Annotated in this window: 54 protein-coding genes (2 of these 54 cut by a window edge); 20 read left to right on the top strand and 34 right to left on the bottom strand. The window is 62.8% G+C overall.

Annotation, left to right across the window (positions count from 1 at the left end):
* Positions 1-682, bottom strand: the 5' portion of a protein-coding gene (tssM, locus tag HFRIS_RS02445) for a type VI secretion system membrane subunit TssM (protein ID WP_006461633.1). Its footprint begins 3,197 nt before the window's first position; the window shows 682 of its 3,879 coding nt (coding positions 1-682); the start codon lies at positions 680-682; its stop codon lies off the left edge, out of view.
* A 762-nt stretch (positions 683-1,444) separates the two neighbouring features.
* Positions 1,445-2,284, bottom strand: coding sequence for a M15 family metallopeptidase (locus HFRIS_RS02450; protein ID WP_006461634.1), 840 nt, complete (start codon positions 2,282-2,284; stop codon positions 1,445-1,447).
* A gap of 234 nt (positions 2,285-2,518) precedes the next feature.
* Between HFRIS_RS02450 and HFRIS_RS02455 the strand changes: the two genes are divergently transcribed.
* Positions 2,519-2,917 carry a hypothetical protein gene (locus HFRIS_RS02455; RefSeq protein WP_006461635.1) on the top strand — a complete coding sequence of 133 codons (399 nt, stop codon included), beginning with the start codon at positions 2,519-2,521 and terminating at the stop codon, positions 2,915-2,917.
* A gap of 166 nt (positions 2,918-3,083) precedes the next feature.
* Here HFRIS_RS02455 and HFRIS_RS02460 read toward each other — a convergent pair whose 3' ends face one another.
* The 13 genes from HFRIS_RS02460 to HFRIS_RS02520 form a co-directional block, all read right to left on the bottom strand.
* Positions 3,084-3,569 (bottom strand): MarR family winged helix-turn-helix transcriptional regulator, encoded by a 486-nt coding sequence (locus HFRIS_RS02460; RefSeq protein ID WP_006461636.1) that lies wholly within the window; start codon positions 3,567-3,569, stop codon positions 3,084-3,086.
* Positions 3,547-5,322 carry an acyl-CoA dehydrogenase gene (locus HFRIS_RS02465; protein WP_006461637.1) on the bottom strand — a complete coding sequence of 592 codons (1,776 nt, stop codon included), beginning with the start codon at positions 5,320-5,322 and terminating at the stop codon, positions 3,547-3,549. The genes HFRIS_RS02460 and HFRIS_RS02465 overlap by 23 nt, the downstream gene beginning before the upstream one ends.
* Positions 5,323-5,336: 14 nt before the next feature.
* Positions 5,337-5,888 (bottom strand): DUF3237 domain-containing protein, encoded by a 552-nt coding sequence (locus HFRIS_RS02470; RefSeq protein WP_006461638.1) that lies wholly within the window; start codon positions 5,886-5,888, stop codon positions 5,337-5,339.
* Positions 5,889-5,945: 57 nt separating this feature from the next.
* On the bottom strand, positions 5,946-6,701 hold the full coding sequence (locus HFRIS_RS02475) for an ABC transporter ATP-binding protein (protein ID WP_006461639.1): 756 nt from the start codon (positions 6,699-6,701) through the stop codon (positions 5,946-5,948).
* The gene (locus tag HFRIS_RS02480) at positions 6,698-8,494 is read right to left on the bottom strand and encodes a branched-chain amino acid ABC transporter ATP-binding protein/permease (RefSeq protein ID WP_006461640.1); all 1,797 of its coding nucleotides are present in this window, start codon (positions 8,492-8,494) and stop codon (positions 6,698-6,700) included. Before HFRIS_RS02480 ends, HFRIS_RS02475 begins: the two co-directional genes overlap by 4 nt.
* Positions 8,491-9,531 carry a branched-chain amino acid ABC transporter permease gene (locus HFRIS_RS02485; protein ID WP_006461641.1) on the bottom strand — a complete coding sequence of 347 codons (1,041 nt, stop codon included), beginning with the start codon at positions 9,529-9,531 and terminating at the stop codon, positions 8,491-8,493. The genes HFRIS_RS02480 and HFRIS_RS02485 overlap by 4 nt, the downstream gene beginning before the upstream one ends.
* An 87-nt stretch (positions 9,532-9,618) precedes the next feature.
* Positions 9,619-10,764, bottom strand: coding sequence for an ABC transporter substrate-binding protein (locus tag HFRIS_RS02490; protein ID WP_006461642.1), 1,146 nt, complete (start codon positions 10,762-10,764; stop codon positions 9,619-9,621).
* A 95-nt stretch (positions 10,765-10,859) separates the two neighbouring features.
* Positions 10,860-11,279 (bottom strand): acyl-CoA thioesterase, encoded by a 420-nt coding sequence (locus HFRIS_RS02495; protein WP_006461643.1) that lies wholly within the window; start codon positions 11,277-11,279, stop codon positions 10,860-10,862.
* Between the two features lie 10 nt (positions 11,280-11,289).
* Entirely contained in the window at positions 11,290-12,054 is a 765-nt protein-coding gene (locus HFRIS_RS02500; RefSeq protein WP_006461644.1) for an SDR family NAD(P)-dependent oxidoreductase, read from the bottom strand.
* A 19-nt stretch (positions 12,055-12,073) separates the two neighbouring features.
* Positions 12,074-13,327: a thiolase family protein gene (locus HFRIS_RS02505; RefSeq protein ID WP_006461645.1), complete on the bottom strand. Its 1,254-nt coding sequence runs from the start codon at positions 13,325-13,327 to the stop codon at positions 12,074-12,076.
* 13 nt (positions 13,328-13,340) lie between these two features.
* Entirely contained in the window at positions 13,341-15,203 is a 1,863-nt protein-coding gene (locus HFRIS_RS02510; RefSeq protein WP_006461646.1) for a feruloyl-CoA synthase, read from the bottom strand.
* Positions 15,204-15,313: 110 nt separating this feature from the next.
* Positions 15,314-16,093, bottom strand: coding sequence for a crotonase/enoyl-CoA hydratase family protein (locus HFRIS_RS02515; protein ID WP_006461647.1), 780 nt, complete (start codon positions 16,091-16,093; stop codon positions 15,314-15,316).
* Positions 16,094-16,398: 305 nt separating this feature from the next.
* The gene (locus HFRIS_RS02520; protein WP_006461648.1) at positions 16,399-17,574 is read right to left on the bottom strand and encodes an ABC transporter substrate-binding protein; all 1,176 of its coding nucleotides are present in this window, start codon (positions 17,572-17,574) and stop codon (positions 16,399-16,401) included.
* A gap of 563 nt (positions 17,575-18,137) precedes the next feature.
* Between HFRIS_RS02520 and HFRIS_RS02525 the strand changes: the two genes are divergently transcribed.
* Positions 18,138-19,250, top strand: coding sequence for a porin (locus HFRIS_RS02525; RefSeq protein WP_039874048.1), 1,113 nt, complete (start codon positions 18,138-18,140; stop codon positions 19,248-19,250).
* A 140-nt stretch (positions 19,251-19,390) separates the two neighbouring features.
* Here HFRIS_RS02525 and HFRIS_RS02530 read toward each other — a convergent pair whose 3' ends face one another.
* A complete protein-coding gene (locus tag HFRIS_RS02530; protein WP_006461650.1) occupies positions 19,391-20,329 on the bottom strand; it encodes an IclR family transcriptional regulator domain-containing protein in 939 nt (312 codons plus the stop codon).
* 351 nt (positions 20,330-20,680) lie between these two features.
* On the opposite strand from HFRIS_RS02530, the gene HFRIS_RS02535 reads away from it, so the two are divergent.
* The 7 genes from HFRIS_RS02535 to HFRIS_RS02565 all read left to right on the top strand — a co-directional run bounded on the left by HFRIS_RS02535 (position 20,681) and on the right by HFRIS_RS02565 (position 26,892).
* Positions 20,681-21,355, top strand: coding sequence for a 3-oxoacid CoA-transferase subunit A (locus HFRIS_RS02535; RefSeq protein WP_006461651.1), 675 nt, complete (start codon positions 20,681-20,683; stop codon positions 21,353-21,355).
* Complete coding sequence (locus HFRIS_RS02540; protein WP_006461652.1) at positions 21,352-21,993, top strand: CoA transferase subunit B; 642 nt, start codon at positions 21,352-21,354, stop codon at positions 21,991-21,993. Before HFRIS_RS02535 ends, HFRIS_RS02540 begins: the two co-directional genes overlap by 4 nt.
* 38 nt (positions 21,994-22,031) lie before the next feature.
* Positions 22,032-23,234, top strand: coding sequence for a 3-oxoadipyl-CoA thiolase (gene pcaF / locus HFRIS_RS02545; RefSeq protein ID WP_006461653.1), 1,203 nt, complete (start codon positions 22,032-22,034; stop codon positions 23,232-23,234).
* Positions 23,235-23,500: 266 nt separating this feature from the next.
* A complete protein-coding gene (locus HFRIS_RS02550; RefSeq protein ID WP_006461654.1) occupies positions 23,501-24,367 on the top strand; it encodes a branched-chain amino acid ABC transporter permease in 867 nt (288 codons plus the stop codon).
* The gene (locus HFRIS_RS02555) at positions 24,364-25,428 is read left to right on the top strand and encodes a branched-chain amino acid ABC transporter permease (RefSeq protein ID WP_006461655.1); all 1,065 of its coding nucleotides are present in this window, start codon (positions 24,364-24,366) and stop codon (positions 25,426-25,428) included. Before HFRIS_RS02550 ends, HFRIS_RS02555 begins: the two co-directional genes overlap by 4 nt.
* The gene (locus HFRIS_RS02560) at positions 25,425-26,198 is read left to right on the top strand and encodes an ABC transporter ATP-binding protein (protein ID WP_006461656.1); all 774 of its coding nucleotides are present in this window, start codon (positions 25,425-25,427) and stop codon (positions 26,196-26,198) included. The genes HFRIS_RS02555 and HFRIS_RS02560 overlap by 4 nt, the downstream gene beginning before the upstream one ends.
* Positions 26,191-26,892 (top strand): ABC transporter ATP-binding protein, encoded by a 702-nt coding sequence (locus tag HFRIS_RS02565; RefSeq protein WP_006461657.1) that lies wholly within the window; start codon positions 26,191-26,193, stop codon positions 26,890-26,892. Before HFRIS_RS02560 ends, HFRIS_RS02565 begins: the two co-directional genes overlap by 8 nt.
* Before the next feature lie 16 nt (positions 26,893-26,908).
* Here HFRIS_RS02565 and HFRIS_RS02570 read toward each other — a convergent pair whose 3' ends face one another.
* Positions 26,909-28,102, bottom strand: coding sequence for an HD-GYP domain-containing protein (locus tag HFRIS_RS02570; protein ID WP_006461658.1), 1,194 nt, complete (start codon positions 28,100-28,102; stop codon positions 26,909-26,911).
* Positions 28,103-28,271: 169 nt separating this feature from the next.
* On the opposite strand from HFRIS_RS02570, the gene HFRIS_RS02575 reads away from it, so the two are divergent.
* Entirely contained in the window at positions 28,272-29,177 is a 906-nt protein-coding gene (locus HFRIS_RS02575; protein WP_039874051.1) for a LysR family transcriptional regulator, read from the top strand.
* Between the two features lie 15 nt (positions 29,178-29,192).
* Here the strand turns inward: HFRIS_RS02575 and HFRIS_RS02580 are convergent, their stop codons facing one another.
* Entirely contained in the window at positions 29,193-29,702 is a 510-nt protein-coding gene (locus HFRIS_RS02580; RefSeq protein WP_006461660.1) for a MarR family winged helix-turn-helix transcriptional regulator, read from the bottom strand.
* Between the two features lie 342 nt (positions 29,703-30,044).
* On the opposite strand from HFRIS_RS02580, the gene HFRIS_RS02585 reads away from it, so the two are divergent.
* Genes HFRIS_RS02585 through HFRIS_RS02595 form a run of 3 tightly spaced genes read left to right on the top strand, consistent with a single transcriptional unit; the run spans position 30,045 to position 33,267 of the window.
* Positions 30,045-31,094: an aromatic ring-hydroxylating dioxygenase subunit alpha gene (locus tag HFRIS_RS02585; protein WP_006461661.1), complete on the top strand. Its 1,050-nt coding sequence runs from the start codon at positions 30,045-30,047 to the stop codon at positions 31,092-31,094.
* A 9-nt stretch (positions 31,095-31,103) separates the two neighbouring features.
* Positions 31,104-32,060: a PDR/VanB family oxidoreductase gene (locus tag HFRIS_RS02590; RefSeq protein ID WP_006461663.1), complete on the top strand. Its 957-nt coding sequence runs from the start codon at positions 31,104-31,106 to the stop codon at positions 32,058-32,060.
* Between the two features lie 22 nt (positions 32,061-32,082).
* Positions 32,083-33,267, top strand: a complete 1,185-nt coding sequence (locus HFRIS_RS02595) for an ABC transporter substrate-binding protein (RefSeq protein ID WP_006461665.1) — start codon at positions 32,083-32,085, stop codon at positions 33,265-33,267.
* Between the two features lie 805 nt (positions 33,268-34,072).
* On the opposite strand, the gene pcaCD is transcribed toward HFRIS_RS02595, so the two are convergent.
* The 4 genes from pcaCD to pcaH form a co-directional block, all read right to left on the bottom strand.
* Complete coding sequence (gene pcaCD, locus HFRIS_RS02600; protein WP_006461666.1) at positions 34,073-35,335, bottom strand: bifunctional 4-carboxymuconolactone decarboxylase/3-oxoadipate enol-lactonase PcaCD; 1,263 nt, start codon at positions 35,333-35,335, stop codon at positions 34,073-34,075.
* A gap of 44 nt (positions 35,336-35,379) precedes the next feature.
* Entirely contained in the window at positions 35,380-36,756 is a 1,377-nt protein-coding gene (gene pcaB / locus HFRIS_RS02605; protein ID WP_006461667.1) for a 3-carboxy-cis,cis-muconate cycloisomerase, read from the bottom strand.
* A 110-nt stretch (positions 36,757-36,866) separates the two neighbouring features.
* Positions 36,867-37,379: a peptidase associated/transthyretin-like domain-containing protein gene (locus HFRIS_RS02610; protein WP_006461668.1), complete on the bottom strand. Its 513-nt coding sequence runs from the start codon at positions 37,377-37,379 to the stop codon at positions 36,867-36,869.
* Positions 37,380-37,403: 24 nt separating this feature from the next.
* The gene (pcaH, locus tag HFRIS_RS02615) at positions 37,404-38,096 is read right to left on the bottom strand and encodes a protocatechuate 3,4-dioxygenase subunit beta (protein ID WP_006461669.1); all 693 of its coding nucleotides are present in this window, start codon (positions 38,094-38,096) and stop codon (positions 37,404-37,406) included.
* A gap of 247 nt (positions 38,097-38,343) precedes the next feature.
* Between pcaH and HFRIS_RS02620 the strand changes: the two genes are divergently transcribed.
* Entirely contained in the window at positions 38,344-39,144 is an 801-nt protein-coding gene (locus tag HFRIS_RS02620) for an IclR family transcriptional regulator domain-containing protein (protein ID WP_006461670.1), read from the top strand.
* Positions 39,145-39,171: 27 nt separating this feature from the next.
* Here the strand turns inward: HFRIS_RS02620 and HFRIS_RS02625 are convergent, their stop codons facing one another.
* Positions 39,172-40,083 carry a helix-turn-helix domain-containing protein gene (locus tag HFRIS_RS02625; RefSeq protein WP_006461671.1) on the bottom strand — a complete coding sequence of 304 codons (912 nt, stop codon included), beginning with the start codon at positions 40,081-40,083 and terminating at the stop codon, positions 39,172-39,174.
* A gap of 157 nt (positions 40,084-40,240) precedes the next feature.
* On the opposite strand from HFRIS_RS02625, the gene HFRIS_RS02630 reads away from it, so the two are divergent.
* Positions 40,241-41,407 (top strand): 4-hydroxybenzoate 3-monooxygenase, encoded by a 1,167-nt coding sequence (locus tag HFRIS_RS02630; RefSeq protein WP_006461672.1) that lies wholly within the window; start codon positions 40,241-40,243, stop codon positions 41,405-41,407.
* Positions 41,408-41,456: 49 nt separating this feature from the next.
* On the opposite strand, the gene HFRIS_RS02635 is transcribed toward HFRIS_RS02630, so the two are convergent.
* Positions 41,457-41,780 carry a hypothetical protein gene (locus HFRIS_RS02635; protein ID WP_006461673.1) on the bottom strand — a complete coding sequence of 108 codons (324 nt, stop codon included), beginning with the start codon at positions 41,778-41,780 and terminating at the stop codon, positions 41,457-41,459.
* Positions 41,781-41,993: 213 nt separating this feature from the next.
* Between HFRIS_RS02635 and HFRIS_RS02640 the strand changes: the two genes are divergently transcribed.
* Positions 41,994-42,560 (top strand): pyridoxamine 5'-phosphate oxidase family protein, encoded by a 567-nt coding sequence (locus tag HFRIS_RS02640; protein WP_006461674.1) that lies wholly within the window; start codon positions 41,994-41,996, stop codon positions 42,558-42,560.
* A 15-nt stretch (positions 42,561-42,575) separates the two neighbouring features.
* On the opposite strand, the gene HFRIS_RS02645 is transcribed toward HFRIS_RS02640, so the two are convergent.
* Entirely contained in the window at positions 42,576-43,496 is a 921-nt protein-coding gene (locus HFRIS_RS02645; protein WP_006461675.1) for a CPBP family intramembrane glutamic endopeptidase, read from the bottom strand.
* Positions 43,497-43,657: 161 nt separating this feature from the next.
* Here HFRIS_RS02645 and HFRIS_RS02650 point away from each other — a divergent pair, with 161 nt between their 5' ends.
* Positions 43,658-44,524: an AraC family transcriptional regulator gene (locus tag HFRIS_RS02650; protein ID WP_006461676.1), complete on the top strand. Its 867-nt coding sequence runs from the start codon at positions 43,658-43,660 to the stop codon at positions 44,522-44,524.
* Between the two features lie 67 nt (positions 44,525-44,591).
* Here HFRIS_RS02650 and HFRIS_RS02655 read toward each other — a convergent pair whose 3' ends face one another.
* Positions 44,592-45,023, bottom strand: a complete 432-nt coding sequence (locus HFRIS_RS02655) for a hypothetical protein (RefSeq protein ID WP_006461677.1) — start codon at positions 45,021-45,023, stop codon at positions 44,592-44,594.
* 206 nt (positions 45,024-45,229) lie between these two features.
* Between HFRIS_RS02655 and HFRIS_RS02660 the strand changes: the two genes are divergently transcribed.
* Complete coding sequence (locus HFRIS_RS02660; protein WP_006461678.1) at positions 45,230-45,754, top strand: response regulator; 525 nt, start codon at positions 45,230-45,232, stop codon at positions 45,752-45,754.
* Between the two features lie 85 nt (positions 45,755-45,839).
* Here the strand turns inward: HFRIS_RS02660 and HFRIS_RS02665 are convergent, their stop codons facing one another.
* Positions 45,840-46,319 carry an Lrp/AsnC family transcriptional regulator gene (locus tag HFRIS_RS02665; protein WP_006461679.1) on the bottom strand — a complete coding sequence of 160 codons (480 nt, stop codon included), beginning with the start codon at positions 46,317-46,319 and terminating at the stop codon, positions 45,840-45,842.
* A 313-nt stretch (positions 46,320-46,632) separates the two neighbouring features.
* Between HFRIS_RS02665 and mdeB the strand changes: the two genes are divergently transcribed.
* Both mdeB and HFRIS_RS02675 read left to right on the top strand, forming a co-directional pair.
* The gene (gene mdeB, locus HFRIS_RS02670; RefSeq protein WP_006461680.1) at positions 46,633-49,314 is read left to right on the top strand and encodes an alpha-ketoglutarate dehydrogenase; all 2,682 of its coding nucleotides are present in this window, start codon (positions 46,633-46,635) and stop codon (positions 49,312-49,314) included.
* 165 nt (positions 49,315-49,479) lie between these two features.
* A complete protein-coding gene (locus HFRIS_RS02675) occupies positions 49,480-50,238 on the top strand; it encodes an SDR family oxidoreductase (protein ID WP_006461681.1) in 759 nt (252 codons plus the stop codon).
* 78 nt (positions 50,239-50,316) lie between these two features.
* Here HFRIS_RS02675 and HFRIS_RS02680 read toward each other — a convergent pair whose 3' ends face one another.
* The 7 genes from HFRIS_RS02680 to lptC all read right to left on the bottom strand — a co-directional run.
* Positions 50,317-50,919 carry a UbiX family flavin prenyltransferase gene (locus HFRIS_RS02680; protein ID WP_006461682.1) on the bottom strand — a complete coding sequence of 201 codons (603 nt, stop codon included), beginning with the start codon at positions 50,917-50,919 and terminating at the stop codon, positions 50,317-50,319.
* Between the two features lie 35 nt (positions 50,920-50,954).
* On the bottom strand, positions 50,955-51,266 hold the full coding sequence (grxD, locus tag HFRIS_RS02685; RefSeq protein ID WP_006461683.1) for a Grx4 family monothiol glutaredoxin: 312 nt from the start codon (positions 51,264-51,266) through the stop codon (positions 50,955-50,957).
* Positions 51,267-51,640: 374 nt separating this feature from the next.
* Complete coding sequence (hpf, locus tag HFRIS_RS02690; protein ID WP_006461684.1) at positions 51,641-52,003, bottom strand: ribosome hibernation-promoting factor, HPF/YfiA family; 363 nt, start codon at positions 52,001-52,003, stop codon at positions 51,641-51,643.
* Positions 52,004-52,161: 158 nt separating this feature from the next.
* Entirely contained in the window at positions 52,162-53,652 is a 1,491-nt protein-coding gene (locus tag HFRIS_RS02695) for an RNA polymerase factor sigma-54 (protein ID WP_006461685.1), read from the bottom strand.
* 67 nt (positions 53,653-53,719) lie between these two features.
* Positions 53,720-54,460: an LPS export ABC transporter ATP-binding protein gene (gene lptB, locus HFRIS_RS02700; protein ID WP_006461686.1), complete on the bottom strand. Its 741-nt coding sequence runs from the start codon at positions 54,458-54,460 to the stop codon at positions 53,720-53,722.
* 2 nt (positions 54,461-54,462) lie between these two features.
* Positions 54,463-55,086, bottom strand: coding sequence for a lipopolysaccharide transport periplasmic protein LptA (gene lptA, locus HFRIS_RS02705; protein WP_039874062.1), 624 nt, complete (start codon positions 55,084-55,086; stop codon positions 54,463-54,465).
* A 51-nt stretch (positions 55,087-55,137) separates the two neighbouring features.
* On the bottom strand, positions 55,138-55,542 hold the 3' portion of the coding sequence (gene lptC, locus HFRIS_RS02710; protein WP_006461688.1) for an LPS export ABC transporter periplasmic protein LptC. The gene runs 204 nt beyond the window's last position; the window shows 405 of its 609 coding nt (coding positions 205-609); its start codon lies off the right edge, out of view; it ends in the stop codon at positions 55,138-55,140.

Here is a 55,542-nt window from a genome sequence, read left to right on the forward strand (position 1 = left end):
GCGGGTCATTGCCGGTCAGATCGGCGATGCTGACGGCGATGATGATCCCATTGATCGGGGCCTGTTTGCGATACTGCTTGAGCAAACCAAGGAAACTGAACCACTCCTTGCGGTCATCGTCGTAGACCGCGTAGCGGCCGGCCGTGTCCAACAGGATGCCATCGGTAGTAAAGAACCAGTCGCAATTACGCGTCCCGCCTACGCCCTGAACAATTTTCCCGGCCGTGTCGGCAAACGGGAACTGGAGACCGGAGTTGGCGATGGCCGTACTCTTGCCGGCCGCCGGATTGCCGATCACCATGTACCAGGGCAGTTCATATAGCGCCGCCGTACCCGATTTTTGGCCCAGCTTGGAAGTCTTGATGGTATTGATGGCCTCCAGCATGCGCTGGCGCAGGGCCGCGACATCGTCGCGCTGAACCTCGTCGCTGCTGGCCGGAGGTGACTGTGTCGCCTGCTTCTCCAGGGCGTCCTCCAGCTTGTTTGCCGCACGACGCGCCTTTGCCCGTTTGAGCAGCCAGAAGGCCAGCCCTACCAGCAGGCACACGCCGAGGATGAGAAGAACCCAGGCCAGATCAATCTCCAACTGATCGGCGGCTAGGAGGAGAAAGACGGCGAAGGCGACGAACCCGAGTATGAAGAGGGTGCGTTTATCGGTGAGGAAATGCCAGATTCGTTTCATGATGTTGGGGATTTCTGCTAGAGGTTTTTTGTCATGTGATCGCAGCGTTGAGCATCATCGGCTCGGCCCTCGTGGGAAGGCGTAAGACGGCGCGTACGTAGACGGCGGAGGCTGGCCCAGTTGCCTTTCGGTCCAATGGTCTGAGGAGATCTGGCAATCAGAACGTATCTCACACCCATTGATGAAGCGAGTTACGGATACGTTGTTCAGTTCTCTGGCGGATGGCCTGCATCTATCCCGCGGGTGCAGATTCCGCGGAAATTCATCCGTGTCGGCGCGGCCAGGCGAGCGGCGGGTGCAGGGCGTAGCCGATCGGTCCCGGAATTGCGCCGGAAGCAGGCTGATATCAATGAATGATGGAGTCGGCTGGAGCCGGTACAGGACGAGGTCTGCATCGGGCCCGGTGGCAAGGTAGCGGGTGGCGGACATCATCCCGGTGTCGGGAAAGCTTGCGCGGTTCAGGAGGGCGCATCTTGACCATGTAGGCATCAGTGTTCACGTTCTTGTTCTCTTATTGTTGTTATTGATCCCAGCCCCTGATGTGGGCGGTCTGTCCGCCCGATATGTGGTGTCTGCGCTAGCTGGCGCCGCGCAGTTCGTCGCAGCAGGAGGGCGGACGACCGCACTTGCCGGCGCGCGCGCTGATGCCGCGGCTGTGTGCAGCCTGGTATCGTGTATGAATGATTGGCGTGTTCATGGTGTATCCCCCGTATTTCTTGCGATCTTTCATCGGGCTGCCTGGCACGTGACGATGGCAGCGGTCTACCTTTTCATCACGCCCGGCATCCGGTATTCGGTATGGCCGAAATCCATCATTTTCCAGTTTCCTCCCCAGGTCAGCCCCACCGACCCGGCCACCTCGCCGTAGAGACGATAGCCTTCCATCGCCCACGGATCCTTCTCGCTGATCACCAGCTTGCCGTTCCGAACGAAGGCACAGTCACCGGCGAGTCCGTACTGGTGATAACTCTGGAAGGCCGCCGCATTGGTGACGCTGCTTCCGAACCCCGCCAGCATGTTCTGTCGCTCGGGACTGCGATATCCCTCGATGAGCACCATCTCATAGCCATGCCTTTCCTTCATGATCTTGAAGACCAGTAGCAGGCGCTGCGCGTATTCGGCGTTAAGCAATTGCCAGTTGCGGCTGGCGTAGACCAGCATGGGTCGAACCTTGACGACTTCCGCGGTGGTAAACATGTCCGGCGGAAGCGGTGGAGGTGGTACGAGTTGCTCGCCTTTTAAAAGTTCCGCAATCTTGGAATCCGATGTCCGGTTGCTATCTTCGAAGCTGTCTAGCATAGGCTTGCCACTTAAGAGATATCCAATGACTGCTGGAGCGGTCAATAAGGCAACCATAGCGGATAGTAATTTATAGTTTCTACTCGCATAGTTTATGCCCGCGTTGAGGGAGCTGCGCACGCCGATTTTGGTTCCTGAAACCACTTCTTCTCTCTTTGATTTCCAACGCCTCGATATCGTGGAGAAGCTGGCGAGGCAGCCCTGGATAATTCGTAAAGTCCGCATGCGGCCGGATGGAAAAAGTAGCAGCCACATCACGAATCCGGTGATGAGCAGATAGACAGTAATGAGGAAAAGCAGCACGACGACGTCCCCTTTTTGTTGTGGTCAACGCATTGTCCTAGCGGTCGTGCGAAGCCAGCACACTTCTGGAATTGATCTGTTCTGGTACAGAGCAGAAAATCAATAAACCCAGAAATCTTATTGAATTGAATTATCAGGAGAACGGCCTTGCAGTCCCCGAATCAAGAAAAATCATCCCCCCGAAGGCCGAGCCTGATGCCAGCATCGGATACTCCCATCACTGATGAAGTTCGCATGCTCGATTCGATTTCCAAAGGGCAAATGGAGACCGGCGATCTGGTCGGTGGCAGCAAGCCAAAGCGCCGTCGCACGATAGTTGTGCTGGCCTTGTTGACGTCAGTGGCTATCTTCGCTGTAGCAGCCATTGCGGCCATGGCAGCAGGCATGACGCTGCCATTCAACTGGTTTGATAGCAGCCCGTTGAAAGCCATGGCAACAGCCGAGTCGGAACGGGCCCGGACGGTATCTGAAGCCACCCATGCAGCGAGCGTGAAAAAACCGGCGGATGACGTAGATCATCCTCTGCCCGAAGGGGAGGGGACGCGTGATTCAGGGCCTTTGGCCAAGGCTCTGGAGGAGGGACTCGCTCCACCGCCAACTGTATCGAAGAAGGCGCCTGACGCGAAGCGTTGACGCCGGGGCAAGGTGAGCCGGACATACGCAGGTAATAACACGGCCGCAGCTCATGGAAAAAACGCAGCGGCGGCGGGGAGAGAGTCAGGAGCATTGACCGTGCTCCTGACAGAAAATGCAGACTGGCGCATTAGCTTCTGAAGCCGAACACCTTCATCCGTCGTCGTTACTGCGGCAAGAACATCTTCTGCAGCAAGCCAATCAATTGTGCCCGCTCGTCATCGGACAGCATCTCGGTCGCCTTCATTTCGAGCTCGACGGCGGTCTGTTCGGCCTTGGTACACATGCGCATGCCGGCAGTGGTCAGGGCCAGGACCTGTGAGCGGCGATCCTGCGGGTTGCGCTGGCGCAGCACCAGGCCGCGCTGCTCCAGTTTGTCCAGCAAGGTGGCGAGATTGGGTGGGGAGACGTTGATCGCCTTGGACAGGCGCTTCTGGTTGATGTCGGGATTGGCCTTCAACAGGCTCAGTACCGTGAAATCCACCGGCCGCAATGCGAACTTGGCCATGCGCTTTTCAAACAGCGGCATGATCGTGATATAGGCGCGGCGGCAGTTGTAGCCGACCAGGCTCAATAGCAGTTGCTGGTCCAGCGCCGCATTCTCGGCAGCACCGTCGTCGGAATCGAAATCAGCCGGCTTCTTGGGCAGCATGGTGGTCCAGGTCGGTTGGAAGGGGCGGCAGGCCGGTTGTCAGGCAGCCTTCGATCACGCTGGACAACTGCTGGACTTCCGCAAATACAAAGGCGAAATGATAGCACGCGGCATCCCGCTTGCTGCCGTACCAGACCGGGTCCGAGTCCAGCGCCGACAACGCCCGGCACCCCGCCCGCAGCCACATCCAGCCCAGCGCCACATGTCCGGTCAGGCGCAGCATCTCGTCAGCCACGTAATAGGGAAACGCGGGCATCTCCCGGGCCGCGTTCGCAATCCCGGTGGCGAACCTCCTTGAATTATCCACAGCGGTTTTCAGCAACCGGCCTTGCTCGACAAGTCCTGCCGCACCATCGATATCAGCCTCCACCAGCGTCAGAAAATCGTGCAGCCGTTGGCCGTCGTCGGCCAGCACCTTGCGCATCAGGAAGTCGATGGCCTGGATTTCATTGGTCCCCTCATAGATCATCGTGATGCGGGCGTCGCGCATGAACTGCTCTATCCCGGTCTCGACCACGTAGCCATGTCCGCCGAACACCTGCAAGGCCCGGCTGGCGCACTGGAAGCCCTGGTCGGTCAGGAAGGCCTTGATCACCGGCGTGATGAATTCCAGCCGCTCGTGATGGCGACGGCGCAGCGTGGCATCGGCATCGTGCTCCGCCAGGTCCAGCAGCAGACCCGCCCAGCAGGTCAACAGGCGCGCGCCCTCGATGCGGCAACGCTGTTCCATCAACAGTTTCTGCACTGCCGGATGGCGGAGGATGACATCGGTGCCGGCAGCGCCCGGCGCGCGTGATTGCCGGCGCTCCTTCGCATAGGCGGTAGCGCGCTGCCAGGCTGCTTCGGCCAGTCCCACGCCTTGCGCACCCACATGCAGGCGCGCCGCATTCATCATCACGAACATCACCGCCAGTCCACGTCCGGGCTCGCCCACCATCCACGCTTGCGCGTTCTCGAAATGCAGGCTGCAGGTGGCACTGCCGTGAATGCCCATCTTGTGCTCGATGCCGGTGCACTGCACGCCGTTGCGACTGCCATCGGGCAGTACGCGGGGCGCCAGCAACAGCGAAAGTCCCTTGCTGCCCGGCACTGCATCGGGCAGGCGTGCCAGGACCAGATGGACGATGTTGTCGGTCAGGTCGTGCTCGCCACCGGAAATGAAGATCTTGTCCCCGGTCAGCCGATAACTGCCATCGGCCTGTGGCAGCGCACGCGTACGCAACTGTCCCAGGTCGCTACCGGCCTGGGCTTCGGTCAGGCACATGGTCGCCAGCCACTGGCCACTGGCAATCTTCTCCAGATAGCGCGCCTGCAGTTCGGGCGAGCCATGCGCAGCCAGGCAGGCATAGGCGCCATGCAACAGGCCGGGATACATGGTCCAGCCATGATTGGCGGCGCTGAGCATTTCATAGAGCGCGCAGTCCAGCACGTGCGGCAGACCCTGGCCGCCGTGTTCGGGCGCGCAGGCCAGCGCCGGCCAGCCGGCTTCGCAGAATTGCGCATAGGCCTGCGCAAATCCGGGCGGTGTGCTCACCATTCCGCGCTCGAAGCGGCAGCCCTTGCGGTCGCCGATAGCGTTGAGCGGCGCGACGACATGGGCGGCGAAGCGGCCCGCTTCTTCCAGTACCTGCCGCATCAGCTCGCCATCGATTTCCGCATGCGCCGGCAAGGCGCGCAAGACCTGCGGCGCCTGCAATACCTCATCGAGCACGAAGGCGAAGTCGCGCAGGGGCGGCGTATAGTGCATCGTCATTCTTTCCGCTTCGTTCAGTTCAGCAGGTAGGCGTCATATACCACCGCATTACCCAGCCGCATGGCGTATCCCACGCCCATGGCGCGATTGAGCCAATCGTATTTCCTGGAAGCGGTTTCAAAGTTCATGAACAGGCGGAAGGTATAGCGCGAGGGATCCACCGGCTTGCCCTTGGCCACCTCGGCCATCACTTCCGGCGGGCCGTAACGCACACCCCGCGTCTGCAGATAGACCAGTTCGCCATCGTCCAGCTTCAACAGATAGCGGGTGTCGATGATGGCCAGCCCATCGGCGGTGACGGTCTGCCAGTCGGCACCGTTGTTGAGGATTTCACCGTTGATCAGCGGTCCCTTGAAGCTGCCGCCGGTGATCGGAATGATGCGACGCTTGCCCAGATCCGAGGTCTTGCCCAGTTCCCAGATCGGCGCCACCAGGTCCACAGAAAAGCGCGCCAGGAAGGCCAACTTGGGTTGCGGTGGGGTGAGCGCGGTATTGTCGGCATCGCTCGCCGCATGGGCCTGGAAGGATAGCGTCAGTGCGGCCAGCAGCAGGAACAGCTTCTTCATCGTGGTCTCCTTTTTCTATGTTGTTTTGTCATGCGGTGGTGCAGAAAGCGTCAACGCTCAGGAAGCGGCCACCACCTCGGCCTCTGCCTTCTTGCCAAAGCCCAGGTAGGCCTGGATCACCTGCGGATCGCCGGCCAGCCGTGCCGATTCTCCCTGCATGCTGACCTTGCCCAGTTCCAGCACGTAACCGTAATCGGCGGTCTGCAGCGCGGCGCGCGCGTTCTGCTCCACCAGCAGCACCGAGATGCCTGCGGTGCGCAGTTCGGAGACGATCTGCAGGATTTCCTTGACGATGCGCGGCGCCAGTCCCAAGCTGGGTTCGTCCAGCATCAGCAGTTCCGGCTTGGCCATCATGGCGCGTCCGATGGCCAGCATCTGGCGCTCGCCACCCGAGAGCGTGCCGGCCAGCTGGCTGCGCCGTTCCTTCAGGCGCGGGAATAATTCGAAGACCGTGGCGAGCTGATCCATCGGCTGTGCCTGTCGCAAGCGCAGGCGGCGAAAGCCGCCCAGCAGAAGATTGTCTTCCACGCTCATGCTGGAAAAGAGTTCACGTCGCTCCGGCACCAGCGCGATACCGGCCATGACACGCTGCTCCAGCGTCCAGCGCTCCACCGCCCGACCGTGATAGCGCACCGTTCCCTGCGCCGGCAGCACCCCCATGATGGCGTTGAGCAAGGTCGACTTGCCCGCACCATTGGGGCCGATCACGGTGGCGATGCTGCCGCGTTCGAGTCTGAGATCAATGTCGTGCAGCGCCTGCACCTTGCCATAGCTTGCGCGCAGTTGCGCGACTTCGAGGACCAGTTCGCTCATTCGATTCCACCCAGGTAGGCTTCGATCACGGCCGGATGCCGCTGGATTTCCTGCGGCGTGCCTTCGGCGATCTTGGCGCCGAATTCCATCACCACGATGTGGTCGGTCAGTTCCATGACGAATTCCATGTCGTGTTCCACCAGCAGGATGCTCATGCCGTCGCTGCGCAGCTCCTGCAATACCCGGGACAGCGCCTGCTTTTCCAGGTGACGCAGGCCTGCCGCCGGTTCGTCCAGCAACAGCAGCAGCGGGTCGCAGCAGAGGGCGCGGGCAATTTCCAGGATGCGTTGCTGGCCAAGTGCCAGATTGCCAGCCTGCTCGTGCATCAGGTGTTGCAGGCCCACGCGATGCAGGGCGCGCGCGGCCTCATCCAGCAAGGCCTTCTCTTCAACCCGCTCCAGATGCAGCATGGCATTGACCGTATTGCGCAGGAAGCCCTGCTGGCTACGCATGTGTGCGCCCAGCGCCACATTCTCCAGCACCGACATGCCCGGCAGCAGGCGCACGTGCTGGAAGGTGCGTGCAATCCCCAGGCGGGCGATGGCACGGGCCGGCAGACCGGCGATGTCGCGTCCGTTGAAGCTTACGCGTCCACCGCTGGCATGCAGCAGTCCGGTGACCAGGTTGAAGGTGGTCGATTTGCCCGCGCCATTGGGACCGATCAGCCCGACGATCTCACCGGCCTTGACGTTGAAGGACACATCGTTGACCGCCACCAGCCCGCCGAAGCGCTTGTTGATCTGGTCCACCTGCAACAGCGGCGCGCCACGTGTCGGTCCCGACCGCCTGTCCATGGGGGCGGCGCTGACCACGCGCAGCGGCTGCGGCGCCGGCGGGAAGGCGCGCAGCCACAGGGCGCGCACCCAGGGCCACAAGCCGCCACGGGCGTACTTCAGCAGCACGATCAGGATGAGCCCGAAGACAATGGTTTCATAACTGCCGGCGTCGCCCAGCAACGCGGGCAGCAACACCTGCAACTGGTCCGACAGCAGCTTGAGCACACCCGCACCCAGCAGCGCACCCCAGATATGGGCGATGCCACCGACTACCACGATGAACAGGTATTCGATGCCCATCGCCAGGCTGAACGGCGAGGGATTGACCGTGCGCTGCATGTGCGCGAACAGCCAGCCCGAGACCGACGCCAGCAGCGCCGCGAAGACGAAGACCAGGATCTTGTAGCGTCCGGTATCCACGCCCATGGCCTCGGCCATCGAGCGGCCACCCTTGAGGGCACGGATGGCGCGGCCAGCGCGTGAATCCAGCAGGTTCAGCGAGACCCAGGCCGCCGCCAGCACGATGATCCAGATCAGATAGTAGAGGTGGCGTTCGCCAGCCAGATCCACGCCCGCCAGTTGCAGAGGTGGAATGCCGGAAATGCCGTCGTACTTGCCTAGCCAATCCACCTTGCCGAACAGGAAGTACAGGCTGATACCCCAGGCAATGGTCGCCAGTGGCAGATAGTGGCCGGACATGCGCAAGGTGATGCGCCCAAGCACATAGGCCGATACGCCGGTGATCAGCAGGCCCAGCGGCAGCGTCAGCCAGGGCGCAACACCATGGGCCGTGGTGAGATAGGAGGTGGTGTAGGCCCCCATGCCGACGAAAGCCGCCTGGCCGAAGGACGTCATGCCGCCGATACCGGTCAGCAGCACCAGACCGATGGCCACCAGGGCGTACAGCCCGATGTAGTTGGCCTGGATCACCCAGAACTGCGGCGTGGGCAGCAGCGGGAACAGTGCCAGTACGATCAGCAGCACGTAGAGCGGGAGTCGTTTGTTGATCATGCTCATTCCTCGTCCTCGTCATGCGCCGGTGTCACCAGCGAGCGCCACAGCAGGATGGGCAGCAGCGCCATGAAGACGATCACTTCCTTGAAATCGCTGGCCCAGAAGGAACTGAAGGATTCCAGCAATCCCACCAGCAGCGCGCCTCCAGCGGCCGCCGGGAAACTGGCCAGCGCACCGATGGTGGCGGCGACGAATCCCTTCAGCCCGATCAGGAAGCCCGAGTCATAAAAGATGGTGCTCATCGGGCCGATCAACACACCCGACAGAGCACCGATAAACGCTGCCACGGCAAAGGACAGTTTGCCGGCCAGCGTCGTGGAGATCCCCATGAGCCGCGCCCCCAGGCGATTCACGGCCGTGGCGCGCAGCGCCTTGCCATACAGCGTGCGCCCCGAGAACAGCCACAATGCCAGCAGCAGTGCCACGGCGGCAATCACCACCACCACCGTCTGTGCGCTCAGCGTAAGCTGCGCCAGGTTCCAGCGCGCATCCCAGAAGGCCGGTGTGCGGAAGCCCTCGGCCCCGAAGAACACCAGCCCCAGCCCGGTCATCGCCAGGTGGATGCCGACCGAGACGATCAGCAGTTGCAGCACACTGGCATCGGCCAGCGACTCGAACACCACCTGGTACATCAGTGGCCCCAGCGCGGTAATGAGCAGCAGCGTCAGCAGCACCTGCACCGGCAGCGGAAACTGCTGCGGCGCAGCCCACCAGACCAGCGCGGCCACCGCCAGCGGCAAGCCCAGCGTGCCCAGCAACGCACGCGGCAGCAGTGCCGCCTGCCCCGAGCGCAGCAGCGCAAGGGCCTGCATGACCGCCGCGCAGACCGCCAGCACCAGCAGCAGCCACAGCGGCCCGGGGCGCTGGCCTTGCTGCAGCATGGCCAGGGTCAAGGCGCCATAGGCGACGAATTCACCCTGGGGAATGAAGAGAATGCGGGTGACCGTAAACACCAGCACCAGCGCAATGGCGATGAGGCCATAGACGATGCCGTTGGTCAGGCCATCCAGGGTGAGGATGGCGGCAATCGAAGAATCCATGAGTAGTCAGCGAAACAGGCAAATTCCACGGAACAACGGCGACACGGTCTGCAATCAAGCCGTGCCGCCGCAACGGTTGGCGCAGCGTCAGGGGTTGACTACCTTCCAGTTGCCATTCTGGATGGTCAGCATGATGCGGGCATCGTCACCCAGACCGAAGTGATCCTTCGGCGAGTAGTTCAGCGTGCCTTGCGAAATCTGGATCGGACCGGCGTTTTCCAGCGCCTCCTTCAACGCGGTGCGGAAGGCCGGGGTGCCGGGTTTGGCCTTCTTCAGGGCCTCCGGGACCACCTTCTGCAACACCAGCTGGGCATCGTAGGTATGGGCTGCGAACAGGTTGCGGGTGCCGGCGCCGAATTGCTTCTCGTAGCGCGTGACGAAGTCCATGGCCAGCTTCTTGGAAGGATTGCTGTCCGGCAGCGCCTCCGGCACCACGGCCGGGCCGGAGATGACGTAGGAACCTTCCACATCCTTGCCACCCAGGCGGATCAGGTCGCGCGAGGCGGCGCTATGGGTCTGGAAGATCCTGCCCTTGTAGCCGCGCTCGATGAGCGCCTTGTGCGGCATGGCCGCGCCGCTGCCGGAGGCCACCACCAGCACCGCATCCGGGTTGGAGCTGACCACGCGCAAGGCCTGCGCCGTCACGCTGGTGTCAGCCCGGGAGAAGCGCTCCACCGTGCCCATCTTGATGCCGGCGGCGCTTGTGAGGCGCTGCACTTCCTTCAACCAGTTCTCGCCATAGGAGTCCGAGTAGCCGAGGAAGCCCACGGTCTTCACGCCCAGCTTCTTCATCTGCTCCACCACGCCACCGGCCATCACGGCGGTCGATTGCGGCAGGCGGAAGGTCCAGGCATCCTTGCCCTCGGCTGTTTCGATGGGAGAGATGGCCAGTTGCACGGTCTGGGTTTCCAGCGCGACGTCGGCGATGGCCAGGGTGGGCGGCACAGCGGCCGAGCCGATGATCAGGTCGACCTTGTCTTCGGCCACGAGGCGGCGCGCATTCTTGCTGGCCTGGGTGGGATCGGTGGCGTCATCGAGGATGATGAGCTTGACCTTTTCCCCGCCGATGGTCTCCGGCCACAGGGCGAAACCGTTCTTGGCCGGAATGCCCAGTCCCGATCCTGGGCCGGTCAGCGACATCACCACGCCGATGGTCAGTTCGGCATGTGCCATTGCGGAACAGGCCAGCATGGAAGCCAGTACCCCTGCCTTGATTGCCAGTTTCATCTTCATCTCCGTCTCCTTGTATTTGTCATCGAGTGATCGATTTATGACGGGCAGGGCATGGACGCTCCGCCTCGTTTGTTGCCTGGTCTGCTGATTCCTGTCTAGCTGCACATTTCCCTGATGTCCTGCGGAATGGCGATGGCCTTGATGCGGTTCGGATCGTCCGGATGGCGGATCGCAAACACCCGGGTGTCACGTCCTTCGCATAGCAGTTCGCCATCACGTTTCAATTCGTGACGCATCACGAAGGTCTTGTCGTTCCATTCGATGATGGTGGAATGCACCTCCACCTGGTCGCCGTAGGTGGCCGGGCGCACGAAGCGCGAACTGATGTCCACCACCGGCGTGCCGATGATGCCGCGGGTCTTTTCGGTCTCGCGCCAGGGCGGCACCCCGCACTGGTGGAAGAAATTGCGCGAGGCTGCGTCATACCAGCGGAAGAAATTGGGAAAGAACACGATGCCGGCCGGATCGCAATCGCCGAATTCCACGCGCACCGGATAGATGATGGTCTTGCTCATGTCGCTCTCCTCAACGCGGCGCCAGCCGCAGTGCGCCATCCAGGCGGATCACCTCGCCGTTGAGCGACAGGTTGGTGGCGATATGCAGCGCCAGTTGCGCATACTCTTCGGCCTTGCCCAGGCGTTTTGGGAAGGGGATGCTCGAGGCCAACGACTGCTGTACTTCGTCCGGCAGCTTGTAGAGCAGGGGCGTCAGGAACAGACCCGGTGCGATGGTGACCACGCGGATGCCGTATTGCGCCAGGTCGCGTGCCAGTGGCAGCGTCATGGCGGTGATGCCACCCTTGGAGGCCGCATAGCCGGCCTGCCCGACCTGGCCGTCGAAAGCCGCCACCGAGGCGGTGGCCACGATCACGCCGCGTTCGCCGTCTTCCAGCGCGTCGGTTGCGGCCATGCGGGCGGCCGCCAGGCGGATCACGTTGAAGGTGCCGATCAGGTTGACGTTGACGATGCGGCTGAAGTCCTCCAGCGGCATGGCGCTGCCGTCCTTGCCGATCATGCGTTTGGCACCGCCGATGCCGGCACAGTTGATGAGAATGCGTGGTACGCCATTGGCTTGCTGCGCGGCGTCCAGCGCAGCCTCGACCGAGGCGCTGTCGGTGATGTCGCAGCGTGCGGCGTGGCAATTCAATTCGGCCGCCAGCGCCTGTGCCGCTTCGACGTTCACGTCGAGGATGGAAACGCGGGCGCCGGCGTGCACCAGCTGGCGCACGGTCTCGGCCCCGAGGCCGGAGGCGCCGCCGGTGACCAGTGCGGCTTGTCCTTGCAGTTGCATGGTAAGAGTCCTTCTCGATTCAGTGGGAAGCCGCCGGGTTTTCCAGTAGCAGGGCGATGCCCTGGCCACCGCCGATGCAAGCCGAGGCGATGCTGTAGCGGGCTTCCCGACGATTCATTTCGCGTGCCGCCGTGATCGACAGGCGCACGCCGGTGGCTGCCAGCGGGTGACCCAGGGCGATGGCGCCGCCATTGACGTTGAGGCGTTCACGATCGATGCCCAGTTCGCGCTCCACCGCCACGATCTGCGCGCCCTGCGCTTCGTTGATCTCGAAGCAGCCGATGTCGGCCACCGTCAGGCCATTGCGTTCCAGCAGCGTGCGGATGGCCGGCACCGGGCCGATGCCCATGATCTCCGGCGGCACACCGGCCACGGCGGCGGCGACCACGCGGGCCAGCGGTGCCTTGTCATGGCGCCGCAGATAGTCGCCGGAGGCGACGATGGTGGCTGCCGCCGCATCGACCAGCGCCGAGCTGTTGCCGCCGGTCTGCACGCCATCCGGGTAGAGGGTGCGCAGCTTGCCCAGCACGTCCACCGGCGACGGGCGCGGATGGGTGTCGGCGGCCGCTTCGGTGAGCTTGCCTTGCAGCTTGATGTGACGGTCGTTGTAGCCCTCCAGGTGGAAGGTCTCGTTGACCACCGGCACGATCTCGCCCGCATGGAAATCGGCGGCCTGCGCCTTCAATGCGCGCTCGAAGGAATAGGCGGCGTAGGTATCGACCTCGGCGCGGGTGATGCCATATTTCCTGGCCAGGTTTTCGGCGGTCTGCGGCATGGTGATACCGGGGGCCGGATCAACCAGCGCTTCCCACATGTAGTCCTGGAATTCCACCGGCGCGCCCAGCCTGAAGCCACTGCGGTGGGCGAAGGCGACGATGGGATTGCGGGTCATCGACTCGCTGCCCACGATCAGGGCGGTTTCGGTGTAGCCGCGTTCGATCTGGTCGCCGGCCTGGCGGATCAGTTCGAAGCCGGTACCGCAGATGCGCTGGACCATGATGGCCGGGGTGGTGATCGGCACGCCGGCGTACAGGCCGATATGACGCGGCAGCATGTACTGGTAGGCGTCGCCAGGGGCCATGTTGCCGGCGATGACCGAGCCGATGTCGGCGGCCGCCACGCCGGTGCGTGCGAGTACCTCGCGGGCCACCTTGATCCCCATGTCGGTGGGCGAAAGCTGGCTGAAGCTGGTGCAGTAGTCGACCATGGGCGTGCGTACGCCGCCGATGAGCCAGATATCCTTGAAGCTTGAATAGAACGCTGCCTGTGCCATGTGCAATGCTTCCTCAGTGAGCGGTTGTGAGCGCGGCCTGTGCCGTAAGCAAGTCCGGGGCGGTGCCGGCGTACAGCGCCTCGACCAGCGCGGCGCGGTGTGTCAGTACCGAACGCTGGTTGATGGAACCCTTGTCGGTGATCTCGCCACGGTCGAAGGAGGGTGGGTCAATCAGCACCAGCGCCCGCATCACGCGATTGGAACTGCCCGTGGCATGTGTCTGCAGACGGTCCAGCACGCCCTGGAAGAAGCCGCGTACGGCGGGTGCCGACAGGACCTCGGCCCGCGACGCTTCCGCCGGCAGGCGCGCCAGTTGGCGGCAGCGCTCGATGTTGGGGACGATCAGCATGCCGACCTCGTTGCGGTCCTGGCCGGTGATGACGGCATCCTGCAGGTAGGGCGCGCCCTCATGGGCGATCAATGCACGCAGCGGGCCGACGCTGACCCAGGTGCCGGTGTAGAGCTTGAAGTCCTCCGCCACCCGACCATCGAACATGAAGCCGCGATCCGGATGGGCCGCGTCGAGCCAGCGCACCGCGTCGCCGGAGCGGAAGTAGCCCTCTTCGTCGAAGGCCTCGGCGGTCTGTTCCGGTGCCCGCCAGTAGCCGGGCGTGACATTGGGACCGCGATAGCGGATCTCGATCTTGTCGCCATTGGGGACCAGCTTGATCTCCATGCCCGGCGTGGGGATACCGATCTGCCCCGCCTTGACCTGGTGATCCACCACGAACAGGGCCGAGGGCGAGGTCTCCGTCATGCCCAGTCCGCAGGACATCACGATGCGCTCGCCGCAGGTGGCTTCGGCGGTGGCATGCAGCTTGTCCCATACCGGCTGCGCCAGGGCCGCGCCGGCGTAGAACTGCATGCGCAGGCGGCTGTAGAAGGTACGGCGCAGGGCCTCGTCCTTTTCCAGTGCGTGGGCAATGCCTTCCCAGCCCACCGGCACGTTGAAGTAGACGGTGGGCGCGATCTCGCGCAGGTTGGCCAGGGTGGTGGCCAGTCCCTGCGGGGTCGGCTTGCCTTCGTCGATGTACATGGTGCCGCCGTTGTAGAGCACGATGCCCACGTTATGGTTGGCGCCGAAGGTATGGTTCCAGGGTAGCCAGTCGATCAGGATCGGCGGCTCCTCGGCCAGGAAAGGGAAGGTCTGCACGATCATCTGCAGGTTGCTGCACATCATGCGTTGGGTGTTGATGACCGCCTTGGGCATCTTGGTCGAGCCCGAGGTGAAGAGGAACTTGACGATGGTGTCCGGCCCGGTGGCGGCATAGGCGCGTTCGACCTCGTCGCCGGCACGGGTAGCATCAAGTTCTGCGAAGAGCGTGCATGCGCGCCCTGGTGGCGGTGCTTCGGTGACCACGAATTCGATCTCCGGCGCCACTGCCGCGACGGCAGCCGCGAACTTCTCGCCATGGGCGGCGAAGATCAGGCCGGGGGTGAGCAACTGCACCGCGTGGCGCAGCTTGGCGTAATCCCTGGAGAGCAGCGAATACGCCGAGGACACCGGCGCATAAGGTACGCCCGCGTAATGGCAACCCAGCACCAGCATGGCATGTTCCAGGTCATTCTCGGACAGGATCAGCAGAGGACGTTCGGCCGACAATCCCCGCTGCAGCAGCGCCTGGCCGATACGGCGCGCACTCTGCAGGGCCTGGCCGTAGCTGATGCGGCGCCATTGGCCGTCCTGGTCGCGGCGGGCCATGTAGGTGCGCTCGGGATCGACCGTGGCCCAGTGGATCAGCTTGTCGGTCAGGCGCGCCGGATAGTCCTGCAGTGGCTGGCGCGTCCTGACGATGGAGGTGCCGTCAGCGCCGGCGACGACGTCAACGCCGCCGATGCCGAACCTGACGCTGCGATAGCGAGGTGGAGTGTTCATACATGTCTCTGTTGTCTGACTGCCCGATCGTGGTCGGGCAGTGGTGTTGTTATGTATTGCGCTGTATTACTGACTTTCTGGTCCTGTCCTGGCCCCTGCGCCGGACGTACTCAGCCCGGCCTGACCTTGTTCTGCTTGTGATCGAGGAAGGCTGCCAGCCGTCCCTTGGTATCGGGATCGCTGCCGGCCACCGCCGCCATCAGGGATTCGGTCATCAATCCATCCTGGATCGACTGGTCGTGGATGCGCGGCAGCACATGCATGACGCCGTAGTTGGTCATCGGTGCGTTGCCGGCGATGCGTTCTGCCAACTCGCGCGCCTTGTCCAGTCCCGCACCAGCGGCCACGCTGTATTGCGAGATGCCGGCCTGGTGACCTTCTTCGGCGTTCAGCACGCGCCCGGTCAGCATCATGTCGGCCATGCGCGCCACGCCGATCAGGCGCGAGATGCGCACCGAACCGCCGCCGCCGACGAAGAGACCGCGTTGCCCTTCCGGCAGGCCATAAAAGGCGCTCGGCTCGGCCACCCGGATGTGGGCAGCCGCTGCCAGTTCCAGGCCACCGCCGATGACTGCGCCGTGCAGCACGGCGATCACCGGTACCCGGCCGAAGCCGATCTGTTCGAAGGCGGCATGCCACATGCGCGAGTGGTGCATGGATTCGCTGGTGTCGCGTGCGCGCAGTTCGGACAGGTCCAGTCCGGCGCAGAAGTGCTCGCCCTTGCCATGGACGATGGCGACCTTCACGCCCGCCGGCAGGTTCTCGAAGCAATCGCGGATGGCGCGTACCAGTGGGTCGTTGAGGGCATTGCGTTTGGCGGCGCGGTTGAGTGCGATCTCGGCGATGGCGCCGTGCACTTGGATGTCGAGAAGGTCGCTGTGCTGGTTCATGCTGTCTCTGGTCATGCCCGTAGGTTTTTTTGAAATTAGTTATAAGTTATAACGTTTATTTAGTATAAGTAAGATGGGCGCAAATGCAAGCGCCATCAGTGTTGCGTGTTGTGCGTTATTCGCAAAAGCGGGCGGTAGCCGAACATATTTTTGTGCGTGTCACCGATACGTCGATGCTGCGTTGCGCTGTCCTGGCCTGCTCTTTTTTCGGACGTGCAGTGCCAGCCCGCATGCCATGTACATACGCCAAGAAAAAACGCCGGTGTGCAGTGCATCACCGGCGTTTCCCGTGGGCATGGCAAGGACTACTTGCCGGTGTCCTTCATGTTCTCGAACTTGTCGAACTCGACGTTGTAGGCTTCGTTGCCGATCTTCTCCACCTTGCGCACATAGACCGTCTGCACGATGTCGCGGGTGGCCGGGTCGATGGCAATGGGTCCGCGCGGGCTCATGAACTTCATGGTCTTGAGGATGGCCATGGCCTTGTCGCCATCGATCTTGCCATTGAGTTTCTTGCTGACCTCGTAGATCGCATTCATGCCGTCATAGGCTGCCACGGCCATGAAGTTGGGACGTCCCGCGCCAGGATTGGCGGCGGCGAAGCTTTTCAGGAAAGCCTTGTTCTCCGGCGAATCATGGGCGGCCGAATAGTGGAAGGTGGTGATCACGCCCAGCGTGGCCTCGCCCATGGCGGGCATGACGTGATCGTCGGTCAGGTCACCGGTGGCAATCACCTTGATGCCAGCCTCGGCCAGGCCGCGCTCACGATACCCCTTCATGAACGCAATGCTCTGCTCACCGGCCGGCACGAAGATGAACACTGCCTCCGGCTTGGCATCCTTGATGCGCTGGATGTAGGGCGCGAACTCCGGATTGCGCAGCGGCACCCGGATCGATTCCAGCACCTGGCCACCGCCGCCCAGCAGGTTGGTCTTGAAGGCGGTCTCGGCATCGATGCCCGGGCCATAATCGGCCACCAGCGTGACTACCCGCTTGATGCCGTTCTTCAACGCCCAGGTCGCCATGGGGCCGGAGACCTGCGGCAGCGTCATCGAGAAGCGGGCGATGTAGTTGGACTTGGTGGTGATGATCGAGGTGGCGGCATTCATGATGATCATCGGTTTCTTGGCCTGCTCCGCAATCGGCGCCACGGCCAGCGCTTCCGGCGTGAGGCCGAAGCCGGCCAGGAAGTCCACCTTGTCGCGCACGACCAACTCCTGCGCCAGGCGCTTGGCGATCTCCGGCGCCGGACCGGTGGTGTCCTTGATGATGATCTGTACCTTCTTGCCCGCGACCTGATCGCCATGCTGCGCCATCCATGCCTTGATGCCGCCCTCCATCTGCTTGCCGTAGTCGGCGAAGGGCCCGGAGAAGGCCGCGACCAGACCGACCTTGATGGTTTCCTCGGCCCGTGCGGACGCAACTGTCATGATCTGGGAAGTCGCCAGCAGGGCCAGCAACGCGATTTTCTTGAACGTCATTTTTCAGTCTCCTTTGTGATTGTGGTGAGGGGCGATGGGCAGGCGGTTCTGGTGCCGTCGTGATTGTGGCATCGCCGGTCCGACTGTTGCACTCGGACGACGCATCGATTTCTCTTCCTTGGCTCGCCTTGTTGACAAAGCTTCGGTGCCGACAATAGTATCGCACCATCCGTTCGGTAAACAAACCGATGTGCGGTTACCGAACGGCCAATAAAAGTTATAAAAAATAAGCAACGAGACGAATCTTTCTGCGACGCCCGCCTGGTGGTGTCGACCAACTCGTATTTGGTGAGGCGACACAAATAGTGTCCGCCAGTAAATATGCCGATGGCCTGAACCATGGGGCAGGGGCCCTTTTACGCCCGCGCCTGGCCAGCTTGCCGTAGTGGCATCGAAGAATTCGCAAGAGCAACACCCGCAATATCGGCAACACCGGAGGGACTGACGGTATTGGAAGTGACCCGGCCCGGCGAGCGGCGAATCGTCGGAGAGCGTGAGGAGGACAACGCTCTACGGCAGCAGACCGGCCAATCATCATTCATAGAAATCAGGAGGAGATGGCAATGACAAAGAAAATGACCTTGCGCGCAGTGGCCCTGGCCGCGGCAGCATGTGCTTGTGCAGGTACGGCCGGTTCGGCGCTGGCCCAGAGTTCGGTAACCATCTACGGTATCGTCGATACCGGCGTGGTCTACACCACCAATGCCAACGCCAATGGCAATTCGGTGTTCAAGATGCCGTCGCTGACCGGCAGTTTCCCCTCACGCATCGGCTTCAAGGGTACGGAAGACCTGGGCGGCGGCCTGCAGGCGATGTTCGTGCTGGAAAGCGGCTTCGCGCCTGACACGGGTTCGATGGGGCAGGGCAACCGCATCTTCGGGCGCCAATCCTACGTTGGCCTGAAAGGCGACTGGGGTCAGATCATGCTGGGACGCCAGGTCAACATGACCTATCTGTCGCAGTTGAAGACCGACGTCATGGGGCCCAACATCTTCGCCATCGGTAGCATCGATGCCTACCTGCCCAATGCCCGTAGCGACAACGCCATCGGCTACCTCGGCAACTTCAGCGGCTTCACCGTCGGCGCGACCTACAGCTTCGGTCGCGACACGTCGGCCACCGGCGGACCGGCAGCGACCAACTGCCCCGGTGAAGTGGCCGGCAACAGCAAGGCCTGCCGCCAGGTAACCGGTCTGCTGGGTTATGACGGCAAGGGCTGGGGCGTGACCAGTTCCTACGACATCCTGTATGGCAATACCGGTGCCAGCGGCGGTCTCACCAGCAGCAGCAACAGCGATCAGCGCATCACGCTCAATGGCTACTTCATGATCGGTGACGTCAAGCTGGGTGGCGGTGTGGTGGATCGCCGCACCCGCGCGGCTGCCAACGTCAATACCGATTCTGATCTCTACTACCTGGGCGTGAGCTATCCGCTGTCCGTGGCCCTGGTGCTGGATGCACAGGTGTCGCGCCTGTCGGTGAAGAACAGCCCCAACGATGTCACCCTGTCGGTGGCACGTCTGACCTACAACCTGTCCAAGCGCACTGCGCTGTATACCTCGCTGGGTTACATCAAGAATGGCGGCACTGCAGCGGTGGCCATCGATGCGGGTGGCACCGTGGGGGCGGGCAAGAACCAGCTGGGCGTGATGTCGGGCATCCGTCACACCTTCTGAGTGAGGTCGCTGGAACGCTCTTGAGGAGGATGGCGCGTCCGCAGGCAGAGAGGGCGCGCCGACATCCGCGGCACGACAAAGACAGGGTCTGTTTTTGTCTTCGGTCCGGCTCCCCGCAAGAGGGGCCGGGCCGGTTTTTTTCAGGGCAGCAGGACTGACAGTTCCTGCGCACCGCGCAGCAGCACCGGCAGGATCTCTTCTTCCATCTGCTGGCGCGATACACGTGCGGCCTGGGCGCCCACGTTCAGGGCCGCCAGTACGTTGCCGGATGCGCCACGCACGGGAACCGCAATGGAACGCAGACCCACTTCCAGCTCTTCATCGATGACCGCGTAGCCGTTTTCGCGCACGCCGGCCAGGATGTCACGCAGGCGTTTTTGCGAGACCACCGTTTTCTCGGTGAGGGCGCGCAGCTTGACCTTGTCGAAATAGGCCCTCAACTGGTCGTCCGGCAGGTGCGCCAGCATGGCACGACCGAGCGAGGTGCAGTAGGCCGGCAGCCGGCTGCCGGTATTGAGTGCTACCGACATCACGCGCGAGGTGGCCGAGCGGGCCACGTAGAGCACTTCGTTGTCGTCCAGCACGGCCAGCGAGCAGGATTCGCCGAGGGTACGGCTGATGTTGTTCAGGTAGGGCTGTGCAGAAACGGTCAGCGGCGTGGACGACAGATAGGAATAGCCCAGCGTCAATATCTTGGGGCGCAGCGAGAAATTGTTGACGTCCGAATCGGCATAGCCCAGTTGCTTCAAGGTGTGCAGGCAACGTCGCACTGCCGCACGCGGGATCCCGGTCTTCTGGCTGATCTGGGCGATGGTCAGGCTGCGGCGCGAATCGCTGAAAGCGCGGATCACCGCCAGGCCACGCGCCAGGGAGGTCATGAAGCTGGGGTCGGTGAGGGCGTCGATTTCCTCGGCGATGGTCAGCTCGCGTTCCACCTCGGTCGCGGCAGTGGGGGCGACAGCGACTTCCTTGCTCTTGGCCCGGCTGCTCTTGCCGGCCTTGGCATCTGCGGTGGAGGCAGCTGTGGCGCTGCTTTTGGCAGCAGTCTTGCGGGTCTTGGCGGCGGGTGCGGTGGACATGGGCTCGGATGGGCTCTCTGGGCGGATGGTTCAGGACGGCTCGGGTTTCGGACGGCGCCGATTGCGTCCGGATTTTAACGTTTTGTGCGGCAAGCGAACACATCCTGCCGGTTTTTCTTGACGGCCGTCAAGCCGGATCGCTAAACTCTTTTTGTGCGAAAATCAAACATTAGTTCGGTGATCGAACATTGAGTGCCGGAAAAAGTCAGTCCGACAGCAAGCCTCAAATGTCCGCAGACACCGACCGAGACGAGCCCGTGCAACACGCCCGCCCGGCTGCAACGTGGCAAACCAGATGGCGGGATATCCAGCAGGCGCAGCCCCAGGCGCCGCATCTAAAGTGAGAGCAACGTGATCAATAAAATTTCTGACTCCCTGGAGCAGGCGGTGGCCGACATCCATGATGGCGCCACCATCATGATCGGCGGCTTCGGCAATGCCGGCATGCCATCGGCCCTGATCGATGCGCTGATCGCCCAGGGCGCGCGCGACCTGACCATCGTCAACAACAATGCCGGCAACGGCGACACCGGCCTGGCGGCGCTGCTCAAGACCAAGCGGGTGAAGAAGATCATCTGTTCCTTCCCGCGTCAGACCGATTCCCATGTCTTCGATGCACTCTACCGTGCCGGCGAGATCGAACTGGAACTCACCCCACAAGGCAACCTGGCCGAGCGCATCCGCGCCGCCGGTGCCGGTATTGGCGGTTTCTTCAGCCCCACCGGCTACGGCACCATGCTGGCAGAAGGCAAGGAGACCCGCGAGATCAACGGCCGCCACTATGTGCTGGAGTCGCCGATCCACGCCGACTTCGCGCTCATCAAGGCGCTGCGTGGCGACCGCTGGGGCAACCTGGTGTATCGCAAGACCGCCCGCAACTTCGGTCCGATCATGGCCATGGCCGCCAAATGCACCATCGCCCAGGTCAGCGAGGTGGTGGAACTGGGCCAGCTCGATCCGGAAAACATCATCACTCCCGGCATCTTCGTGCAGCGGATCGTGCAAACCAAGGAGGCACAGCAATGAATCGCTTTACCCGTGAACAGATCGCCGCGCGCGTGGCCCAGGACATTCCCGAAGGCGCCTACGTGAACCTGGGTATCGGCCTGCCCACCAAGGTCGCCAACTACCTGCCGGCCGACAAGGAAATCTTCCTGCACAGCGAAAACGGCGTGCTCGGTATGGGCCCGGCCCCGGCGCCCGGCGAGGAAGACGAAGACCTCATCAATGCCGGCAAGCAGCCAGTGACGCTGTTGACCGGCGGTGCCTATTTCCACCATGCCGATTCGTTTGCCATGATGCGTGGCGGCCACCTCGACATCTGCGTGCTGGGTGCCTTCCAGGTGTCGGCCACGGGTGACCTGGCCAACTGGCATACCGGCGCGCCGGACGCCATCCCCGCCGTGGGCGGAGCGATGGACCTGGCCATCGGCGCCAAGCAGGTGTTCGTGATGATGGATCACCAGACCAAGACCGGCGAAAGCAAGCTGGTCCAGGCCTGCGCCTATCCGCTCACCGGCATCGGCTGCGTCAACCGCATCTACACTGACCTGGCCGTCATCGACGTCACCCCGCAGGGACTGCAGGTGCGCGAGATCGTCGAGGGCCTGTCCTTCGAACAACTGCAGGAGCTGACCGGTGCACCGCTGCGCCCGGCGGCCTGAGTCCGTTCGAGTCAACCAATTTTCGCTGCGAGGAATGCATGAAAGACGTATTTATCTGTGACGCCATCCGCACCCCCATCGGTCGCTACGGCGGCGCGCTCAAGGACGTGCGTGCCGACGATCTGGGCGCGGTACCGCTGCGCGCGCTGATGGAGCGCAATCCGCAGGTGGACTGGAGCGCGGTCGATGACGTCATCTTCGGCTGCGCCAACCAGGCCGGCGAAGACAACCGCAACGTCGCCCGCATGTCGCTGCTGCTGGCCGGTCTGCCGCAGGAAGTGCCGGGCAGCACCATCAACCGCCTGTGCGGTTCGGGCATGGACGCCCTGGGGACCGCCGCGCGCGCCATCAAGTCCGGCGAGACCGGGTTGATGATCGCCGGCGGGGTCGAGTCGATGACTCGCGCTCCCTTCGTGATGGGCAAGGCCGATAGCGCCTTCTCGCGCCAGGCCGCGATCCAGGACACCACCATCGGATGGCGCTTCGTCAATGCCTTGATGAAGCAGAAATATGGTGTGGATGCCATGCCCGAGACGGCCGAGAACGTCGCCGTCGACTACAAGGTCAGCCGCGAGGACCAGGACCAGTTCGCCGTGCGCAGCCAGGCCAAGGCCGCCGCCGCACAGGCCAATGGCAATCTGGCGCAGGAGATCGTGCCGGTGGTGATCCCGCAGAAGAAGGGCGACCCCGTCACCGTGACGCAGGATGAGCATCCGCGTGCCACCAGCATGGAAGCGCTGGCCCGCCTGAAGGGCGTGGTCAAGCCCGATGGCACGGTCACCGCCGGCAATGCCTCGGGTGTCAACGATGGCGCCTGCGCCTTGCTGCTGGCCAGTGCCGAGGCGGCCGAGCAACACCGGCTCAAGCCACGTGCCCGCATCCTGGGCATGGCCACGGCCGGCGTCGCACCGCGCATCATGGGCATGGGCCCGGCCCCGGCCAGCAAGAAGCTGTTGGCGCAACTCGGCATGCGCATCGAACAGATGGATGTGATCGAACTGAACGAAGCCTTTGCCTCGCAAGGTCTGGCCGTGCTGCGCGAATTGGGCGTGGCTGACGACGATGCGCGGGTCAATCCCAATGGCGGCGCGATCGCGCTGGGTCATCCGCTGGGCATGAGTGGCGCCCGCCTGGTGACCACCGCCCTCTACCAGCTGGAACGCACCGGTGGCCGCTACGCGCTGTGCACCATGTGCATCGGCGTGGGGCAGGGCATCGCCATGGTGATCGAACGCGTGTGATGACAGCGGGATGGTGCGGCGATGCACCTGGCTGCACCATCCCCATCGTTCGATCAACCATGAAGATGGTTGATGTGATTCTGAAAATTGATCAGGCAGGCATAGAGGAAAAAGCAGCACAATAGAAAAAAGTACCATCCCATCACCAAGCGGCCACCAACACAGAGCCGCAGGCCAGAATAGGAGACACATCGCATCATGCATCGACACCATGATTGCGCGCCGCGTGCGGCCGCACCCACGCACCGTCATCGGGGAGCTGCGCCATGCTAGGCAACTTCCTCGGTGTGCTCTTCGACGGCATCGCCTACGGCAGCCTGCTATTCCTGATCAGCGTCGGCCTGTCGGTGACGATGGGCATGATGAACTTCATCAACCTGGCGCACGGCGCCTTTGCCATGCTGGGCGGCTACGTCTGCGTCAGCCTGCTCAATCGCATGGGTGTCCCCTTCCTCGCGACCCTGCCCCTGGCCTTCCTGGCGGCTGCCGTGGTCGGACTGGTGCTGGAACGTTCCCTGTATCGCCGTCTCTACAAGGCCAGCCACCTGGATCAGGTGCTGTTCTCCATCGGCCTGACCTTCATGGCCGTGGCCGGCGCCACCTGGCAGTGGGGGCCGACCCAGCAACCGGTGGTGCTGCCGGACTGGTTGCGAGGCCAGGTCTCCTTGTTCGGACTGGATGTGGGCGCCTATCGCCTCTTCCTGATTGGCGTGGTGGTGATTGTCACGCTGGCCCTGGGCCTGCTGATCGAACGCACGCGCTTCGGCGCACAGATCCGGGCCTCGGTGGATAACCAGGTGGCCGCCGCCGGACTGGGTATCAACGTCAGCCGCGTGTTCAGCCTGACCTTCGCGCTTGGTTCGGGCCTGGCCGGTCTCGGCGGCGGTCTGGGCATCGACGTGCTGGGGCTGGACCCGACCTTCCCGGTCAAGTACATGGTCTATTTCCTGCTGGTGGTGGCCGTGGGTGGTGCCGGTACCATCAAAGGGCCGCTGCTGGCGGCCATCATCCTGGGCGTGTTCGACGTGGCCGGTAAATACTATGTGCCGGAGATCGGTGCCTTCGTCATCTATGGTCTGATGGTGGTGCTGCTGATCCTGTTCCCGGCCGGACTGATGCGGAGGCGCGGATGAGCATCGTGAACTCCGCCTCGACTTCTACCTCGACCGCCTCCACCTCCACCTCCACCACCTCCGCCGTCAGTCCGGGAAAGCCGACCATGAAGCCTGCCCTGCACCTGCCCAATGACCGCTGGACGCCGCTGGAGATCTTGTTCTGGCTCTTGCCGGTAGCCGCCTATTTCATCTTCCCCGATTACCTGGTGCTGATCAGCCAGATCATGATCGTGGGCCTGTTCGCAATCTCGCTGGACCTGATCCTGGGCTATGCCGGCATCGTTTCGCTGGGCCATGCGGCCTTCTTCGGGCTGGGCGCCTACACGGCAGGTCTGCTGGCCGTGCACGGGTGGGGTGAGCCGATCACCGGCCTGCTGCTGGCAGCAGTGGTGGCCGCCATCGCCGGCTTCCTGGTGAGCTTCCTGGTGGTGCGCGGGGCTGACCTGACCCGCCTGATGGTGACGCTGGGCATCGGCCTGATGCTGTTCGAAGCTGCCAACAAGGCGGCCTTCATCACCGGCGGTGTCGATGGGCTCTCGGGCATGGTGATGAGCAAGATCTTCGGTGTCTTCGAGTTCGACCTCAACGGACGCGTGGCCTATGCGTATAGCTTCGCGGTGCTGCTGGTCCTGTTCGTGGTCTTGCGGCGGCTGGTCAATTCACCGTTCGGTCTGGGGCTCAGAGGCATCCGCGAAGGAGGGCGCCGCATGCCCGCCATCGGTGCCGATGTCAGCCGCCGGCTGGTCGTGATCTTCACCGTCGCCGCTGCGGTGGCCGGTGTGGCCGGTGCGCTGCTGGCGCAGACCACGCAGTTCGTCGGCCTGGACGTGCTGGGTTTTCCGCGCTCGGCCGAGTTGCTGATCATCCTGGTGCTGGGCGGTACCGGTCGCCTGTATGGCGGCCTGGTTGGTGCGCTGGTCTACATGCTGGCGCAGGATTATCTGTCCGGGCTCAATCCGGCCTACTGGCAATTCTGGATCGGCCTGCTGCTGATCGTGATCGTGCTGTTCGCCCGTGGGGGTTTGCTGGGAGGCCTGGCCGTGCTGCGTGACAAATTCTTCAAGGGAGGCCGCGCATGAGCCCGCATCCATCCATCGGTGACACCACGCTGCGCACGGAAGGTCTGACCAAGCGCTGGGGCAGTTTCGTTGCCAACAGCGATGTCTCGCTCAGTTTCGCTCCCGGGGCGCGCCATGCCCTGATCGGCCCCAACGGCGCCGGCAAGACCACCTTCATCAACCTGCTCACCGGCGGCTTTGCCCCCAGCAGCGGCAAGGTCTGGTTCGGCGGCGAAGACATCACGGCCCTGCCGCAGCATGAACGCGTCAAGCGCGGCATGACCCGAACCTTCCAGATCAATACCCTCTTCGCCGGCCTGACCGTGCTGGAGTCGGTGGTGCTGGCGATCCAGGAACGGCGCGGCATGCAATACAAGTGGTACCAGACCGTGGCCAGCCAGACCGAGGTGGTGGAGGAAGCCATGTCCCTGCTGACTTCCCTCAAGCTGGAACAGGACGCCAACACCCTGACCCGCAGTCTGGCCTACGGCAGGCAGCGGCTGGTCGAGATTGCGCTGGCCCTGGCCACCCGGCCCAAGGTATTGCTGCTGGATGAGCCGGCGGCAGGCATCCCCTCGGCCGAGAGTCGTGAACTCTTCGAAGTCATCGCGCAATTGCCGCGCGAGGTCACCATCGTCTTCATCGAGCATGACATGGGACTGGTGTTCCGCTTCGCCGAGCGCATCACCGTGCTGGTGGGCGGCAAGGTGCTGGTGGAGGGAACGCCGGCCGAGATCGCCGCCGACCAGCGGGTCAGGGAAGTCTATCTGGGGGAGGCCGAACATGCGTGAACTGCTGACGCTGGAGAAAGTGACCGCCGGGTATGGCGAATCCATCGTGCTGGAAGACGTGTCCTTCGCGATGAACGAAGGCGAGAGCCTGGCCCTGCTGGGGCGCAACGGGGTGGGCAAGACCAGCCTGCTGATCACCCTGATGGGCTTGACCCGCATGCATGGCGGCAGCATCCGCTGGCGCGGTGGCGACATCGTGCGCGTGCCCACGCACAAGCGCGCCCATGCGGGCCTGGGGTGGGTGCCGCAGGAACGTTTCATGTTCCCCTCACTGTCGGTGGAAGAACATCTCACCGTGGTCGAACGCGGTGGCCAGTGGGACCTGAAAAAGATCTACCAGATCTTCCCGCGCCTGCATGAACGCCGCAACAATATGGGCAACCAGCTCTCCGGTGGCGAGCAGCAGATGCTGGCCATCGCCCGTGCTCTCATGGTCAGCCCCAGCATCCTGTTGCTGGATGAACCGATGGAAGGCCTGGCCCCGATCATCGTGCAGGAACTGCTCAAGGTGATCCGTCGCCTGGTCAGCGAGGAGGGCATGTCGGTGATCGTGGTGGAGCAGCACGCCCGCATGGCACTCTCGCTCACGCAGCGTGCCATCGTGCTGGATCGTGGGCGTATCGTGCATGCCTCCGACAGCCAGAGCCTGCTCGACGATGGCGAGAAACTGAACCGCCTGGTGGCAGTGGCCTGAACTGAGTCCGCGGATATCAGCTGGCAGGGTTCGCATCCTGGCCGCGTTGCACGATGCCGTCCGTCCGTGGCCAGGCCATCAGGTCGAGCACGCCGTTGCTGCCGATGTCGTGTTCGTCCCGGGTATGCAAGACCTGCACGACCGGGCGAGTCAGGTCGGCAGGGTTCTGGCGGATCACCCGCCCCGCCAGTCCCGACTCCAGTCGTACCAGCGAGCCTACCGGGTAGATGCCCAAGGTCTTGACGAAAGCCAGCAATAGGCGGCGATCGAAATGCCCTTCCCAGCTGGCCATCTGGTAGAGCGCATCGGCCGGGTCCCAACCCTGTTTGTAGGGGCGCTCCGAGGTCAGCGCGTCATAGACGTCGCAGATCGCCGTCATCCGGGTGTACTGGGTGATTGCGTCGGCTGCCAGGGCATCGGGATAGCCGCGCCCGTCCAGCCTTTCATGGTGATGCAGGCAGACCTCGCAGGCATAGGCGGGCATGTCCGGGTTCTGGATCAGGTATTGGTACCCCAGTTCCGGATGTCGCTTGATCAGGGCGAATTCCTCGTCGCTGAGCTTGCCGGGCTTGTTGAGGATGTCGTCGTCGATGAAGGCCTTGCCCACATCATGCAGATAACCGCACAGCCCTGCCTCGCGACAGGCCGACTCGCTCAATCCCAGCGTCCTGCCCAGGGCCACCATCAGCGCGCATACCGCTACCGAGTGCAGGTAGGTATATTCGTCATTGAGCTTGAGGCGCAGTACGCTGAGCAAGCCGGTCGGATCGCGCAGCACAGAGCAGGCGATCTCTTCCACCAGGTCCACGCATTGCGGTAGTGCTACCACCTTGCCCATGCGGGCCGCGGTGAACATGCTGCGGGTGAGCTCCCGTGCATGTTCGCGCAGGGCGATGGCCTGCTCCTGGGCCGGGTCATCGGCCGTCCTGGCTACGATGGCCCCGACAGCAAGGGCGGCATCTTCATCACCGTCCCGAGGGGCTCCTGACGGCACCGTCATTCGATCATCTTCGACCACCGCCATCACATCCCGACCACGCGAAATATCGATCCAGCAATAGGCGATGCCGCTGGCGCGTGCCTGTTCCAGGTCGTTCTCGTGCTTGAGCAGGAAGCGGGTCTTCCAGAACGGATGATTGAGCCAGCCGGCGTCGAAGCCGCAAAAGTACATCCCGAGGACCAGCTCCGCGACATTGATCTTCTTGAGCATGTTGTGGACGGGGTATGTCCGTGCGGAAACTATCGTCGCGTAATCATACCGTTCTGACTTTATTTGAGAATCCATTAATTACGAATAACGTTTATTCGACATTGGAATTGGTAACTATTTTCAGGCGCTGTATGTTCGGCATCTTTCATGTGGGAAATGGGAGGGGAGAATGGCCAATTTCGATCTGAATCTATTGCCGATCGCCTTGGCAATCTTCGAGGAGCGCAGTGTCAGCGCGGCTGCAAGGAAGCTCGACATGAGCCAGCCTGCGGTGAGCATGGCGCTCAACAAACTGCGCAGCGCACTGGGTGATCCGCTATTCGTGAAGACCGGGCGCGGCATGCAGCCGACACCGCGCGCCTGCACCCTGATCGACCCCACCCGCGAAATCCTGCAGCGGGTCCATGCCGAAGTGCTGGCCAGCGAACAATTCACGCCAGCCACGACCACCAAGCGTTTCGTGCTGGCGCTGTCGGATATCGGTGAGCTGATGTTGCTGCCGAGGTTGCTGCAGCGGGTTCGCGACGAGGCTCCGCATGCCTCCGTGGAGACGGTGACGATGTCGCCCGAGGCACTGGTCGTGGCACTGGAAAGCGGCGAGGTGGACCTGGCCATCGGCTATTTTCCCGACTTGAAGAACCGTAACTTCTTCCAGCAACGGCTGTTTTCGCACGATTTCGTCTGCCTGCTGCGCGCCGAACATCCGCTGCTGGCGCAGGAGATCAGTCTGGATCAGTTCCTTGCCATGGGGCATATCGTCATCAATGCCGAAGGCCGTGACGAACCCATGTGCGAGCGTTTCCTGCTACGTCGCAAGATCAGGCGTCGGGTAGTCCTGTCGACTTCCCATTTCATGTCCATCCCGCTGTTGATCGCCACCTCCGACCTGATCGCCACTGTCCCGCGTGCCTTCGGCGAGTTCGTGGCACGCTTTTCCAATATCCGGCTGGTGGAGCCCGGGTTCGAGATGCCATCCCTGGACCTCAAGCAGCACTGGCATCGCAAGTATCACAAGGATGGCGGCAATGCCTGGCTGCGCAGCCTGACGACGGCGCTGTTTCCGACGGGTATGTAGCAAGTGGGACCGGCCTCAGTCCTCGTCGCAGCTTTCGTTGCGCAACCTGGCCAGCGGGGCGCGGCTATGCGGGTTGTTTTCGTGCACCAGCTTGTCCAGCAGCAGCATGAATTGCGCTTTTTCGGCGTCATCCAGCGGTGCCAGGATGCGCTTGCGCAGCCGCTGCAATCCGGGAATCAGTTCCTGCAGCAGGGCCTCGCCGGCCGGCGTGATGCGCAGGGCGCGCTGGCGGCGGTTGTGCGGAATCACTTCGCGCACCAGCAGACCTTTTTCTTCCAGCCGCGCACAGACGGTGGCACCGGTGGACGTGTCGATGGCCACCAGTCCGGACAGCGTCACCTGATCGATGCCGGGGTGGTTGGAGAGCATGCGCAGGATGGCGTATTGCACCGGCGTGACCACGCCGCCGATCTCGTCATGGAAGATCGAGACCGAAATCTGCTGGGCGCGCCGCAACAGGTGACCGGGATGTTCGTACAGGTCGATCAGCTGGCTTTCTTGGTCGGGGTGCGGTGTGGTGGACATGGTGTGTTCAGTCGATGAGCCGTGGCTCGCAATTCGGATCGGCGGGCAACGAGGTGAGCGGCAGTGTAGGGCAGGCCCGCGCTTTCCCTCAAACAATTGATGCAATGCGCAACGAAAAAACTCCGCCAGTGAGTTTACTTGCGCAGCGGATTGGCGGATACTTTTCCCATACATTCAGTGTACTGAATATTAAAACAAAAAAGCAGGAGACCCGACAGGATCTGGATCAACAGAATCAACAGACCTGCGGATCAACAAACAAGCAAGAGACCCGAGACTGATCATGGCGCCGGCCGTCCGTGCTGCGCGCCGATTGAGGAATTCACCCGAGAGGAGACCGTCATGTTCCCCAAGAATGCCTGGTACGTTGCCTGTACCCCCGACGAAATTGCCAGCAAGCCGCTGGGCCGCCAGATCTGCGGTGAGAAGATCGTGTTCTATCGTGGCGCCGAAGGCCAGGTCGCGGCGGTGGAGGATTTCTGCCCGCATCGCGGTGCGCCGCTGTCACTGGGTTTCGTGCGCGACGGCCAGCTGGTGTGTGGCTATCACGGTCTGGAGATGGGATGCGATGGCAAGCCCGTCAGCATGCCTGGCCAGCGGGTGCGCGGCTTCCCGTGCATCCGCAGTTTTGCGGTGGTGGAACGCTATGGCTTCATCTGGGTCTGGCCGGGCGAGAAGGAGCTGGCCGACCCGGCCCTGATCCATCATCTCGAATGGGCAGACAACCCGGAGTGGGCCTACGGTGGCGGTCTCTATCACATCAACTGCGATTACCGGCTGATGATCGACAACCTGATGGACCTCACGCACGAGACCTATGTGCATGCCTCCAGCATCGGCCAGAAGGAAATCGACGAGGCTCCCGTGAACACCCGCGTCGAAGGTGAGCAGGTCATCACCAGTCGCTACATGGAAAACATCATGGCGCCGCCGTTCTGGCGCATGGCCTTGCGCGGCAATGGCCTGGCCGATGATGTCCCGGTGGATCGCTGGCAGGTCTGTCGCTTCACCCCACCCAGCCACGTCATGATCGAAGTCGGTGTGGCCCATGCCGGCCATGGCGGCTACGAGGCGCCCGCGCAGCACAAGGCATCCAGCATTGTGGTCGACTTCATCACGCCCGAGACCGAGACCTCGCACTGGTACTTCTGGGGCATGGCACGTCATTTCCGTCCCGAGGATCAGGAGCTGACGGCCACCATTCGGGACGGCCAGGGCAAGATCTTCGGCGAGGACCGTGAAATGCTGGAACTGCAGCAGGCCAACCTGCTGAAGTATCCCGAGCGGCGCCTGCTGGCACTGAACATCGATGCCGGCGGCGTGCAGTCGCGCAAGATCCTCGACAAGTGGCTGGCCCGCGACGTCGAGGCCGGCAAGGCCGCAGCGGCATAAGGGGGCAGCATGACGACATTGCAGGTCAAGGTCGCCGCACGTCGCGAAGAGGCCGAGGGCATCATCGGCCTGGAGCTGGTGGCCGTCGATGGTGGACCGTTGCCGGAGTTTGCCGCCGGGGCGCATATCGATGTGCATCTGCCGGGCGGCTTGTTGCGCCAGTATTCGCTGTGCAATGCGCCGCATGAACGGCAGCGCTACCAGATCGGCGTCCTGCGCGATCCGCAGTCGCGTGGCGGTTCGCTGGCCGTGCATGATGCGCTGAAGGTAGGCGACCTCATCACCATCAGCGCGCCGCGCAACCAGTTTGCATTGCAGCCGGCGCCGCATAGCCTGCTGCTGGCCGGCGGCATCGGTGTCACCCCCATTCTCTGCATGGCAGAGGCATTGGCCACCGCCGGGGATTCGTTCGAGCTGCACTACTGTGCGCGCTCTCCCGCGCGCCAGGCATTTCGCGAGCGCATTGCCGCGTCGACCTTCGCCGATCGCGTCGAGCATCACTACGACGATGGCGAGGACGATCAGAAACTCGACCTCGACGCCTTGCTGTCCAGGACCGATCCCGCCACCCGTCTCTATGTCTGCGGCCCCACCGGCTTTATTGCGCATGTGCTGGAGACGGCCCGCAGGCGTGGCTGGCCGGAGTCGCAGCTGCACTTCGAGTATTTCGGCGCAGCACCGGTGCAGGCCGATGGCAACGCCGCCTTCGACGTGAAGCTGGCTAGCAGCGGCCAGGTCTATGCCATCCCGCCCGGGCGCACGGTGATCCAGGTGCTGTCCGAGCATGGCGTGGATGTACCGGTGTCGTGCGAGCAGGGCATCTGTGGCACCTGCCTCACCCGCGTGCTGGAGGGTGAGCCCGATCATCGCGATCAGTACCTGACCGATGAGGAGCGCGCCGCCAATGACCAGTTCACCCCTTGTTGTTCCCGCGCCAAGAGCGCATTGCTGGTGCTGGATCTTTGAATAACTAAAGAGAGGAGACACGATGAGCGAATTGATCGATGCAAGGCGCCGCCAATTGATGCTGGCCGGCGCAGCACTGACTGCGACGGGACTGCCCTTGCTGGCGCGTGCCGCCGACCCGGTTAAGGTGGGCCTGATCGTGCCGATGTCGGGGCCATTTGCCTCGACGGGCCGGCAGATCGAGGCGGCGGTGAAGCTGTACCAGCAGAAGAACGGCGACAGCGTGGCCGGGCGCAAGGTGGACATCCTGCTCAAGGATGATGGTGGTGTTTCACCTGACGTCACGAAGCGACTGGCGCAGGAGCTGGTGGCGCGTGACAAGGCACAAGTCCTGATGGGCTTCGGCCTGACGCCGCTGGCGCTGGCGGCAGCTCCCATCGCGACCCAGGCCAAGGTGCCGATGATCGTGACGGCTGCGGCTACCTCCATCATCGTGCAGCGTTCGCCCTATATCGTGCGTACTGGTTTCACGCTGGCGCAGGTGACGTCGCCGCTGGCGTCATGGGCAGCGAAGAATGGGATCAAGAGCGTGGTGACCTTCGTGTCGGATTATGGGCCGGGGCTGGATGCGGAGAAGGTGTTCGTGAAGACCTTCGGCGAGGCAGGCGGCAAGGTGGTGGAGAGTGTGCGGGTGCCGTTGCGCAATCCTGACTATGCGCCCTTCCTGCAGCGGGTGAAGGATGCGCGGCCGGAGGCGTTGTTCGTCTTCGTGCCCTCGGGTGAGGGGGCGGCGGTGCTCAAGCAGTTCACCGAGCGTGGGCTGGGCGCAGCGGGAATACGATTGATCTGTACCGGGGATGTGCTGGATGATGATCTGATGGCAGGGATTGGTGCGGCGGCCAAGGATGTGGTGAGCAGTCATCATTATTCGGCGGCGCATGCTTCTGCGGCCAACAAGGAGTATGTGGAGGGGATCACGCAGGCCAATAAGGGGATGCGGGCCAACTTCCATTCTGTGGGGGCTTATGACGGTATGCATCTTCTGTATGAGTCGCTGAAGAAGACGGGGGGTGATGCCGATGGTGAGAAGTTGCTGGCGGCGATGAAGGGGATGAGCTGGGAGAGTGTGCGGGGGCCGGTGAGCATCGATGCGGGGACGCGGGATATTGTGCAGACCGTGTATATGCGCAAGGCTGAGGCTAAGGGGAATGAGTTCTACAACGTTGAATTCGATAAGGTGGAGAAGGTGCGGGATCCTGGGGTTTGAGTAGTTTCGTGATTTCGCAGTTTTGTCGTTGGGTTGTTGGGCTGGGGTAGTCTGCACGGAAGTTCTTCCTGCGCCCTGGCTTAATTTCTATCTTTCTCCGGACGGGACGGAGCGCCGGGGGCGGCCCGGCAGCCGCTCACTTTTCTTGCTTCGCCAAGAAAAGTAAGCAAAAGAAGGCGACCCCTGAGAGCCAGCCCTCCTGCGGAGGGTCCCCACCGCAGCAGAGCAAAAAGTGGGAAAAATAGAGTCGCTTCGCTCCCACTATTTTTCTTGTCCACTTTTCGCTCCGCTGCGGTGGCTGGCTCTAAGGGGAATAGCCATACGGGCTCGCCTTCGGCCTCGCCATGGGCCGACTCGCCTTCGGCTTTGTCGGATGGGGCGATGTGATGTTGGTGAATTTGAAGTCGAAACGGATAAGCAAATAGCTCGCGGAACGGCGGGCTGTAGCAATCTGCTTGATCGAAGAGAGCCGAAGCGCCAGCGAGCCCTCAGCGAAGCCGAAGGCGAGCCGGATCGGCTGTCCGCTTCTGACCCGCCGCGTTGGCACCCACGAGAACGGATCAGGAAAATAGTGGGAGCGAAGCGACTCTATTTTTCCCGTTCTCGTGGGTGCCAACGTGGGGACCCTCCGAAGGAGGGCGGGGCAGTAGCGGTCGCCTTCTTTTGCTTACTTTTCTTGGCGAAGCAAGAAAAGTGAGCGGCTGCCGGGCCGCCCCCGGCGCTCCGTCCCGCCCGGAGAAAGATAGACATTAAGCCAGGGCGCAGGAAAGATTTCCGTGCAGACTACTCAAGTCCAGCAAAAAATTCACAACCCTTCAATAAACCCGGCAACCAGCCCATCAAACACCACAGGCTGCTCCACCGCACTGATATGTGAAGCCCCGGCAATCACCTCCAGCCGGGCAGCAGCAATCGCATCCACCAGGACCTGTGCCATGGTCACAGGCGTCCCCTGATCCAGCTCCCCGGCAATTACCAGCGTAGGCACCTTGATGGCACCCAGCCGTGCAGTGGTATCCACCGTCCCGACTGCATGACAGCATCCGACATAGCCCACTGCATCGGTAGTGACCAGCCGATGACGATAGCGCGCCACGGTGGACGCTTGCGCCGCCCGGAAGCCCTCATGGAAATAGCGCCCCATCACGGCATCGGCAATCGCCTCGATTCCGTCCGCACGCACGGTAGCAATACGCTGCTGCCAGGCCGCCTGCGCCGCCTCCGGATAGGCCGAGGTGGTATTGGCCAGCACCAGCGCCCGCACCAGTCCGGGATGCCGCAACGCCAGCTCTTGCCCCACCATGCCACCCATGGACAGACCCACCAACACCACCGGCCCGGTATCGAGCTCACGCAGCAGGCGCGCCGCATCGTCGGCCAGGTCGGCCATGCTGTAGAGGCCATCCAGTTTTTCCGAACTGCCATGCCCGCGATGGTCATAGGCAATCACGCGGCAATCTGCCGACAGCCTGTTGGCCAGCCCATCCCACATCATCAGGTCGGCACCCAGCGCATGTGACAGCACCACCGTATGGCGCGGAGCCTTGCCGTTACGGGGTTCGCGCAAGGTGTAATGCAGCGCCGGGGAAGATGAGGTACGACCTGCACGGCCGATGCCGGGATGCACGCTGTTGGCAGGCGCCTGCGGCGCAACCACATAGCCGATCTGCTCACCCACTTCACGCAGGATTTTCTGCGCGTGGGTGAAGGCAGTATTGCCCGCCGGGACGCCGGCATAGACTGCTGCCTGGATCATCACTTCCTTCATTTCGTCCGGCGTGAGCCGGGTCGCAGGATCGGCGGTGAGGCCGGCGCGGACGTGCAGTTCGAATTCTTCCCAGCGACCCAGGGCGATGGTGATGGCCAGCACGATGATGCGGCGGGTCTTGTGGTCCAGGCCGGGGCGGCCCCAGATTTCGTTCCAGGCGAAGCGGGTGATGAGATTCTGGAAGTCGGCATTGAAGTTGGTGGCGTTGGCCACCGACCGGTCCACCCACTGATCGCCCAGCACACTGCGGCGGTTGCGCATGCCGCGCTCGAAGTCATGGTCCAGCGGATCGTAGCTCATGGTGTTCTCTCTGTCTTGGTGTGTTCTTGTTGCGGACGCTGCACTCAGGCGGGTGGCTTGCCTTGGGCAGCCTGCATTCTTTCAAGCTGCTGCTCGGCCAGGCGGCGTGCCGGGCGGGTCGCGATGACGGGGTCGAACAGGGCGCGCAGATGCGCGCTGTCCACTGACTTGTGCAGCGATTCGTCAGACTCCACCGCCCTGACCAGCAGGTCCACCAGCTGCCCGCCCTCGGCCACGGTCTTGCGCGTCAGTTGTTCCAGCAGGGCATGTGCTCGCGGGCGGCCGATCACGGTGGCCAGCGCGATGGAGGCGGACTCGGCAAATACCAGGCCCTGCAGGGCATCGATGTTGCGCAGCATGCGCTCCTGGTCGATCTGCAGGCCGGCGAAGGCTTCATTGAGCGCACGCAGGGCGCCATGTACACCGAGGAACAGGGCCGGCCATTCGGCCAGTTCGGCTTGCCAGTTGCCCAGGCCGCGTTCGTGCTGCTGTCCCATGGCGGCCAGCAGCGCAGCGGCTTGCTGTGGGGCGCGGGCGGCCGCCGCCAGCGCGATCATGGAGGAGACCGGGTTGCGCTTGTGCGGCATGGCCGAGGAACCGCCACGGTCGTTGCCGGAGGGTTCGGCCAGTTCGGCGATCTCGCCCTGCGCCATCAGCGACAGGTCGGTGGCAATCTTGCCCAGGCTGCCGGCCAGTACGGCCATCTCGGTACCCAGCCTGATCCATTGGTCGCGCTGGGTATGCCAGGCGGCTTCGGGCGTGGCCAGTTCCAGTGCCGCGGCCATGCGGGCGGCGACCGCCGGTCCTTTGTCATCCAGTACCGCAAGCGTGCCGACTGCACCGCCCAGTTGCAGTTGCAGGGCATGGCTGGACAAGGTCTGCAACTGCGCCCGCGAGCGCAGCAGCGGCGCGGCCCAGCCACAGAATTTGAAACCCAGGCTGGTGACCTGGGCCGGCTGCATCAGGGTGCGCGCCAGTACCGGTGTGTCCAGATGGCTGCGTGCCAGTTCCAGCAGTCGCTGCGTTAGGGTCGCCAGTTCGCTGTCGATCAGGTCGAGTGCGTTACGTGTGACCAGCACCATGGCCGTGTCCAGTACATCCTGGCTGGTGCTGCCCCAGTGCACATGGGTCGCGGCTTCTTCACTGTAGAGCGCAACCGTGCGCTGCAATTCCTTGACGAGGGGGATGGCCAGTGCGCCGGCACGGCGGCCGGCCACGATCAGTGCCGGAATGTCGTACAGCGGCGCCCGGCAGACGCTGGCGATGGCGCGGGCAGCAGTCTCGGGAATCACGCCTTCGGCGGCTTCGGCCTCGGCCAGCGCCTGTTCGAAGCGCAGCATGGCTTGCACCACGGCCTGGTCGTCGAAGACGGCGATCATCTCGGACGTGGTGAGGAAGCTGTCGAATATGGAAACGCTCATGAAATCTCCAGGTTGATCCGCCGCCATGGTGCCGTAACGCAAACGGGATCCGGCAGGCCTGAGCCTGCGGATCCCCTGTTGCTGGCGCCGTGGGTGGCGGTCAGTTCAGATCAGATGTAGTCGAAGAATACCGTCTCGTGCTCGCCCTGCATGTGGATATTCCACAGATAGCTGCCATCGGCCTGCTTGCGGGCGATGAGGGTGTCGCGGCGGTTCGGCGGTACCTGTTCCAGCAGTGCCGATTGTGCCAGGGCGGGATCGTCTTCCAGGAACACCGCGCTGAACTGGTGTTTGACCAGGCCACGGGCGAACACGGTGACATAGGCCACCGGCTTGCCGGCGGCTGCCTGCGGTTGCGAGATGGAGAAGGCGAAGCCGCCATCTTCGGCAGTCGGTACGCGACGATAGCCGGGGATGGCATGGGCGCTCTCGGCCGGAGCGCTGCCGGGCAGCCAGGCCTCGGCCCAGGCGTCGTTGATGGGTTGGCCGTCGCCGTCGAAGATGGCACCGCGAATCTTGATCTGTGCGGCGCTGCTGTCCACGCGGGCGGTCAGTTCCACGGCCCAGGCCCAGGCTTCGTGAGGGAAGGGGCCGATGGTTTGGGAGGTGGTGATATTGCTCATGTCTGCTCCTGCTCAGTCTGTGTGTCAGATACCCATGGGCGTGCCGTTGCGGCCGCGCAGGACGATGTCGAATTCGTAGCCGAGCATCTTGTCGTCCACCGTCTCTTCCAGCGAAAAGCGCGAGATCAGGCGCTGGCGGGCAGCCTTGTCGGGGATGCTCTGGAAGATCGGGTCATAGTCGAACAGCGGGTCATTGGGGAAGTACATCTGCGTGACCAGGCGCTGCGCATAGACGTTGCCGAACAGTGAGAAGTGGATGTGCGCCGGACGCCAGGCCTTGTGGTGGTTGCCCCAGGGATAGGGGCCGGGCTTGATGCTGACGAAGCGATAGCGACCGTCGTCGTCGGTGAGCATCTTGCCGAAGCCGGTGAAATTGGGATCCAGCGGCGCATCGTGCTGGTCCTTCTTGTGGAAGTAGCGGCCGGCGGCATTGCATTGCCAGACTTCCAGCAGGGAATTGCGTACCGGCTTGCCGTCTTCGTCCAGCACGCGGCCGGTGACGACGATCTTCTCGCCCAGGGGTTCGCCCTTGCCCTGCTTGGTCAGGTCCATATCGTGCGGCAGGATCAGCCTGGGCGAGGCGAACAGGTTGGTGCCGGTGGCGGTCTCGTCGCGCACGCGCAGGGGCGCCTGGGTGGGACCGCGCTTGGCGGTGGATTTGTAGGGGGGATAGATCAGTTCCGGATAGACACCGGGTTCGATGGCATCGAATTGCATGAGGTCTCCTCAGGTCGCTAGGGGCGGCTGCGCTTGTTCACATTGCCTTGCTGCCAAATGTGCGATTTGCGCGCCGTGCTTGGGTATGGGGAGATAGTAGGCAAGCCCCCGGACTGCCTCAAGGCCAACGCAGCGCAGCATATTCGCCATTCGCCCGCTTTGTGCGAGAATCGCACAAATGGCCGGTTTTCTGCAGCAAGCCTGCAGTGACCGGCATCAGCTTGTCTTATCCACAGGGCGGGGACGCATGCAGCAAGAGCGAATCGACGAGGACATGGCCGAGGACGAGGCGGGGCCGCTGAAGCGCGACCTGGTGGCCGGCCTGGAAAAAGGCCTGCAGGTCATCGAAGCCTTCGACCAGGAGCGCTCGCGCCTGACCATCGCCGAGGTGGCGCAATTGACCGGGCTGACCCGCGCCGCCGCCCGGCGGTATCTCATCACGCTGACCCATCTGGGTTACATGCGCCACGACAACAAGACCTTTTCGCTGACGCCGACAGTGCTGCGGCTGGGCCAGTCCTACCTGCACTCGGCACGCCTGCCGCGCATCGTGCAGCCCTTGCTGTACCGGCTGGCCTATTCGCTGGGCGAGGCGGCCTCGTGCGGGGTGCTGGACCACGATCAGCTGGTGTGCGTGGCGGCGGTGAGCGCGGGGCAACTGGTCTCGACCACCCTGCAGCCAGGCACGCGGGTACCGGCCTATTGCACTGCCAATGGCCGCATCCTGCTGGCCAATCTGCCTCAGGCGCAGCTCGATATCATCCTGTCCCGTGCCCAGCCGGAGGCCATTACCGTCAACACCATCACCGATCCTGAACGTCTGGCCCTGGAGATTGCGCGCGCCCGCGCCCAGGGTTATGCGCTGGTGGATCAGGAACTGGAACTGGGCCTGCGCACCATGGCCGTGCCGGTGCGCAACTTCCGCGGCGAGGTGGTGGCGGCCATGAACATCAGCGTGCATGCGGGGCGGATGAAGCTGGAGGACATGGTCGAACGCTGCCTGCCGGCCATGCTCAAGATACAGGTGGAATTGGGCGCGCTGCTCTAGGAGCAGGAAGGGGGCGGTACCATCGGCTCATTCCTCCACATGCGTGCGCCGGTACTGCTTGGGCGTCACGCCCATGTGTCGTTTGAAGAGACGGCTGAAGTATGCCGGGTCCTGGAAGCCCAGCTCATAGGCGATGGTCGCCACCCCGGATGGCACATAGGTCAGCTTGCGGCAGGCTTCCAGGATCAGCCGCTGCTGCGCCAGGTCGAAGGCCGAACGGCCTGCCAGTTTCAGGCACAGGCGGTTCAGGCGGCTGGGCGTGACGCGCAGCTTGTCGGCATACACCGCGACTTGCCATTGTTCCCGGAAATGTTGCTCCACCAGCGTGCGGAAGCGACTGAACAGTTCGAAATCCCCGCGTCCGCTGAGCTCGGCCGAGCGATGGTCGGCCTCCAGTCGCACCAGCAGCAACATCACGCTGCGTGCCAGCCATTCCAGCATCAATGCGTGCCCGGTGCGGGGCGCAGCTGATTCGGCGATCAGCAGGCGCAGCAGGGTCTCCATGCGGGCATGCAAGTCCGGAACCCGAGCCAGTTCGATGGCCATCGGTCGCAGGAACAGCGGAGAAAACAGCTCGCCATGGGCCTCGCCGCCACCGCCCGAAAACACGATGTGCGGGTCCACCGTCAGCACGAATCCCACTGCCTGTTCCGAGAAGTCGAAACCATGCACCAGCGAGGGATGGATGGTGATGACGACCGGGCCGTCGTAGTCCCATACCTCGTCCTCCATCAGCGCGCTGACATGGCCGGACATTAAAAAAAGTACCTGAAAAAGTCCGGCATGTGTGTGCGGTGCAATATGCCAGTCATGGATGCGGCTGCGCGTCTCGATCAGTTCGATATGGACCGATTCGGCATCATCCGGCCGCACAGCCTCACCGTACAATGAAAACTGGGGTACCTCGCTGATGCGGGGTTTGTTGCGTGCCAGGGGCATGGGGTCTCCGTCCGTCGCTCTGGGGGCAGGGCTTGTTGTTCTGGTCTGTAAAAATAGTACAAGTTTTTGCCGGGATCATCCATTTTTAAATGGCCGCCCGACGACTAAGATTCGCTCCACACCAGAACAAAAAACAACCTTCATTACGGAGACCCCCATGCGTACCCAAGTCGCCATCATCGGCGCCGGCCCGGCCGGTTTGTTGTTATCCCACCTGTTGCATCTCAAGGGCATCGAATCGGTCGTGCTGGAAACCCGCAGCCGCGAAGAAATCGAGTCCACCATCCGTGCCGGTGTACTGGAGCAGGGCACCATGGACATCCTCACCGATACCGGCGTGGGGGAACGCATGAAGCGCGAAGGCGCCTTGCACCATGGCATCGAACTGGCCTTCGGCGGGCGGCGTCACCGGATCGACCTGACCGAGCTGACCGGCCAGGCCATCACCGTCTATGCCCAGCATGAAGTGATCAAGGACCTGGTGGCTGCGCGCCTGGCGGCACAGGGGCAACTGCTGTTCGAGGTCAGCGGTACCACGATCGAAGGTGTCGACACCGACAGGCCCCGCGTGCGCTTCCTGCATGCGGGTGAACAGCATACGCTGGAGGCCGATTTCATTGCCGGCTGCGACGGCTTCCACGGCGTGTCCCGCCCGGCCATTCCGGACAGCAAGCGCCAGGACTATCAGCGGGTCTACCCATTCGGCTGGTTCGGCGTGCTGGTGGAGGCGCCGCCGTCCTCGGACGAGCTGATCTATGCGCAGCATGAGCGCGGTTTCGTGTTGGTGAGCACGCGCTCGCCTACCGTGCAGCGGCTCTACTTCCAGTGTGACCCCAAGGACAGCGTGGACAACTGGAGCGATGACCGCATCTGGAACGAATTCCACTCCCGCCTGGAAAATGGCGACGGCTGGCGTCTGAAGGAGGGCAAGATCTTCCAGAAGGGCATCATCGGCATGCGCAGTTTCGTATCCACGCCGATGCAGCACGGGCGCCTGTTCCTGGCCGGCGATGCGGCCCACATCGTGCCGCCGACCGGGGCCAAGGGGCTGAACCTGGCGGTGGGGGACGTCAAGCGCCTGGCCGAGGGGATCGAGGATTTCTATCGCACATCCAGCGAGGATGGACTGGCTTCCTATACCGAACTGGCGCTCAAGCGCATCTGGCGCGCCGAGTACTTCTCATGGTGGATGACCAGCATGCTGCATACCTTCGAGGACGCCTCGCCCTTCCAGCGGCAGATACAGCGTGCCGAACTGGAGAACGTGGTCAATTCGCGGGCGCTGTCGACGGCGTTGGCGGAAAACTATGTCGGCGCCTTCTGAACCTGGGCAAGACTTCCATTGACGATGACGCCCGCGCAAGCGGGCGTTTTCATTGGTGCGGGTCGGGCGCCGGCAAGATGTCGGCACCGTCCTCGTCACCGTGCGCAAGCAAACGGCGATAGTGGCGTCGGGCAACGTAGACACAGGCGTGCCAGTAGCACTGCGCGCCGACAAGTGCTCCGGCAATGCTGCCGGGATAGCCCATGCCGATACTGTGTCCCAGCCCCGCCAGCAAGGCGCACGCCAACAGGCCCAGCCAGGTCTGCCAGTGATGAAACAGACGCAGCGAGACGCCTCGCCAGCGCGCAAGGCGTTGCCGGCGGTCAAGGCAGGAAAGTTCGGGTATCTGTTTGAGCGACCAGTAGATTTTCATGCCAGGCTCCGTGTTTTCCCGCCGTGGCGCGGGGAGAGTGACGTGCTGCAATCTGGACTTCGATGGGGGACGTGCTTGAGCAACCATGTTGGCACAGCGCTCTGACAATGCACTGACGCTGAACTGACATAACGATGTCGTTTTTGCAGGCGGGTGATTTTCCGGCAGAGGCGGATCGAAGCAGCACGTCGAACCAGGCTCTACAATGCCGCCATGAACTTGCCCGAACTCCATACCCATCTGTGGGATGCCCTGCGCCTCGGCGCCAGTCCCACCCGATCAGCTTTTACCATCTGGCAGCTTGCGACCCTGGGGCTGGACGGTGCGCCCCAATTGCGCTCCATCGTCTTGCGCGAGGCTGACGCGTTGACTGGCACGCTCGCCTTCCACACTGACCGTCGCTCTTCCAAGCTGGCCGACATCGATGCCGACGACCGGGTGGCCATGCTGTCGCTGGATCTGGATCGACATGTGCAACTGCGCCTGAACGGCAGGGCGCGTACGGTGCAGGATGGTGCGCGTGTGCGACGCATGTGGGACGGGGCGCGGCCGCATACGCTGATCCTCTACCAGACCCCGCATGCACCGGGAACGGTCATCGCCCAGCCGGAGGACGGCCATGTTCCGTCAGAGCCTGCGCACAGCGGCTTCGACAATTTCACCCTGGTCGAGGTGGTGCTGGATGCCATCGAATACCTCGACCTGACGCCGGGTCAGCATTGCCGCGCCGTGTTCCGCCGCGACGACGGCGCGTGGCGCGGACAATGGATCGCGCCCTGAACGGGTGACGCCGTATCAGGCCAGCGCGGGATAGGTAAAGCCGAGGAAGTGCACGGCATTGAGCGCGAAGTGGACCGCGATGGCGGCTTCGATGCGCCCACTGCGCTGGAAGACGATGGCATAGCCGAGACCGGCCACGCTCGCCAGTGCGGCATAGACCATCCCTCCCCCCAGATGGGCCGCGCCGAACAGCACGGCCGACACCACGACGGCCAGCAATTGCCCGCCGCGCAGCGTGTGCAGCGCCAGTTGCAGGCGCTGCTGGATCAGCCCACGGAAGAAGGCTTCTTCCGCCACCACCGTCAACAACAGGTTGATGGCGAGGAAGGTGGCGGCAAAGGGCGGCCATTTGGCTTCGGGCCGCACCATGCCGAGCAGCCAGCCCGACAGCATGACCACTACGATGGTAAGCAGGCCCGGCAGCAGTGCGCGGCGCAGCGCGGCCTGCCATTGCTTGCGTGCATGGCAACGCGGCGCCAGCAGCGCCAGCAGCAACAGCCCGGCAACACCCTTGTCGAAATTCGCATACAGCATGAAGGGCAGCGCGTCCGGCGTGATGGCCTGGCGCGGCAGGACCAGCGGATTGAGAAAGCCCGGCCAGCGATGCATGGCCAGCAGCAGGCTCAGCACGATGACCGGGAGCAGCCACATGCCGGCCGGCCATGCGCGTTGTGCATGGCATGCATGGGCCGCCCGCCACGCGCTCACGCCCAGCAGCAGCAAGCCGAGCACGCCGACCATGTTGACCTGCCCGTTGAGCAGGGCCGCGACCATGGCCAGCATCAGCAAGAGCAGCCAGGGCGGCAGCCGCATCGGGCCACGCAGGGGCAGCGCAGGAAGCCAGACGGTGCAGATGGCCAGCATCAGCAGCAGGGTGGCGGTGAGAGATGGTAGCGATGGCTGCGAGGGCAACGAAAGCAACGAGAAGGCGGACATTGGCGGCTACGACAGATGTCGGATTGACGGGAGCGGTGTTTTACCATGATGGGCGACCTTGAAGTGGCGCAGGCGCATCATTTCATGAAAACATTGCGCAATTTCGGTCAGGATTTCGCCTGCCGATTCTTGCACAGTACGTCCCGTGAACCGAGGACAAGATGAGTGACGCCCGCAGAAAATCCTATGTAGCCCGTTTCGAACGGGTACTCGACCATATCGAACGTCATCTCGACGATGCGCTCGATGTCGACCGCCTGGCCGGCGTCGCCCATTTTTCGCGGTTCCATTTCCAGCGGCAGTTTGCCGACTTCGTCGGTGTCGGGGTGGCTCGCTACATCCTGCTCATGCGTCTGAAACGGGCCAGCCTGCAACTGGCGTTCCGGCACGAGAGCAGGATCATCGAGATCGCCCTGCAGGCCGGTTTTGAAAATCCGGAATCCTTTACCCGCGCTTTCAGGAGCGCCTTCGGACAAGCGCCTTCGCAGTTCCGGCGTGCGCCCGACTGGCCGGCCTGGAACGAGCGTTATGTGTTCCGTATCCCTGAAAGGAAAGTGGACGTGCAAGTCGATATCGTCATAGTAGAACCCGTTCGCATCGCCGTGCTGGAGCATCGCGGTCCGGTGCCCAATCTCAACGCCACGGTGGCGCGTTTCATCGAATGGCGCAAGTCATCAGGCCTGTCGCCAGTGGAGCGCTGCCGCACCTTTGGCCTGGCCTGGGACAATCCGGATACCACGCCGCCGGAGCAATTCCGTTTCGATATCTGCGGAGAAATCGAGAGCGCCCTGCCGGACAATCCGCAAGGTCTGGTGGAGAAGCTGATTCCGGGTGGGCGCTGCGCCCGGGTGCGGCATGCGGGCGCGCACGAACGCCTGGCCGAGAGCATCTATCCGCTCTATCGTCAGTGGCTGCCGGGCAGTGGGGAGGAATTGCGTGATTTTCCGCTGTACTTCCACTACCTCAATCTGCTGCCGGATACGCCGCCGGGCGAGCTGCTGACCGATATCTATCTGCCGCTGAAGTAGCGCTGGAGGAATGCTGAAGTAACGTTGACGTAACGTTGAAGCAACGCTGAAGGAAGGGCAGGGAGCTTCAGGCCACCAGGGCCTGCGAAAAATGCGCGACCTGGTGCGCCGGCACCAGCAGAGGGATGAAGGAGGCGTCGTTCATGGCCAGCCAATAGGGCAGGTGCGGGCTGGCATCGAACCCGTAGTTGCTGCCGTCGAGCTGCCAGAAGCGTGGCACTGCCAGCGGCGGGCGCACCGTGTTCTTGAGCTGGTCCAGGCTGGCCAGGCGCTGTGCGCAGGGCTGGAAGCTGGACAGGGCAGCGCGTTCCCCGCTGGCGGCGAAGCCGGCCGTGGCGAACCATTCCAATACCTTGCGCGGGCTGGCGTTGAGGCTGGCCCAGTCATGGGTGGCGCCGCCGCGCGCCGTGACGAGGCGGGCGCCGCCGCTGACGTACAACTCGACCATGCCTAGCAGGGCGGCGGGAACGGGGACACGGACTTTGGTAAAGGGCATCATGGGCAGGGACTTCCTTGGAATGGAGGATCAACTGTTGCCAGTCTAGCCAGTCCATCGTGATTCGCCGATAGGGGAAATCCTGACAGCTTGCTGTCAGCTTCGCGCGGGGCGTCAGGAATTTCCCGATGCCCGCGGCGGCAATGCTCCTGTACAACGGTAGCTGGCAGTCTGCCCTTGCTCCAGTTGTTTCACAGGATGTCCCAAGAATGAATTTCCCCAGTATCGTGATGATCGATCCCAGCCAGGAAGCCGTGGAGCTGGCCCGTTTCGCGCTGTGGCGCTCGGGTCTGCATTGCGCCTTTCGCAGTTGCCCCGATGCGGCCAGCGCCCGGCGTTGCCTGCTGCAGGGACGGCGTAGCGGCGATGGCGTGGCGCCTTGTCTGATCCTGCTGGAGTCCGACATGGGGTGCTACGACGGTCTGGAGCTGTTGCGCGAGTTGCGCGCCAGCAAGCATCTGGCGCAGGCGCCGGTGGTGGTGTTTCCCTCGCGGGACATGGAGGGCGAGCAGGCAGCACTGGCGGCCGGTGCCAGTCAATACCAGCCCAAGCCAGTCGACGGCGAGCACTATGCGCGTTGCGTGGTGGAGATGGTGGAGCGCTGGTGCGATGCCCTGGCGGCGAGGGAACCGGTACCGGCCAAGGTGATGGCATCGGTCCTGGGAGGTGCCGAGGCGCACCCGGCACGGCGGCGTGATGATCCGGCCAGACCGGAGGATGAGACCTCGCATTGAGTGCCGGCAGATCGCTGCCGACGCTGGAAAGAACGAAAGGGCCGGGCGGTCCTTTTTTCATTGCTACGCCGGCCCCGCAGGCGGTTCAGCGGCGGGTCTTGATCTTGGGCGTGGGCAACGCCGTCTTGTACTTGATCTGCTTGAGGGCAAAGCTGGAACGGATATTCTTGATGCCGGGAATCTTGGTCAGGTGATCGACGATGAAATGTTCCAGCGTCAGCAGGTCGGGCACCACGATGCGCAGCAGGTAATCCTCGTCGCCGGTCATCAGGTACACTTCCATGACCTCATCGAAGGCACTCACGGCCGTCTCGAACTGGGCCAGTGCTTCGGCGCCCTGGCGCTCCAGGATCACCTTGACGAAGACGTTGACCTTCAGGCCCAGCAGGTGCGGATCGGCCAGCGCCACGTAGCGCGAGATGATGCCTTCGGTTTCCAGCCGCTTCACACGGGCCAGGGTCGGTGAGGGCGAAAGGTTGATACGGCTGGCGAGCTCCAGATTGCTGATCGAACTGTTCTCCTGAAGGATGTTCAGGATGCGCAAATCGGTGGTATCTAGTTCCATTATCGAAATTAAATTCTGTCGGTTTCAGTTTTGCAGCACTGGATGCTGAATATTGTACGGCAACTTCCTGTTTTAAGTGACTCATGCCGGGCCATCCGGCGTATCGTAGTCCGGTAGTTCATCTCGCAAGCTAGCCCCTACCACCAAGACAAGACCGAAAAGGCGTCGGGCGCGGGGAGACCGATGGCGCGGCCTGTGTTTTACCGGCTTTTCGTCTCTTTGCATAGCAGCGATTGCAGCGGCAGCAGGTTTTATGCCGACCCGCGCTGCGCCAGCCTCGGCGTGCGACCAGACAGGAGATCAGGAAGTGGACATGTCCCGCCCCAGTGACAGCGATATCGCCCGTGATATCGACCTCGATGCCCAGGAAACCCAGGAGTGGCTGCAGGCGCTGCAAAGCGTGCTGGCCGAGGCCGGACCGGAGCGTGCGCGCTTCCTGCTCTCGCGCCTGTCGGCGGCGGCCCAGCAGTGGGGCGTGAACTGGCGCGATGCGCGCAATACCCCTTACGTGAATACCATCCGCCCCGAGCAGGAGCCGCCTTTCCCCGGTGGTTCGGACGCCCAGGCCATCGAGGAACGCATCGCCAGCATCATGCGCTGGAATGCGCTGGCCATGGTGGTGCGCGCCAATCGTGCCTATGGCGAGCTGGGCGGGCATATTGCCAGCTTTGCCTCGGCGGCGGACCTGTTCGAGGTCGGCTTCAATCATTTCTTCCGTGCCCGCGATGACAAGTTCGCCGGTGACGTGGTCTATTTCCAGCCGCACTCGGCGCCCGGCATCTATGCCCGCGCTTTCCTGGAAGGCGCCTTGAGCGAAGAGGACCTGGCCTATTACCGCCGGGAGATCGAGGCCAAGCGCGTCGGACGCCAGGGATTGTCGTCCTACCCGCATCCCTGGCTGATGCCACAGTTCTGGCAATTCCCGACCGGCTCCATGGGCATCGGTCCCATCAATGCGATCTACCAGGCGCGCTTCCTGCGTTACATGGAACATCGCGGCCTGTTGCAGGATCAGGGCCGCAAGGTGTGGGGGGTGTTCGGCGATGGCGAGATGGACGAGCCCGAATCGCTGGCGGCGCTCTCGCTGGCCTCGCGCGAGAAGCTGGACAACCTGATCTTCGTGGTCAACTGCAACCTGCAGCGCCTGGATGGTCCGGTGCGCGGAAACGGTCACATCGTCGATGAGCTGGAGACCCTGTTTGCCGGTGCCGGCTGGAACGTCATCAAGCTGCTGTGGGGCTCGGACTGGGATGGCCTGTTCGCCCGCGACCGCGACGGTGAGTTGGTGGATGCCCTGAACCGCACGGTGGACGGTCAATTGCAGACCTTCGCCGCCAACGATGGCGCCTTCAACCGCCAGCATTTCTTCGGCCAGACACCGGGCACCCGCGCTATTGGCGCCACGCTCACCGATGAGGAAATCAACCGCCTGCGTCGGGGCGGGCACGACATGAAGAAGATCTTCTCGGCCTACCAGGCGGCGGCCCAGCATCGCGGCCAGCCGACGGTGATCCTGGCCCAGACCAAGAAGGGCTACGGCATGGGCGCGGCCGGTGAAGGCAAGATGACCACCCACCAGCAGAAGAAGCTGGATGAGGAAAGCCTGCTGCAATTCCGTGATCGCTTCAAGTTGCCGCTGTCGGATCAACAGTGCCGCGAACTGGCCTTCTACAAGCCCGCGCCCGACAGCGCCGAGATGAAGCACCTGCATGCCCGCCGCGCTGCGCTGGGCGGCTACCTGCCGCGCCGCGATGCCGGCCAGGCGCGCCGCGCGGTGCCGGCCCTGGAAGCGCACAGCAAGTTCGCGCTGGAAGCCGATGGCAAGGAGATGTCGTCCACCATGGCGCTGGTGCGCCAGCTCGGCAACCTGTTGAAGGACCCGGAGTTCGGCCGCTACGTGGTGCCCATCGTGGCCGACGAGGCGCGTACATTCGGCATGGCCAACCTGTTCCGCCAGGTCGGCATCTATTCCTCCCAGGGCCAGCTGTATGAGCCGGAGGACATCGGGTCCATCCTCTACTATCGCGAGGCCAAGGATGGCCAGATTCTGGAAGAGGGCATCACCGAAGCCGGCGCGATCTCTTCCTGGACGGCCGCCGCGACCGCCTACTCGGTGCATGGCACGCCGATGCTGCCGTTCTACATCTACTACTCGATGTTCGGTTTCCAGCGCATCGGCGACCTGATCTGGGCAGCGGCGGACCAGCGCGCACGTGGCTTCCTGATCGGCGCCACGTCGGGGCGCACCACCCTGGGCGGCGAGGGTTTGCAGCATCAGGATGGCAATAGCCTGGTGACGGCCGCTTCGATTCCCAACTGCGTTTCCTATGACCCGGCCTATGCCTACGAGCTGGCGGTGATCCTCGACGACGGCATGCGCCGCATGATGGAGCGCGGCGAGGACGTCTTTTACTACATCACCGTCACCAACGAGAACGAGGCCCAGCCCAGCCTGCCGCCGGGCGTGCAGGAAGGCATCCTGCGTGGCCTGTACTGCCTGGGTCGCAAGGCGAACGCGCAGGCGCGTCTGTTGGGTGCCGGCCCCATCCTGAAGGAAGCAGTGGCCGCCGCCGCGTTGCTGCAGCAGCACTGGCAGATCGAGGCCGAGGTATGGAGCGTGACCAGCTATACCGAACTGGCGCGTGATGGTGTGGCGGCGCAGCGCAACCAGCGTCTGTCGGGCGCGCACCCGCTGCCGTATGTGACGCAGCAACTGCAGGGTAGCGCAGCACCGGTCATCGCGGTGAGCGACTACATCCGTACCCTGCCGGAGAGTATCCGTGCCTTCGTGCCGGCGCAGTATGTGACCTTGGGAACGGATGGCTTTGGCCGCAGCGATACGCGGGTGAACCTGCGCGACTTCTTCGAGATCGATGCGCGCTGGATCGCCTATACGGCGCTGTGCGCGGTCTGGGGAGAGGATCGTGCGCGGCTGGAGGATGCAGCGCGTACGCTGGGTATCGATACGGCCAAGCCGCTGTCGAGCACGGTCTGATGTACAAGTGCCGGGATACATGAAAGGCAGGCCCAGGGATTGAAAATCCTTCATCTGGCCGCGTCTGGTGTTTGTTATAGTGGAAACCGCCCGTGCATCACGGGCGGTTTTTTTATCCGCCGACGATGCAGGTTCCGTCCATAAGATCATTGAGGAGTCAACACGATGGCTGCACCCAAACGTATCGCGCTGGTGACCGGCGCAGGCTCCGGCATCGGCCGGCAGATTACCCTGGCGCTGCTGCGCGAAGGCTATGGCGTGGCCCTGGCCGGACGTCGCCAGGATGCGCTGGAAGAGACCGTCAAACTGGCTGGCGAACACGGTGCAAATGCACTGGTGGTGGCGACCGACGTGACCGATCCGGCCTCGGTCAAGCACCTGTTCGCACAGACCCGGCAACGCTTCGGCCGGCTCGACATGCTGTTCAACAATGCCGGCATCTTCGCACCGCCAGTATCGCTGGAGGAGTTGAGCGTGGAGCAGTGGAAGGCAGCGGTGGACATCAACCTGACCGGTGTTTTCCTGTGTACCCAGGAAGCCTTCCGCGTCATGAAGGAGCAATCCCCGCGTGGTGGCCGCATCATCAATAACGGCTCCATCTCGGCCCATGCGCCGCGTCCGTTCTCGGCCTCCTATACGGCCACCAAGCATGCCATCACGGGCCTGACCAAGGCCACTTCGCTGGATGGTCGCGCCTATGACATCGCCTGCGGCCAGATCGACATCGGCAATGCCTCCACCGACATGACCACGCTGATGAAGAAAGGCACCTTGCAGGCCGACGGCTCCACCAAGGTCGAACCGACCATGGACGCCGAGCACGTGGCCAAGGCCATCCTCTACATGGACAGCCTGCCGCTGGATGCCAATGTGCAGTTCATGACGGTGATGGCGACCAAGATGCCCTATATCGGGCGGGGTTGAGCGGTCAGCGCTTAAGAAAGAATGCGCCGTCGGGAAACCCGCGGCGCATTTCTTATTGACCGTTCTGCTGCCACTCGCTCAGTCTGCCTCGCCCTTCATACCCCGCCATTCAGGGGTGAGCTGCAGCGAAATGCCGAACATGTCCAGCACGCGCCCGAGGGTGTGATCGACCATTTCTTCCATCGAGGCCGGGCGCTGGTAGAAACCGGGCAGCGGCGGGAAGATCACGCCGCCCATCTCGGTGACGGCGGTCATGTTGCGCAGGTGGGCCAAGTTGAAGGGCGTTTCGCGCACCATCAATACCAGGCGACGACGTTCCTTCAGGACTACGTCGGCGGCACGGGTGATGAGGTTGTCGGAGAGACCATGCGCCACGGCGGCCAGGGTTTTCATCGAACAGGGCGCCACCACCATGCCGGTGGAGGCGAAGGAGCCGCTGGCGATGCAGGCACCGACGTCGCGCACGTGATGCACCACGTCGGCCAGGGCTTCGACGTCCTTGCGCCGCATGTCCAGTTCCTGGTGCAGATTGAGCACGCCGGCTTCGGAAATCATCAGATGGGTTTCCACCTGACCATGCTTGCGCAGATGCTGCAGCAGGCGCACGCCATAGATCGCGCCGGTCGCACCGGTGATGGCGACGATCAGGCGCTGGCGTGGCGGACTGGAAGTGGAACTCACGAGAGAAACCTGAGCAGGGTGGCGATGCGCCGGGTTTAGCCCTTGATCAGGGTCTGCAGTTCGCCCGAGGCGTACATTTCGCTCATGATGTCCGAGCCGCCGACGAATTCACCCTTCACGTACAGCTGGGGAATGGTTGGCCAGTTCGAATATTCCTTGATGCCCTGACGCACATCGGCGCTTTCCAGCACATTGACGGTGACGATGTTCTCGGCGCCGCTGGCCTTGAGCAGCTGGATGGCCTTGCCGGAGAAGCCGCATTGCGGGAACTGGGCGGTTCCCTTCATGAACAGCACGACAGGGTTTTGGGTCACGGTTTCTTTGATCCAGGATTGGACGTCGCTCATGGCTATGCCTTTAAAAATGGGATTGCCGACATTATAGGGAAAAGCCGCCGCGCGCGTTGAAGTCGGCAGGGTTGCGGCGTGGTTGGGATGTTATCCGAGATTGCTTGATGGAAATCATTTATACGATTTCCGCTTTGAACCTTGTCATCAAGATGAGGGCGGGAGGACCCCCTTCAAGTCTCATTGCAAGCCGCGTCGGGAGAACAGCGGCGGTGACGGACACGGGATCACTGTTTGCCTCAGGAAATGAAACCGGCCCCGGCGCCGCAAAATGAAAAAGGGCGCTTGCGCGCCCCTTCCTCATGAGATTCCCACCTTATGCGTCACGCTGTCGTTGCGCAACTGCCGGCAGGAATGGTCCTTGGGTCCTTGTCTTATGCCGCGCCAGCCACTGCATCAGTGGGGGTGTCGTCGGGCAGACGCTTGGCCATGGAGTGATGCTCCTGCAAGCGGTCCTTGTGCTTGATGACCTGGCGGTCGAGCTTGTCGATCAGGGCATCGATGGCGGCATAGAGGTCGTGCGCAATGCTTTCCGCATGTAGATCCTTCCCCTTGATGTGGACGTTGATTTCCGCTTTTTGGCGCTTTTCCTTTTCTGTGAGTTTATCTACGCTCAGGATCACGCTGACGTCGATCACGTTGTCGAAATGGCGCTTGATACGGGCCAGCTTGCTTTGCACGTATTCCCGGATGGCGGGGGTCAGTTCGAGGTGGTGTCCACTGATGGTCAGATTCATACAAGACTCCTATCGTGAGGTCACTGGAGGTTCGTGCGATGCATCGTCTACAGCTGCTGTACCACGGGCACGGTCTTCGTGTCGGATGGCATGGGCACCAGGTAGGGATGCTTGCCTGAACACAGCAACGGTACTGCTACAGAAAAACTGAGGAAAGCTCAGAGGGACTTGCGGAGATTGACTGGCGGAATCTTCAACACTTCGCGGTATTTGGCGACTGTGCGTCGCGCGACCACCATGCCTTGTTCTGCCAGCATATCCGCAATCTTGCTATCGGATAATGGGGTCTGCGGGTTTTCGGCTCCTATCAACTGTTTGATCAGCGCCCGTATCGCGGTGGAGGAGGCTTCGCCTCCGGTTTCAGTCGCGACGTGGCTACCGAAGAAGTACTTCAACTCGAACATGCCGTGCGGCGTGAGCATGTATTTTTGAGTTGTCACACGAGAGATTGTGCTCTCGTGTAGACCCAGTGTATCAGCAATTTCACGCAGCACAAGGGGCCGCATGGCCACTGCGCCATGTGAAAAGAAGTTTCTTTGACGTTCGACAATAGCCTGCGCGACTCGCAAAATTGTATCGAAACGTTGCCGCATGTTCTTGATGAGCCACTTGGCTTCCTGCAACTGGGAAGACAGCGATCCCTCGCCCTTGGCCTGCTTGAGCGCACTCGCATACATCGCATTGACGCGCAGCTTGGGCATGACCTCATGGTTGAGCATGACCTGCCAGCCGTTCTTTGTCTGTTTGACAATCACGTCCGGCACCACGTAGTCAGAAGCATCGCGCGCGAATTCGGCACCCGGATGCGGACGGCACTGACGGATCACCGCCTGTGCTTCGCGCAGGTCCTCGTCATCGCAATCGAGAGCCTTCTTGATCTTGTTGAAGTCGCGCTGTGCGAACAGCGGCAGGTAATCCTCGACAATCCTCAAGGCCAGCTTGCGGGTGACGAAGGGCACCTTGGGCAGGCGGCGGATCTGCAGTGCCAGACATTCACCGGCACTGCGCGCACCCACCCCGGCCGGGTCCAGGCTCTGCAGCAGCTTCAGCGAGATCGACAGTTCTTCCAGGTCAACGCCCAGCTCTTCCGGCAGGCGCGCCAGGATGTCTTCCAGCGGTTCCTCCAGGTAACCGCTTTCGTCCAGCGCATCGGTGAGCAGTTCCAGCAGCGCACGGTCGCGGTGTGTGCGGGCGGTGACCCGTATCTGTTCCAGCAGGTGTTCGCGCAGGGTCAGCTCATGCGCTTCCAGTTGCGGGCGGGCATCGTCGTCGTCGGGCGATTTGCCACTGCGTGCCACGTCGTCGAAGCTCCAGTCGGATTCGCCACTGACACCGCTCTCGGGGCTGTTGTCCTGATAGTCGAAACTGGCTTCGCCATCAGTAGCGGAGGGCGCTGCTTCGTTGCCGCTGTCGCCAGCGGGCTCGGCCACTCCGGTGGAGGGCGCGGAAGAGACCGCGCCATCGGCCAACAGGCGCACCGAATTGTCGAGCGCGTCGTCCAGGCGTTCGAGCAGGGGATTGTCGGACAGGATCTGTTCCAGTTCCTGGTGCAGTTCCAGCGTCGACAGTTGCAGCAGCCTGATCGACTGCTGCAGTTGCGGCGTCAATGCGAGGTGCTGCGAGGTACGTAACTGGAGCGACTGTTTCATCTGTCTTTCTGGGAGCGGCGTGGCCCGCTGGTTGCAATACCGTTGTGTGGCCGATGGACGGCGGGTGCTACATGCGGAAGTGTTCGCCCAGGTATACCCGGCGCACCGATTCGTTGGCGATGATCTCTTCCGGGTTACCGCTGGCCAGCACCGTGCCCTGGTTGATGATGTAGGCGCGGTCGCAGATACCCAGGGTTTCCCGCACGTTGTGGTCGGTGATGAGCACGCCGATGCCGCGTTCCTTGAGGAAGCGCACGATGCGCTGGATTTCGATCACGGCAATCGGGTCGATACCGGCAAACGGTTCGTCCAGCAGCACGAAGCGCGGATCGGTGGCCAGTGCGCGGGCGATTTCCACGCGGCGGCGTTCGCCACCGGAGAGCGACAGTGCCTGGCTCTCGCGCAGCTTTTCGATCTGCAGTTCATGCAGCAGGTTGTTCAGGCGGCCCTCGATTTCATCGCGCGAGAGCGGCTTGCCGTCTTCCTGGCGCAGTTCCAGCACGGCGCGGATGTTGTCTTCCACCGTCAGCTTGCGGAACACCGAGGCTTCCTGCGGCAGGTAGGACAGCCCCAGCGTGGCGCGCTTGTGGATCGGCAGGCGCGAGATGGGCGAACCGTCCAGATCGATTTCGCCACCGTCCGAGGGGACCAGGCCGACGATCATGTAGAACGAGGTTGTCTTGCCGGCACCGTTGGGGCCAAGCAGGCCGACCACTTCGCCACTACGCACTTCCATGGAGACGTCACGCACTACCTGGCGCGCACCATAGCTTTTCTTCAGGCCGCGAACGACCAGTGAGCTTGCCATCTTTACTGGTCCTTTCCGTTCTGACGACGCTGGGCCGGCGCCGGTGTAGCGGGCTGGGCGGGCGTGGAAGGCTGGGCGGCATCCGCCGGCGGCGGGTTCTTGGGCTGGATCACGGCAGTGATGCGTCCTGCCCCCGGCTTGCTTTCGCCGCTGGCGGTGTTGTTGACGGAGTAGAACTCGGCGCGGCTGTCATAAGAGATGAATTCGCCATTGACTTCGTCAGTGATGCGGTTGCCATCCATGCGCTGAATGTGTGCCCGCTGGAACAACTTGGAGATTTCGGTTTGCTCGGAATACTCGATGCGTTCGGCCTGGCCCTCGATCCACAGGTTGGGGCCGCCATCGCGCTTCTGGCGGAAGTTCGCCAGTGCACCAGGGGCCGCGTACAGCACCGCATTTTCATAGCCGTACTGGTCGGTCGTGAGCACCACGCGGCCTGCCTTGATGATCAGGGTGCCGCGGGTCATGACGACGTTGCCGGTGAAGGTCTTCACCTGGCGCACGTCGTCGTAGACCATCTGGTCCGCCTCGATGTTGGTGGGCTTGGTGGAGTCCGCCTTTTCGGCGTGGGCCACGCCGCACACGGCAGCCAGCATCAGCATCGGCAGTAAGAGTGAGCGTTTCATGGATTTCCTGTCTGGTCGGTTCTTGGCGTTTTTATCGTGGAGACAACCGGGTTAGCGTTTCTTAGGCGTGGGCTCGTAATAACCGCGCACATTGCCGAACAACTGCACGACCTGGGTGGCGTTGTTGGCCAGCATGCCCACTCCATTCAATCTGGTGGTGCCCATCGTCATTGCAACCGGTTTGTCGGTCTTGACGATCTCGTCATCGGGTAGCAGCAGCAGGTATTCCGAGACCAGATGCATCGGCGCACGGCCGTTGGCGGCGCCGCGGATGGCGTTGGCATTGCCATACATGTGGATCTGGGTCTGGTCGTCGGTCACGCGTGCCGTGTCGGAATACAGTTCCATCGGAGGCTTGTCCTTGTCCAGGCTGTGCACCACCGGCTTGGTAATTTCGAAGGAGTCGTCCAGCGGGAAGTGGACCATCTTGGTCCCGGAAACGTCATAGCGCGGAAG

The organism is Herbaspirillum frisingense GSF30 (genome assembly GCF_000300975.2).
Taxonomy (GTDB): Bacteria; Pseudomonadota; Gammaproteobacteria; order Burkholderiales; family Burkholderiaceae_D; genus Herbaspirillum; species Herbaspirillum frisingense.

Excerpts from the sequence above, each read along its gene's own strand:
- grxD (WP_006461683.1), bottom strand. The coding sequence starts at position 51,266 with ATGAGCGACGTCCAATCCTGGATCAAAGAAACCGTGACCCAAAACCCT.
- hpf (WP_006461684.1), bottom strand. The coding sequence starts at position 52,003 with ATGAATCTGACCATCAGTGGACACCACCTCGAACTGACCCCCGCCATC.
- HFRIS_RS02475 (WP_006461639.1), bottom strand. The coding sequence starts at position 6,701 with ATGAGCGAACTGGTCCTCGAAGTCGCGCAACTGCGCGCAAGCTATGGC.
- HFRIS_RS02470 (WP_006461638.1), bottom strand. The coding sequence starts at position 5,888 with ATGAAGAAGCTGTTCCTGCTGCTGGCCGCACTGACGCTATCCTTCCAG.
- HFRIS_RS02610 (WP_006461668.1), bottom strand. The coding sequence starts at position 37,379 with ATGAGCAATATCACCACCTCCCAAACCATCGGCCCCTTCCCTCACGAA.
- HFRIS_RS02595 (WP_006461665.1), top strand. The coding sequence starts at position 32,083 with ATGAGCGAATTGATCGATGCAAGGCGCCGCCAATTGATGCTGGCCGGC.
- HFRIS_RS02625 (WP_006461671.1), bottom strand. The coding sequence starts at position 40,083 with ATGCCCCTGGCACGCAACAAACCCCGCATCAGCGAGGTACCCCAGTTT.
- HFRIS_RS02460 (WP_006461636.1), bottom strand. The coding sequence starts at position 3,569 with ATGCTGCCCAAGAAGCCGGCTGATTTCGATTCCGACGACGGTGCTGCC.
- HFRIS_RS02500 (WP_006461644.1), bottom strand. The coding sequence starts at position 12,054 with ATGCAACTGCAAGGACAAGCCGCACTGGTCACCGGCGGCGCCTCCGGC.
- HFRIS_RS02495 (WP_006461643.1), bottom strand. The coding sequence starts at position 11,279 with ATGAGCAAGACCATCATCTATCCGGTGCGCGTGGAATTCGGCGATTGC.
- HFRIS_RS02505 (WP_006461645.1), bottom strand. The coding sequence starts at position 13,327 with ATGGCACAGGCAGCGTTCTATTCAAGCTTCAAGGATATCTGGCTCATC.
- HFRIS_RS02540 (WP_006461652.1), top strand. The coding sequence starts at position 21,352 with ATGAATCGCTTTACCCGTGAACAGATCGCCGCGCGCGTGGCCCAGGAC.
- HFRIS_RS02585 (WP_006461661.1), top strand. The coding sequence starts at position 30,045 with ATGTTCCCCAAGAATGCCTGGTACGTTGCCTGTACCCCCGACGAAATT.
- pcaH (WP_006461669.1), bottom strand. The coding sequence starts at position 38,096 with ATGCAATTCGATGCCATCGAACCCGGTGTCTATCCGGAACTGATCTAT.
- HFRIS_RS02570 (WP_006461658.1), bottom strand. The coding sequence starts at position 28,102 with ATGCTCAAGAAGATCAATGTCGCGGAGCTGGTCCTCGGGATGTACTTT.
- HFRIS_RS02650 (WP_006461676.1), top strand. The coding sequence starts at position 43,658 with ATGAGTGACGCCCGCAGAAAATCCTATGTAGCCCGTTTCGAACGGGTA.
- HFRIS_RS02485 (WP_006461641.1), bottom strand. The coding sequence starts at position 9,531 with ATGGATTCTTCGATTGCCGCCATCCTCACCCTGGATGGCCTGACCAAC.
- HFRIS_RS02490 (WP_006461642.1), bottom strand. The coding sequence starts at position 10,764 with ATGAAGATGAAACTGGCAATCAAGGCAGGGGTACTGGCTTCCATGCTG.
- HFRIS_RS02655 (WP_006461677.1), bottom strand. The coding sequence starts at position 45,023 with ATGATGCCCTTTACCAAAGTCCGTGTCCCCGTTCCCGCCGCCCTGCTA.
- HFRIS_RS02515 (WP_006461647.1), bottom strand. The coding sequence starts at position 16,093 with ATGAACCAGCACAGCGACCTTCTCGACATCCAAGTGCACGGCGCCATC.
- HFRIS_RS02520 (WP_006461648.1), bottom strand. The coding sequence starts at position 17,574 with ATGACGTTCAAGAAAATCGCGTTGCTGGCCCTGCTGGCGACTTCCCAG.
- HFRIS_RS02645 (WP_006461675.1), bottom strand. The coding sequence starts at position 43,496 with ATGTCCGCCTTCTCGTTGCTTTCGTTGCCCTCGCAGCCATCGCTACCA.
- HFRIS_RS02565 (WP_006461657.1), top strand. The coding sequence starts at position 26,191 with ATGCGTGAACTGCTGACGCTGGAGAAAGTGACCGCCGGGTATGGCGAA.
- HFRIS_RS02580 (WP_006461660.1), bottom strand. The coding sequence starts at position 29,702 with ATGTCCACCACACCGCACCCCGACCAAGAAAGCCAGCTGATCGACCTG.
- HFRIS_RS02660 (WP_006461678.1), top strand. The coding sequence starts at position 45,230 with ATGAATTTCCCCAGTATCGTGATGATCGATCCCAGCCAGGAAGCCGTG.
- mdeB (WP_006461680.1), top strand. The coding sequence starts at position 46,633 with ATGTCCCGCCCCAGTGACAGCGATATCGCCCGTGATATCGACCTCGAT.
- HFRIS_RS02635 (WP_006461673.1), bottom strand. The coding sequence starts at position 41,780 with ATGAAAATCTACTGGTCGCTCAAACAGATACCCGAACTTTCCTGCCTT.
- HFRIS_RS02480 (WP_006461640.1), bottom strand. The coding sequence starts at position 8,494 with ATGAGCATGATCAACAAACGACTCCCGCTCTACGTGCTGCTGATCGTA.
- HFRIS_RS02695 (WP_006461685.1), bottom strand. The coding sequence starts at position 53,652 with ATGAAACAGTCGCTCCAGTTACGTACCTCGCAGCACCTCGCATTGACG.
- HFRIS_RS02555 (WP_006461655.1), top strand. The coding sequence starts at position 24,364 with ATGAGCATCGTGAACTCCGCCTCGACTTCTACCTCGACCGCCTCCACC.
- HFRIS_RS02455 (WP_006461635.1), top strand. The coding sequence starts at position 2,519 with ATGCTCGATTCGATTTCCAAAGGGCAAATGGAGACCGGCGATCTGGTC.
- HFRIS_RS02560 (WP_006461656.1), top strand. The coding sequence starts at position 25,425 with ATGAGCCCGCATCCATCCATCGGTGACACCACGCTGCGCACGGAAGGT.
- HFRIS_RS02665 (WP_006461679.1), bottom strand. The coding sequence starts at position 46,319 with ATGGAACTAGATACCACCGATTTGCGCATCCTGAACATCCTTCAGGAG.
- HFRIS_RS02510 (WP_006461646.1), bottom strand. The coding sequence starts at position 15,203 with ATGAACACTCCACCTCGCTATCGCAGCGTCAGGTTCGGCATCGGCGGC.
- HFRIS_RS02465 (WP_006461637.1), bottom strand. The coding sequence starts at position 5,322 with ATGACGATGCACTATACGCCGCCCCTGCGCGACTTCGCCTTCGTGCTC.
- HFRIS_RS02620 (WP_006461670.1), top strand. The coding sequence starts at position 38,344 with ATGCAGCAAGAGCGAATCGACGAGGACATGGCCGAGGACGAGGCGGGG.
- HFRIS_RS02550 (WP_006461654.1), top strand. The coding sequence starts at position 23,501 with ATGCTAGGCAACTTCCTCGGTGTGCTCTTCGACGGCATCGCCTACGGC.
- HFRIS_RS02630 (WP_006461672.1), top strand. The coding sequence starts at position 40,241 with ATGCGTACCCAAGTCGCCATCATCGGCGCCGGCCCGGCCGGTTTGTTG.
- HFRIS_RS02590 (WP_006461663.1), top strand. The coding sequence starts at position 31,104 with ATGACGACATTGCAGGTCAAGGTCGCCGCACGTCGCGAAGAGGCCGAG.
- lptA (WP_039874062.1), bottom strand. The coding sequence starts at position 55,086 with ATGAAACGCTCACTCTTACTGCCGATGCTGATGCTGGCTGCCGTGTGC.
- HFRIS_RS02575 (WP_039874051.1), top strand. The coding sequence starts at position 28,272 with ATGGCCAATTTCGATCTGAATCTATTGCCGATCGCCTTGGCAATCTTC.
- pcaF (WP_006461653.1), top strand. The coding sequence starts at position 22,032 with ATGAAAGACGTATTTATCTGTGACGCCATCCGCACCCCCATCGGTCGC.
- lptB (WP_006461686.1), bottom strand. The coding sequence starts at position 54,460 with ATGGCAAGCTCACTGGTCGTTCGCGGCCTGAAGAAAAGCTATGGTGCG.
- pcaB (WP_006461667.1), bottom strand. The coding sequence starts at position 36,756 with ATGAGCGTTTCCATATTCGACAGCTTCCTCACCACGTCCGAGATGATC.
- HFRIS_RS02530 (WP_006461650.1), bottom strand. The coding sequence starts at position 20,329 with ATGTCCACCGCACCCGCCGCCAAGACCCGCAAGACTGCTGCCAAAAGC.
- HFRIS_RS02675 (WP_006461681.1), top strand. The coding sequence starts at position 49,480 with ATGGCTGCACCCAAACGTATCGCGCTGGTGACCGGCGCAGGCTCCGGC.
- pcaCD (WP_006461666.1), bottom strand. The coding sequence starts at position 35,335 with ATGAGCTACGATCCGCTGGACCATGACTTCGAGCGCGGCATGCGCAAC.
- HFRIS_RS02525 (WP_039874048.1), top strand. The coding sequence starts at position 18,138 with ATGACAAAGAAAATGACCTTGCGCGCAGTGGCCCTGGCCGCGGCAGCA.
- HFRIS_RS02640 (WP_006461674.1), top strand. The coding sequence starts at position 41,994 with ATGAACTTGCCCGAACTCCATACCCATCTGTGGGATGCCCTGCGCCTC.